Origin of the sequence: Streptomyces sp. E-08 (assembly GCF_049913095.1) — a bacterium.
In the GTDB taxonomy this organism is placed as follows: Bacteria; Actinomycetota; Actinomycetes; order Streptomycetales; family Streptomycetaceae; genus Streptomyces.
Genome location: NZ_CP183971.1, coordinates 5717537 through 5774126, shown reverse-complemented (window position 1 = coordinate 5774126; position 56590 = coordinate 5717537). Strand labels below are relative to the sequence as shown.

Genomic DNA, 56590 nt, shown 5'->3' with positions numbered 1-56590 from the left:
GGCCCCGCGAGATCCTCGGACTCCTCGGCCCCAACGGCGCCGGCAAGACCACCACCCTCCGGATGCTCACGACGCTCCTCCCGCCCACCGGCGGCGCCGCCACCGTCGCCGGCCACGACCTCGTCGAGGACCCCGCCGCCGTCCGCCGGCGCATCGGATACGTCGCCCAGTCCGGCGGCCTCGACCCCCAGGAGACCGTCCGTTCCGAGCTCGTCATGCAGGGCAGGCTCTACGGCCTGGACCGCGCGACGGCGACGGCCCGCGCCGCGGAGCTCGCCGCCGACCTCGGCCTCACCGAGCTCCTCGACCGGAAGACCCCGGCGCTCTCCGGGGGCCAGCGCCGCCGTCTCGACCTCGCGATGGGGCTCACCCACCGGCCGGAGGTCCTCTTCCTCGACGAGCCGACGACCGGCCTCGACCCCGGGAGCCGCGCCGACCTGTGGGCCCTGGTCCGGCGGCTGCGCGACGAGCACGGCACCACCGTCGTCCTCACCACGCACTACCTCGACGAGGCCGACGCGCTCGCCGACCGGCTCGTGATCGTGGACGAGGGCACGGTCGTCGCCGAGGACAGCCCCGCCGGCCTCAAGGCCACGCACGGCGCGACCACCCTCCAGGAGGCCTTCCTCGCCGTCACCGGCCGCGGCCCCGCGCCCGCCGACACCACCCCCGTAGCCGTCTAGGAGACCCCTGATGCTGCTCCGCGACACCGCCCTCGTCTTCGGGCGCTACGCCCGCCAGACCCTGCGCTCCCCGTTCCAGATCTTCTTCGGCGCGCTCATGCCGCTGCTCTACCTGCTCTTCTTCGGACCGCTGCTCACCGGCCTCCCGCTGGGCCGCGAGGGCGACTCCTGGCAGATCCTCGTCCCCGGGCTGCTGCTTCAGCTGGGCCTCTTCGGCGCCTCGTACGCCGGCTTCTCGATCATCATGGAGAAGGGCTGGGGCGTGTTCGACCGGATGCGCGTCACCCCGGTGAGCCGGCTGGCGCTGCTGCTCGGCCGGGTCCTGCGGGACGCCGCGCTCTTCGTCTTCCAGGCGGTCCTGCTCGTCCTCGCGGCGATCCCCATGGGCCTGCGGGCGCCGGTCGCCGGGGTCCTCGCCGGCTTCGGCTTCGTCGCCCTGCTCTCCGCCGCGCTCGCCTCCCTCTCGTACGCGCTGGCCCTCAGGCTGCGCACCCCGCAGGAGTTCGGCCCCGCGATCAACACGCTCGCCATGCCGGCGATGCTGCTCTCGGGGCTGATGCTGCCGATGGCCCTCGCCCCCGGCTGGCTCGACGTGGTCTCGCACCTGATGCCGTTCCGCTATCTGGTGGACGCGGTACGGGAGGCGTACATCGGCCACTACACGACGCCGGCCATGCTGTACGGGGTGCTCGTCGCCCTCGGACTGACGGCGCTCTCCGTGACGGTCGGCACACGCGCGTTCCGGACCGCCGGTGCGTAACTAGGCTGGACCCATGGTCAATCTGACGCGCATCTACACCCGTACCGGCGACAAGGGCACCACGGCTCTCGGTGACATGAGCCGGACCGCCAAGACGGATCTGCGGATCTCGGCCTACGCCGACGCCAACGAGGCGAACGCCGCCATCGGGACGGCCGTCGCCCTCGGGCAGCTCGACGAGGAGCTCGTCCAGGTCCTCACCCGCATCCAGAACGACCTCTTCGACGTGGGCGCGGACCTCTGCACGCCGGTGGTGGAGAACCCCGAGTACCCGCCGCTGCGCGTCGAGCAGGCCTACGTCGACAAGCTGGAGGCCGACTGCGACCGCTTCCTGGAGCGGCTCGACAAGCTGCGCTCCTTCATCCTGCCGGGCGGCACGCCCGGCGCGGCCCTGCTGCACCAGGCGTGCACGGTGGTCCGTCGGGCGGAGCGGTCCACCTGGGCGGCCCTGGAGGTGCACGGCGAGACGATGAACGCCCTGACCGCCACGTACCTCAACCGCCTATCGGACCTGCTCTTCATCCTCGCGAGGACCGCGAACAAGGAGGTCGGGGACGTGCTCTGGGTCCCGGGCGGCGACCGCTGAACCGGAGTCCGGGTCCTTCTTCCGCCAGACGAGGTAGCTGAGCGCGATAACACCGTGGATGCCGACGGCCCGCCACGCGGCGTACATCCAGCTACGCAGGCTGTCGGTGTTCCCCCCGTCGCCGACGTACCACATGGCCAGGAGCAGCAGGGCGGTGGCGACGGCGCCGCCGACCAGCGTGCCCAGCCAGATCGCGCCCTCGTGGCGGGCGCGCGCCATGCCGTACTTCGGGGGCTTCGGGGGCGGCGGGGCGCCGCCGAGGCGGTGGGCGGCATGGCCGTCGAGCCACTTCACGGTGCGGTGGCCGTGTCCGACGGTGTAGCCGATGTACAGCGCGGCGAGGCCGTGCGTCCAGCTGGGGTCGGCGCCGTTCCTGAGGTCGATCGCGGTGACGACGAGGAGCACGACCTCCAGGAGCGGTTCGCAGAGCAGCAGCGCCATACCCGTCCGGGGCATCTTCAGGAGATAGCGGGCGGCGAGGCCGGCGGCGAGCAGGACCCAGAAGCCGACCTCGCAGAGCACGATCAGCGTGACGATCACGACGGTTCCCCTTTCTTCCCCCTCAGCGTCCCGTGGGCGCGGGCCCGGTTCGTCGTCGCCGGTGACGAAGTGCGTCTACATCCTTCGACGGAGTCGGGCGGGCGCGCGATCGGCCCGGACGAGGAGGTCCGCGCGCGCGGGGGCGTGTTGGATGATGACGTGACGCTCCCCCGCCCGCACCGCACCGACCTGTTCATCGCCGCCACCGGCCTCGTCGGCGGCCTGATCCTGTGGTGGTTCGGGCTGTACGTGACGGGGGACCACGTCTTCGGGCAGCGCTGGGCGACCCTGATCCCGCTGGCCGTGATGGCCGGGGCGGAGGCCGTACGCCGCACCGCCCCCCGGACCGCCCTGGTCGTGGGCACCCTCGCGATCGTCGCCGACCAGTTCACCAACGGGAACCTGGCGACGGTCCTGATGTTCACGGACGTGGCCTACGCGGCCGTCGTGTACGGCCCGCCCGCCTCCGCGCGCCGCATCCCGTACACGACCGGTCTCATCACCGTCGCGGTGACCGCGGTCTTCCTCATCTGGTGGCAGAACGCGTACGGGCTCCTCATCGGCGTGCTCACCGGCATGATCTCCTTCCTCCCGGCCATCACCGGCGCCGTCGTCCGCAACCACCGTGAGGCGGCGGACGCCGCCCGGCTGCGGGCGGAACAGACCGCGCTGCTCGCCGAGATGGACCGGGCGCAGGCGGTGGTGGCCGAGCGCGCCCGGATGGCGCGCGAGCTGCACGACATGGTGGCCAACCACCTCTCGGCGATCGCGATCCACTCCACGGCCGCGCTCTCCCTCGACGAACCGGCCACCACCCGGCAGGCCCTGACGGTGATCCGGGAGAACAGCGTGGCGGGCCTCACCGAGATGCGGCGGCTCATCGGGCTGCTCCGGGACAGCAGCGGCGACGCGGAACCGGGAGCGGTGCCGAGCCTCGACGCGCTGGACGGTCTGGTCGACCGGGCCCGCACGAACGGCTCGTCCGGCGGGCTGGAGTTCGTCCTGGAGGACACCCGTCCCCCGGACGGAGCCGCCCTGCCGGCGCCGGTGGAGCTGGCCGCGTACCGGATCGTGCAGGAGTCGCTGACCAACGCGGTCAAGCACGCCTCGCCCGGTACGGTCACCGTACGGGTCGGTCTCGGCGAAGGGGCCCTGACCGTGGCCGTCGACTCGCCGTGCGGGAGGCGGCCGGGGCCGTCGGCGCCCGGGACGGGCTCGGGTCTGGTCGGGATGCGGGAGCGCGCGGAGCTGCTCGGCGGGGAGTTCATGGCCGCGGCCGCGGGAGCGGTCTGGCAGGTGCGGGCGGTGCTGCCCGCGGACGAGAAGGCGGGGAACGCATGACGATCCGGGTGGTCGTGGCCGAGGACCAGTCGGCGGTGCGGGCGGGGCTCGTACTGATCCTGGGCAGCGCGCCGGACATCGAGGTGGTGGGCGAGGCCGGGGACGGCGAGCGGGCGGTGGAACTGGCGCGCGAACTGCGCCCGGACCTCGTCCTGATGGATGTGCAGATGCCCCGGATGGACGGGGTGACGGCGACCCGTCTGGTGGTGTCGGAGGGGCTCGCCGACGTGCTCGTCCTGACGACGTTCGACCTGGACGAGTACGTCTTCGGGGCGCTGCGGGCCGGGGCCTCGGGCTTCCTGCTGAAGGACACGGATGCGAAGGACCTGATCACGGCGGTACGGACGGTGGGGCGCGGGGAGGGACTGATAGCCCCGGCGGTGACGCGGCGGCTGATCGCGGAGTTCGCGGCCCCGAGCCGTCCGGACCGCCCGGCCGCCGAGTCGGCCGTACTGGACCGGCTGACGCCCCGCGAGCGGGAGGTGCTGTCGGCGCTCGGCCTGGGCCTGTCGAACGCGGAGATCGCGGTACGCCTGGAGATGGCGGAGGCGACGGTGAAGACACACGTCAGCAAGGTGCTGGGGAAGCTGGAGCTGCGGAGCAGGGTCCAAGCGGCCGTGCTGGCACAGGAGTTGGGGGTTTAGAAGAACTTTGCCGACGATGGTCTGGACCTCTTGACGATTGGTCCAGACCTTCCTACGCTCGCGGGGCGCGCGCATCTCCACGGACCACCCCCACCTTGTCCGTCCGCAACTTGAGGAGCACCGTTGAGCACTCAAGCACCGACGCGCAGAGCAGGGTTCAGACACCGGACCGCCGCCGGACTGACCGCCCTGATCCTGCCGCTGGCCGCCATGGTCGGCCTCGCCTCCCCCGCCGAAGCCGCCACCTCGGCCACCGCGACCTACACCAAGACCCAGGACTGGGGCACCGGCTTCGGCGCCAACTGGACCATCAAGAACACCGGCACCACCTCCATCAGCTCCTGGACCGTCGAGTGGGACTACCCCTCCGGTACCGCCGTCACCTCCGCCTGGGACGCCACCGTCACCAGCTCCGGCACCCACTGGACCGCCAAGAACGTCGGCTGGAACGGCACCCTCGCCCCCGGCGCCTCCGTCTCCTTCGGCTACAACGGCTCCGGCCCCGGCGCGCCCACCGGCTGTAAGATCAACGGCGCTCCCTGTGACGGGACCAACGTGCCGGGCGACAACCCGCCCTCGGCCCCCGGCACCCCGGTCGCCTCGAACATCACCGACACCTCGGCGAAGCTCACCTGGACCGCCGCCACCGACGACAAGGGCGTCAAGAACTACGACGTCCTGCGCGACGGCACGAAGGTGACCACCACCACCGCCCTCACCTTCACGGACACCGGCCTCACCGCCGGCACCGACTACTCGTACACCGTCGTCGCCCGCGACACGATCGACCAGACCGGCCCCGCCGCCGGACCGGTCGCCGTCCGCACCACCGGCGGAGGCGGCGGCCAGCCCCTCCCGAACGCCGTGAAGATGGGCTACTTCACCAACTGGGGCGTCTACGGTCGCAACTACCACGTGAAGAACATCGTGACCTCGGGCTCCGCGTCCAAGATCACCCACATCAACTACGCCTTCGGCAACGTCACCGGCGGCAAGTGCACCATCGGTGACGCGTACGCCGACTACGACAAGGCCTACACCGCCGACCAGTCCGTCGACGGCGTCGCCGACACCTGGGACCAGCCGCTGCGCGGCAACTTCAACCAGCTCCGCAAGCTGAAGAAGGCCTACCCGAACATCAAGATCCTCTGGTCCTTCGGCGGCTGGACCTGGTCCGGCGGCTTCGGCCAGGCCGTGCAGAACCCGACCGCCTTCGCCCAGTCCTGCTACGACCTGGTCGAGGACCCGCGCTGGGCCGACGTCTTCGACGGCATCGACCTGGACTGGGAGTACCCGAACGCCTGCGGTCTGTCCTGCGACACCAGCGGCGCGGCCTCCTTCAAGAACATGATGCAGGCCATGCGCGCCAAGTTCGGCGCCAACAACCTGGTCACCGCGGCCGTCACGGCCGACGCCTCCACCGGAGGCAAGATCGACGCCGCCGACTACGCGGGCGCCGCGCAGTACATGAACTGGTTCAACGTCATGACGTACGACTTCTTCGGCGCCTGGGCGGCGCAGGGCCCGACGGCCCCGCACTCCCCGCTCACCTCGTACGCCGGCATCCCGCAGGCGGGCTTCAACTCCGCCGAGGCGATCGCCAAGTTCAAGGCGAAGGGCGTCCCCGCCAACAAGCTGCTGCTCGGCATCGGCTTCTACGGCCGCGGCTGGACCGGCGTCACCCAGGACGCCCCCGGCGGCACGGCGACCGGCCCCGCGCCGGGCACCTACGAGCAGGGCATCGAGGACTACAAGGTCCTCAAGAACTCCTGCCCGGCCACCGGCACCGTCGCGGGCACGGCATACGCCAAGTGCGGCACCAACTGGTGGAGCTACGACACCCCCGCCACCGTGAACTCGAAGATGAGCTGGGCCAAGAACCAGGGCCTCGGCGGAGCGTTCTTCTGGGAGTTCAGCGGTGACACCAGCAACGGCGAGCTGGTCGGCGCGATCAACACCGGCCTGAACTAGCGAGAACGAGAAGCGGGGACGGCGCAGCACGCCGTCCCCGCTTCTTCATGCCCTACGCGACATTGACTCTCTGGCCGGGAGGCGCCGCCTCCAGCCAGGCCATGAAACCCGTCCGGGCGTCCTCGCTCATCGCGAGCTCCAGGCGGACGCCCTCGTACATACAGGGCTGGATCACGGCGTCGGAGAGCAGCGCGAGCTCCTCCTCGCCCTCCGGCATCCGGCGCTCCAGGGCCACGATGGACGAGCGCTCCAGGATCCGGCGCGGGCGGGGCGCGTACGAGAAGACACGGAACCAGGCGATCTCGTCACCGCTGTAGCGGGCGACGCCGTACACCCAGCCCTTGCCGGTCGGATCCGGCTCGTCGGGGATGTCCCAGCGCAGCGAACAGTCGAAGGTGCCGCCGGCGCGCTGGATCAGTCTCCGGCGCAAGCCGAAGACGAAGAGCCCGATCACCACCAGTGCGACGACCAGGCCGCACACGAGCAGAGCGAGGAACATCTTCACCGACCTCCTCGCTGCGTCCCGTAGCCGGCACGGCCGGCAGAACCGAATACAACCTGCATCTGCATCGCCTCAGCCGCGACACGGTCCGGAAAATTCCGGATCGTGCCGCGGCTGAGGGCACTCCTGCTCGGCGCGGTCCGCTAGCGGACCGATACCGCGCGCAGCCGGACCTCGGCGCGCCGCTCGGCGGCGGCGTCGGAGTCCGTCTTCGCACGCTCCAGCGCGCGCTCGGCGCGCTGGGCGTCGATCTCGTCCGCCAGCTCGCAGATCTCCGCGAGCAGAGACAGCTTGTCGTCGGCGAACGAGATGAATCCTCCGTGGACGGCGGCGATCACAGTCGCGCCCTCGCTCGTACGGATGGTCACCGGGCCCGACTCCAGCACACCGAGCAGCGGCTGGTGGCCGGGCATGACGCCGATGTCGCCGGAGGTGGTACGCGCGATGACCAGGGTGGCCTCGCCGGACCAGACACTCCGGTCCGCGGCGACCAGCTCGACGTGCAGCTCAGCAGCCAAGGGTGGCTCCTCGGGTCACCACCCGGCGGTCGTGCCGGGTGTTGGGGTCAATTCTAGGGGGCGTGGAGAGGGGGACGGGACGGATCCCGTCCCCCTCAGTGAGCACGGGGCTCAGGAGACGCCGAGCTCCTTGGCGTTGTTCTTGAGGTCCTCAAGGCCACCGCACATGAAGAACGCCTGCTCCGGGAAGTGGTCGAACTCACCGTCGCAGATCGCGTTGAACGCGGCGATCGACTCGTCGAGCGGAACGTCCGAACCGTCCACACCGGTGAACTGCTTCGCCGCGTGGGTGTTCTGGGACAGGAATCGCTCGACACGGCGGGCGCGGTGGACAGTGATCTTGTCCTCCTCGCTCAGCTCGTCGATACCGAGGATCGCGATGATGTCCTGGAGGTCCTTGTACTTCTGCAGGATTCCCTTGACGCGCGTGGCGGCGTCGTAGTGGTCCTGCGCGATGTAGCGCGGGTCCAGGATCCGGGACGTGGAGTCCAGCGGGTCCACGGCCGGGTAGATGCCCTTCTCGGAGATCGGACGGGAGAGAACCGTCGTCGCGTCGAGGTGGGCGAAGGTGGTCGCCGGCGCCGGGTCCGTGAGGTCGTCGGCGGGGACGTAGATCGCCTGCATCGAGGTGATCGAGTGACCACGGGTCGAGGTGATGCGCTCCTGGAGGAGACCCATCTCGTCGGCCAGGTTCGGCTGGTAACCCACCGCGGAGGGCATACGGCCGAGCAGGGTCGAGACCTCGGAACCGGCCTGCGTGAAGCGGAAGATGTTGTCGATGAAGAACAGCACGTCCTGCTTCTGCACATCGCGGAAGTACTCCGCCATGGTCAGACCGGCGAGGGCGACGCGGAGACGGGTGCCCGGGGGCTCGTCCATCTGGCCGAAGACCAGCGCGGTCTTGTCCAGAACGCCGGACTCTTCCATTTCCGCGATGAGGTCGTTGCCCTCACGGGTGCGCTCGCCGACGCCGGCGAAGACGGAAACGCCCTCGTGCAGCTTGGCCACACGCATGATCATTTCCTGGATCAGAACGGTCTTGCCGACACCGGCACCACCGAACAGACCGATCTTTCCACCCTTGACGTACGGGGTGAGAAGGTCGACGACCTTGAGGCCGGTCTCGAACATCTCGGTCTTCGACTCGAGGTCCGCGAACGCCGGGGCCTTGCGGTGGATGGACCAGCGCTCGCCGACCTCGGACTCGGCCTCGGGCTCGTTCAGGATCTGGCCCAGCGTGTTGAACACGCGACCCTTGGTGACGTCGCCGACGGGCACCGTGATGCCGTCGCCGGTGTCGACCACGGGGGCCTGGCGGACCAGACCGTCGGTGGGCTGCATCGAGATCGTACGGACGATGCCGTCACCGAGGTGCTGCGCGACCTCGAGGGTCAGCGTCTTGAGCGCGCCCTCCTCGGCCGGGTCGGCGACCTGGACGTGCAGGGCGTTGTAGATCTCCGGCATCGCGTCGACGGGGAACTCCACGTCGACGACCGGGCCGATGACCCGGGCGACGCGGCCCGTGGCGGCGGCCGTCTCAACAGTGGTCGTCATTACTTGTCACTCCCCGCGGTCGCGTCGGCCAGGGCTGCGGTGCCACCGACGATCTCGCTGATTTCCTGGGTGATTTCGGCCTGGCGGGCCGCGTTGGCAAGTCGGGAGAGGTTGTTGATCAAGTCTCCCGCGTTGTCGGTCGCCGACTTCATCGCGCGGCGCGTGGCGGCGTGCTTGGAAGCAGCCGACTGGAGCAGCGCGTTGTAGATCCGGCTCTCGACGTAGCGCGGCAGAAGGGCGTCGAGGACGTCCTCCGCCGACGGCTCGAAGTCGTACAGCGGACGGAGGGTGTCCGGCTCGCCGGCCTCCTTCGCCACCTCGTCGAGGCTGAGGGGCAGCAGCCGGGCCTCGACCGCCGTCTGGGTCATCATCGAGACGAACTCGGTGTAGACGATGTGGAGCTCGTCCACACCACCCTCGGCCGTGTCCTTCTCGATCGCCTCGATCAGCGGTGCCGCGATCTTCTTGGCGTCCGCGTACGTGGGCTCGTCCGTGAAGCCGGTCCACGTGTCGCTCAGCTTCCGCTCACGGAAGTTGAAGTGCGCGACACCGCGGCGACCGACGACGTAGACGTCGACCGCGCGGCCCTCGCCCTCCAGCTGCTTGATGAGCTTCTCCGCCGCCTTGATGGCGTTGGAGTTGAAGGCACCGGCCAGACCACGGTCGCTCGAGAGGAGCAGGACCGCGGCACGGCTCGGGTTCTCCGCCTCGGTGGTCAGCGGGTGCTTGTCGTTCGCACCCGTGGCCACCGCCGTGACCGCGCGCGTGAGCTCGGTCGCGTACGGAGTCGACGCCTGCACCTTGCGCTGCGCCTTGACGACACGCGAGGCGGCGATCATCTCCATCGCCTTGGTGATCTTCTTCGTCGCGGTGACGGATTTGATGCGACGCTTGTAGACCCGGAGCTGCGCTCCCATGAGTCAGGTCCCTTCCGTCGTCACTTCGAGACGTTGACGGCGGCAGGGGCGTCCGCGCCGAGCAGCTTGCCGTCAGACGTCTCGAACTGCTGCTTGAACTCCGCGATGGCGTCGGCGACGGCCGTGAGGGTGTCGTTCGACATCTTCTTGCCCTCGCGGATGGAGGTCATCAGGCCGGAGTGGCTCTGGCGCAGGTACGCCAGGAGCTCGGCCTCGAAGCGACGGATGTCGGCGACCGGGACGTCGTCCATCTTGCCGGTGGTGCCGGCCCAGACGGAGACGACCTGGTTCTCGGTGGGCATCGGCTGGTACTGAGCCTGCTTGAGCAGCTCGACCATGCGCTGACCACGCTCCAGCTGCGCCTTCGAGGCAGAGTCCAGGTCGGAACCGAAGGCCGCGAAGGCCTCCAGCTCACGGAACTGGGCCAGGTCCACGCGGAGGCGGCCGGCGATCTGCTTCATGGCCGGGTGCTGGGCGGAGCCACCGACTCGGGAGACCGAGATACCGACGTTCAGGGCCGGGCGCTGGCCGGCGTTGAACAGGTCGGACTCCAGGAAGCACTGGCCGTCGGTGATGGAGATGACGTTGGTCGGGATGAACGCCGAGACGTCGTTGGCCTTCGTCTCGACGATCGGCAGACCGGTCATCGAACCCGCGCCGAGCTCGTCCGAGAGCTTCGCGCAGCGCTCGAGGAGACGGGAGTGCAGGTAGAAGACGTCACCCGGGTAGGCCTCACGGCCCGGCGGGCGGCGCAGCAGAAGCGACACGGCGCGGTAGGCGTCGGCCTGCTTCGACAGGTCGTCGAAGACGATCAGGACGTGCTTGCCCTGGTACATCCAGTGCTGACCGATGGCGGAACCGGTGTACGGCGCCAGGTACTTGAAGCCGGCCGGGTCGGACGCCGGGGCCGCGACGATCGTCGTGTACTCGAGCGCACCGGCCTCTTCCAGGGCGCCGCGAACGGACGCGATGGTCGAGCCCTTCTGGCCGACGGCGACGTAGATGCAGCGGACCTGCTTGTTCACGTCGCCCGAGCGCCAGTTGTCGCGCTGGTTGATGATCGTGTCGATGCACAGCGCGGTCTTGCCGGTCTGACGGTCACCGATGATCAGCTGACGCTGACCACGGCCGACCGGCGTCATGGCGTCGACGGCCTTGTAGCCGGTCTCCATCGGCTCGTGCACCGACTTACGGGCCATAACGCCCGGGGCCTGCAGCTCGAGGGCGCGGCGGCCCTCGGTCGCGATCTCGCCGAGACCGTCGATCGGGTTGCCGAGCGGGTCGACGACGCGACCCAGGTATCCCTCACCGACACCGACGGAGAGGACCTCGCCGGTGCGCTGCACCGACTGTCCCTCCTCGATACCGCTGAACTCGCCGAGGACGATCGCACCGATCTCGCGCTCTTCGAGGTTCAGCGCGAGACCGAGGGTCCCGTCCTCGAACTTCAGCAGCTCGTTCGCCATGGCCGAGGGAAGACCCTCGACCTTCGCGATACCGTCACCGGCCAGGCTGACCGTGCCGACCTCCTCGCGCGAGGCCGCGTCCGGCTGGTACGACTGGACGAAGTTCTCCAGTGCGTCCCGGATCTCCTCCGGCCGGATCGTGAGCTCCGCCATCTGGGTTCCCTGCTCTCCTTGTTGGGCCCGAAGTTTCTTAAGGGGTCTGGGGGCCGACCCCCAGGAATCTTCTGCAATCTCTGCACGGCCCAACCGGGCCGCTGGTGATGCTGTGTTGCTTGGTGCTGCTGTGGTCGCTGCCGTCAGCCGGCCAGTCGACGGGTCGCCTCGCCGAGGCGCTCCGCGATGGATCCGTCGATGACCTCGTCGCCGACGCGCACCGTGATACCGCCGAGGACCGCGGGGTCCACGTCCAGGTTCAGGTGCATCTCGCGGCCGTACAGCTTCGCCAGTACGGCACCGAGGCGCTGCTTCTGCCGGTCCGACAGCGGCACCGCCGAGGTGACGACGGCGACCATCCGGTCCCGGCGCGCCGCGGCGAGCTTGGACAGGGACTCGAGTCCCGCTTCCAGGCTACGTCCCCGGGGCTGGGTCACCAGACGGACGACCAGACGCTCGGTGGTCGCGTGGGCCTTGCCGCCGAGCAGGTCACGCAGCAGCGTGCCCTTGGCGGTGGCCGTGGCGGCCTTGTCCGTCAGCGCCGAGCGGAGCTCGGTGCTGGAGGACACGATCCGGCCGAACCGGAACAGCTCGTCCTCGACGTTGTCGAGGGCGCCCGCCTTCTGCGCCGCGGTGAGGTCGGCGGTGTTCGCCAGCTCCTCGGCCGCGTCGACCAGGTCACGCGAGCGCGACCAGCGGGAACGGACCATGCCCGAGATCAGGTCGACGGTCTCGCCGCCCACCTGTCCGCGCAGGAGTCGCTGCGCGAGCTCGGCCTTGGCCTCACCCGACTGAGCGGGGTCGGTCAGGACCCGGCGCAGCGACACCTCGCGGTCGAGCAGCACGGTGACGGCGGCCAGCTCGTCCGCGAGCTTCGTCGCGTCGACCGGCGTGTTGTCGGTCAGCGCGTCGAGGGACTCACGGGCGGCGGACAGTGCCTCGCGGCTCGCTCCGTTCATCGGACAGCCTCGGCCTTCTCCTCGAGCTCGTCGAGGAAGCGGTCGATGGTGCGGCTCTGGCGGGCGGTGTCCTCGAGGGACTCGCCGACCAGCTTGCCGGCCAGGTCGGTGGCGAGCTTGCCCACGTCCTGGCGCAGCGACGCGGACGCGGCCTTGCGGTCGGCCTCGATCTGCGTGTGGCCGGCCGCGATGATCTCCTCGCGCTGGCGCTGGCCTTCCGCCTTCATCTCCTGGATGATCGCGGTGCCCTGCTCCGTCGCCTCCTGGCGAAGACGCGCGGCCTCGTGGCGGGCCTCGGCGAGCTGGGCCTTGTACTGCTCCAGCACACTCTGAGCCTCGATCTGGGCCGACTCGGCCTTCTCGATGCCACCCTCGATGGCCTCGCGACGCTGCTCCAGAACCTTGTTGATGTTCGGGAGGAGCTTCTTGGCGAGGAAGCCGAAGACGATGACGAAGGCGATCAGGCCGATGACGAGCTCGTCGAGATGCGGGATCAGAGGAGGCTGAGGCTCCTCCGCTGCCGCAAGAAGCAGAGCGTTCACATCAGTGCCTTCCGTAAAAAGAATCGGGCAGTCGGTCCGGCTTACTGGTAGACGAAGCCCATGACGATGCCGATGAGGGCGAGCGCCTCACAGAAGGCGAAGCCCATGATCTGGTTGGTACGGATGAGACCGGCGGCCTCGGGCTGGCGGGCGAGCGCCTGCGTACCGTTACCGAAGATGATGCCGACGCCGACGCCGGGGCCGATCGCGGCGAGGCCGTAACCGATCGAGGCGACGTTGCCGACGACGTTGGTCTTGGCGCTGCCACCTTCGGCGGCGAGGTTGATCATGTCGAGAGCAGCGGACATGCCGTTACTTCCTTCTCTTTCAATGACCCGATGGGGGTTGGCCACCGGACGACTGATGGATTCGGGGGTGGAGCTACGGGGCCGGAACGGCTCAGTGGTGCTCGGAGAGCGCGCCCTGGACGTAGCTGCAGGCCAGGAGGACGAAGACGTACGCCTGGACGGCCTGGATGAAGAGCTCGAAGGCGGTCATCACGAGGACCATCACGAACGAGGCGCCGGCATAGACGAAGCCCAGGCCGTTCATGAGGTACCAGGTGGCCAGCGAGAACATCACGATCAGCAGGTGACCGGCGAACATGTTCGCGAACAGTCGCACCGCGTGCGTGAAGGGCCGGATCAGGAGGTTCGAGAAGAACTCGAGGACGACGACCATCGGGAGAATGGCACCGAGGGACTTGTCGTAGCCGACGATGTTCTTCCAGCCGCCCACGAAGCCGTGCTTCTTGAAGGTGAGCGAGATCCACATGACGTACACGATCAGCGCGAGACCGGCCGGGAAGGCGATCAGCGAGGTGACCGGGAACTGGGCGAGCGGAATGATCGACCAGAGGTTCATGATCCAGACGAAGAAGAACAGCGACACCATGAAGGGGACGTACTTCTCGCCGTCCTTCTTGCCGATGATCTCGTAGACGATGCCGCGGCGCACGAAGTCGTAACCGGCCTCGCCGACCATCTGCATCTTGCCGGGGATCAGCTTGGGCTTGTTGAAGGCGGCCCAGAAGAACCCGACGACCACGATGGAGCCGAGAACGGCGAGCAGCATCGGCTTGGTGATGTCGATGCCCCCCACCGTGGCGATGGGCTCGTACATGAACGTGTGCAGGCCCGGCGCCGGGAAGCCACATCCACTGAAGATGTGGCAATCCGGGTCGAAGGCAAGCGTCTGGTCAGCACTCACCGCGGGCTCCTTCAGCGTGGCGCATAGGTACGGCAACCTCGTTGTGTCGGCGCGGCGCGCAGCCGCGGGTCGGCACTGGACTGGTCTTACGGATAAGGGGGCGGCGGTTCGGCATCGAGCCTCTCGCTGGGACAGGCGCCGTTTCGGATGCCCGCGTCCGCAGTGCCGCAGTTGGCACCGGACGATAGCAGGAAGCCGAACGCGGCTTTATCCCGGCCCTACCCTTCACGACTTCGGCCCCGAGTTTCCGGGGTCGATGTACGTGATCTTGGCCTTCATGTAGGCCCGGGCCTGTGCGGCGACCCACACCACGGTCGTCGCGAGAAGCGTGAAGGCGAAGGCCTTGAAGTCGAACAGCGTCGTGTTCTTGAGCAAGGCCAGAAAGATGAAGAGCACCAGCAGCTGGGCCGTGTAGAGCATCAGCCCCATGGCCTGGAAGAGGTGCGGAAGCGACTTCGCCGTCCGCTGGAGAACCAGCTGCCCGATCCCCATGAAGAGAAGGACCACCAGGGTGCCGACGACGGCACCGAGCGCACCCTTGCCACCGGCGACCACCCCGCTGATGACCGTGGCGAGTGCGCCGACGGCTGCGGTGGGTACGGCGGTGTGCAGAAGGATGCGTGCGTCGTTCGACGGCATGGCGGTGTCTCCGCTTGCTCTTGGAGGGGGCGATGGTGTCGTCATGGACGAGCGTAAGCCCGGTCCGAGGTGGGTCTCGGGGCCAACAGACCGTCGCACTACGGTCTTTCGGCACTGTCGCCGGGTCTCGTGAACCGTATCACAAACTATTTGAATAGGTCTTTACCCATAAGGTGTGCCAACAGTCACACATGAGAGTGACCCTGCGCGTGTGTGCGCGACAGCGGGGCACCTTGAGTGCTAACGACCCCCGATGGGGCATTCGTCAACCGCGCGCCCCGGCCTTACTCCTGTCGGAGAAGCGCGAGCGGTGACCGATGGCGGTCGCCCCGTTGACTCCCGCGGGCACGGGTTCCCGCTCCTCCTCTGCGGCGTCGCCGTCCCCGGCGGACTCCGCGGGCTCGTCGGCGTCGGCTGACCCGACCGCCTCCGCCGGCGCCACGGCCGGCTTGCGGCGCCGGTAGCGGGGCGGCACGACGGACTGGGCCCAGCGGGGAGCGCGCGGCGTGAACCGCGGCAGCAGGAGCAGCACCAGACCGATCGCGCTCAGCGCGACGACCCCGAGCACGATCCACATCGAGGTCGAGTGGACCGAGTAGGCCAGCGTGCCGAAGGCGATCAGCGCCGACCAGAAGTACATGATCAGCACCGCGCGGCTGTGCGAGTGCCCGATCTCCAGGAGCCGGTGGTGCAGGTGCCCGCGGTCGGCCGCGAACGGCGACTGGCCCTTCCACGTACGGCGCACGATCGCGAGGACCAGGTCGGCCATCGGGATCGCGATGATCGTCAGCGGCAGCACGAGCGGGATGAACACGGGCAGGGCGGCGTGCGTGGCCTGCCGCGTCGAGCCCTCGAAGATCTTCAGCGCGTCCGGGTCGACCTGGCCGGTGATCGAGATGGCGGAGGCCGCGAGGATCAGGCCGATCAGCATCGAGCCCGAGTCGCCCATGAAGATCCGCGCCGGGTGCATGTTGTGCGGGAGGAAGCCCAGGCACATGCCCATCAGGATGGCCGCGAACAGGGTCGCGGGGGCGGCCGCCTCGATCGTGTAGCCGTACCAGAGGCGGTACGCGTACAGGAAGAAGGCCGCGGCGGCGATGCAGACCATGCCGGCGGCGAGACCGTCGAGGCCGTCGACGAAGTTCACGGCGTTGATGGTGAGGACCACCAGGGCGACCGTGAGGAGCGTGCCCTGCCAGGGCGTCAGGGCGACCGTGCCGACACCGGGGATCGGCAGCCACAGGATCGTCAGACCCTGCGCCACCATCACGCCCGCCGAGATCATCTGCGCGCCCAGCTTGATGAGCGCGTCCAGCTCGAACTTGTCGTCGAGGACGCCGATCAGCCAGATCAGCGCGGCGCCGGAGAGCAGCGCGCGGGGCTCGTTGGACTGCTCGAAGACGCTGTTCAGGTTCTGCAGGTGGTCGGCGACGAGCAGTCCCGCGCACAGCCCGAAGAACATGGCGATGCCACCGAGCCGCGGAGTCGGTTCTCGGTGTACGTCGCGGGCGCGGATCTCCGGCATCGCCCCGGTCGCGATGGCGAACTTCCGCACCGGACCGGTGAGCAGATAGGTCACCGCGGCCGTGACACAGAGCGTCAGCAGGTAATCACGCACGGGCTGCCCCACAGGAATCGCTGGCCATCTCAGCCCCACACCCTAGCCGTGCCGTCCATGTGCTTGGAGACACCCGTACCCCCGGAACGGTTGCGCCCGGCCTTCCGTCAGGGTCCGTACGGGGGAAATCGGCTGGTCAGCTCCCGTACTTCCGCGCGTACCCGGGCCGTTTCCCCGGGTTCGTCACGCAACGCGACGGTGAACAGTGCGGCAATTCTCGCCATCTCCGGGGAGCCCATGCCCTGGGTGGTGACGGCGGCCGTGCCGAGCCGGATCCCGCGGCTCTCCCCGTGCGGCAGGGCGCAGGTGTCGAGGACCATGCCGGCGGCGGCGAGCCGGGCGCGGGCGGTGCGCCCGTCGACGCCGAGGGGCGCGGGGTCCGCGGTGATGAGATGCGTGTCCGTGCCGCCGGTGGTCAGCGCGAAGCCCTCGGCGGCGAGCGCGGCGGCGAGGACCCGGGCATGTTCGACCACCTGATGGGCGTACGCGGTGAACGCCGGGGTGGACGCTTCGCCGAAGGCCACCGCCTTGGCCGCGATCGTGTGCATCTGGGCGCCGCCCTGCGTGAACGGGAACACCGCCCGGTCGATCCGGTCCGCGAGCTCCTCACCGCACAGGATCATTCCGCCGCGCGGCCCGCGCAGCACCTTGTGCGTGGTCGCGCAGACCACGTCGGCGTACGGCACGGGGTTGGGGGCCGCTCCCCCGGCGACGAGGCCGATGGGATGGGCGGCGTCGGCGATCAGATACGCCCCGACCTCGTCGGCGATCTCGCGGAAGATCGCGTAGTCGAGGTGGCGGGGATAGGAGATCGACCCGCAGACGATCGCCTTGGGGCGGTGGTGGCGGGCGAGTGCGGCGACCTGCTCGTAGTCGACGAGCCCGGTCTCGGCGTCGACGCCGTACGGGACGAAGTCGAACCAGCGGCCGGAGAAGTTCGCGGGCGAACCGTGCGTGAGGTGCCCGCCGTGGCCGAGCCCCATGGCCAGAACCGTGTCACCGGGCCTGAGAAGGGCCGCGTACGCCGCCAGGACGGCCGAGGAGCCGGAGTGGGCCTGTACGTTCGCGTGGTCGGCTCCGAAGAGCGCGGTGGCCCGCTCGACGGCGATCCGCTCGACGGCGTCGGCGTACTCGCAGCCGCCGTGGTGGCGGGCGCCGGGATAGCCCTCGGCGTACTTGTTGGCGAGCGGCGAACCGAGCGCGGCGAGCACCGCCGACGACGTGAAGTTCTCGGCCGCGATCAGCTGCAGGCTGTCGGCCTGCCGCCGCGTCTCACCGAGCAGCACGTCTGCGACCTCGGGGTCCTGCCGGCGCAGGACGTCGAGTTCCTCTTCCGGGGGCGCGGTGACCGGCATGGAACCAATGTAGGCGCGCCCCTGCGCCCCCGCGCGTCGGCTCGTCCGGACGCCCCCCTCCCGCGCCGCTCGTGGCCGTCAGCGCTTGGCGCTGACACCCGTCAGGGCCGTCACCACGGGGTCCAGCGCCTGGTTGATCTCGTCGCCGATCGAGCGGAAGAACGTGATCGGGGCGCCGTACGGGTCGTTCACCTCGTCGGCGTCCACCGACGGGGCCAGGAGCCACCCGCGTAGAGCCGCTGCCGCGCGGACCAGGGACCTGGCGCGTTCCACCATGCCCTCGTCGCGCGGGTCCGGGAGCGTGGCCGGGTCGATCGCGCGGACCAGCCGGGTGAACTCCTTCAGCGTGAAGGTGCGCAGACCCGCCGAGTGGCCCATCGAGATGACCTGCGCGCGGTGGTCGCGGGTGGCCGTCAGGACGAGGTCGGCGCGGATGACGTGCTCGTCGAGGAGCTCGCGGCCGACGAAGCCGCTGTAGTCCGCTCCGAAGTCCGCGAGGACCAGTTCCGCGTTGGCCTCCATGGGGGCGCCCTCGTGGCCCCACGTGCCCGCGCTCTCCACGATGAGGCCGCCGCCGAGGGGGTCGCCGAGGCGGTCGCTCAGGGCGTGGCGGGTCAGCCGCTCGGTGATCGGCGAGCGGCAGACGTTGCCGGTGCTGACGTGGAGGATGCGGAAGGTGCTGCTGTCGTCGTCGAACCCCGCTATGCCACGCCCCTCAGGGGCGGTCAACTGGCCACCTCGAGGTCGGGTACGACCTTCCGGAGCTCCTCCGGGGACAGCGCGCCCTCGCGCAGCAGCACCGGCACCTTGCCCGTGACGTCGACGATGGACGAGGGGACGAGGCCGGGGATCGGGCCGCCGTCGAGGTAGACGGAGACGGAGTCGCCGAGCATGCCCTGCGCCGCGTCGCAGTCCTCCGGCGCCGGGTGGCCGGTGAGGTTGGCCGAGGTGACGGCCATCGGGCCGACCTCGGTGAGCAGTTCGATGGCGACCGGGTGCAGCGGCATCCGGATGGCGACGGTCCCCCGGCTGTCGCCGAGGTCCCACTGGAGCGACGGCTGGTGCTTGGCGACGAGCGTGAGCGGGCCGGGCCAGAAGGCGTCGACGAGCTCCCAGGCCTGCTCGGAGAAGTCCGTCACGAGGCCGTGGAGGGTGTTCGGGGAGCCGATGAGCACGGGCGTGGGCATGTTGCGGCCGCTGCCCTTGGCGGACAGCAGGTCCCCGACGGCCTCGCTGCTGAAGGCGTCCGCCCCGATCCCGTACACGGTGTCGGTGGGCAGCACGACCAGCTCGCCCCGGCGGACGGCGGACGCGGCCTCGCGCAGACCGGTCACGCGATCGGTCGCCTCGTTGCAGTCGTATCGCCGTGCCATCAGTTCCCGGCCTCCTCGTACGCGTGGTTCGTCATGGCGGTCATGGCATCGCCTTGCGGGCGGTCGCGAAACGCGGCCGGTTGTTCAGGTCGGGGTGGTCGGCGGCGTCCGCCCAGCCGGCCTCCTCGTTGAAGATCCACGGCACCTGCCCGCCCTGGGTGTCCGCGTGCTCGATGACGACGAGGCCGCCGGGGCGCAGCAGCCGGTGGGCGGTGCGCTCGATGCCGCGGATGGTGTCGAGGCCGTCCTCGCCGGAGAAGAGGGCCATCTCCGGGTCGTGGTCGCGGGCCTCGGGCGCCACGTACTCCCACTCGGTGAGCGGGATGTACGGCGGGTTGGAGATGACCAGGTCGACCTGGCCGTCCAGCTCGGGGAGCGCGCTGAGCGCGTCGCCCTGGTGGACGGTGACGCGGGAGCCCTCGGCGTTCTTGCGGGTCCACCGGAGGGCGTCGTCGGAGAGCTCGACGGCGTGCACGCGCGAGCGCGGCACCTCCTGGGCCATGGCGAGGGCGATGGCCCCGGAGCCGGTGCACAGGTCGACGATGAGCGGTTCGACGACGTCCATGGCGCGTACGGCGTCTATGGCCCAGCCGACGACCGACTCGGTCTCCGGGCGGGGCACGAAGACGCCGGGCCCCACCTGGAGCTCCAGGTAGCGGAAGAAGGCCCGGCCGGTGATGTGCTGGAGGGGCTCGCGGGCCTCGCGGCGGGCGACGGCCTCCCAGTAGCGGGCGTCGAAGTCCGCGTCCTTGACGTTGTGCAGCTCCCCCCGCTTGACGCCGTGCACGAACGCGGCGAGCTCCTCGGCGTCGAAACGCGGTGAGGGAACGCCGGCGTCGGCCAGCCGCTGGGTGGCCTGGGCCACCTCGGCAAGCAGCAGGTTCACGCTGGTCCTCCGTGGTGCGGGGTGGGGCTTGAGGGGGGCCTTACGCTGCGGCGAGCTTCGCCGCCGAGTCGGCGTCGACGCAGGCCTGGATCATCGGGTCCAGGTCGCCGTCGAGCACCTGGTCCAGGTTGTACGCCTTGAAGCCGACGCGGTGGTCCGAGATCCGGTTCTCCGGGAAGTTGTACGTACGGATCTTCTCGGACCGGTCGACGGTGCGGACCTGGCTGCGGCGCGCGTCCGCGGCCTCGGCCTCGGCCTTCTCCTGGGCGGCGGCGAGGAGCCGGGAGCGCAGGATGCGCATCGCCTGCTCCTTGTTCTGGAGCTGGCTCTTCTCGTTCTGGCAGGAGGCGACGATGCCGGTCGGCAGGTGGGTGATGCGGACCGCGGAGTCGGTGGTGTTGACCGACTGGCCGCCGGGGCCGGACGAGCGGTAGACGTCGATGCGCAGGTCGTTGGCGTGGATCTCGACGTCGACCTCCTCGGCCTCGGGCGTGACGAGCACGCCGGCGGCGGAGGTGTGGATGCGGCCGGCGGACTCGGTGGCGGGCACGCGCTGGACGCGGTGCACCCCGCCCTCGTACTTGAGCCGTGCCCAGACGCCCTGGCCGGGCTCGGTGGCGCCGTTGCCGCCCTTGGTCTTCACGGCGACCTGGACGTCCTTGTAGCCGCCGAGCTCGGACTCGGTGGCGTCGATGATCTCGGTCTTCCAGCCGACGCGCTCGGCGTACCGCAGGTACATCCGGAGGAGGTCGCCGGCGAAGAGCGCGGACTCGTCGCCGCCCGCTCCCGCCTTGATCTCCAGGATGACGTCCTTGTCGTCGCTGGGGTCGCGCGGGACGAGCAGCAGGCGGAGCTTGTCGGTGAGCTCCTCGCGCTGCTTCTCCAGCTCCTTGACCTCGGCGGCGAAGTCGGGGTCGTCGTGCATCAGCTCGCGGGCCGTCTCGATGTCGTCACCGGTCTGCTTCCAGGAGCGGTAGGTGGCGACGATCGGGGTCAGCTCGGCGTAGCGCTTGTTGAGCTTGCGCGCGTTCGCCTGATCGGCGTGGACCGAAGGGTCCGCGAGCTTCGTCTCGAGGCCGGCGTGCTCGCCGACCAGGTCCTCGACCGCCTCGAACATCGGGGGCTCCTGGGGTTTTCGTCAGTTGCTACGGGGACGGCAAAGCGCCGGTCCCGGCCACCCGCGCGGGGCGGCCGAGGACCGGCGCAGGGGCTCGCTACTTTGCGGAGCCGGCCTTGCCGAAGCGGGCCTCGAAGCGGGCCACGCGGCCGCCGGTGTCGAGGATCTTCTGCTTGCCCGTGTAGAACGGGTGGCACTCGGAGCAGACCTCGGCACGGATGGTGCCCTCGGTCAGGGTGCTACGGGTGGTGAACGACGCGCCACAGGTGCAGCTGACCTGGGTCTCGACGTACTCGGGGTGAATCTCGCGCTTCAAGGTGTCTCCTAGTTTCGGGAGGGCTCCGGGTCGCCGCCGCGGTGTTGCGGACAGCGTGAACCGGGGCCGACGTACCAGTCTGCCAGGACCGGCCGCATCTCCCCAAACCGGGGTGGGGCCGGAAGTATTCCCCGGCTACCTGACGACGCCGTCCGCCTTGCCGGTGGCGGTGTCCTTCGTGGCCGAAGCGGGGATCGGCAGATCACCCTTGAGGGCCTTCCAGACCTGCCGGGACTGGGCTTCGAGGGGGACGACGCGGTTGGGGTCCCGCGGGTCGTACTCGACGGGCAGGGTGACCATGTGCACGTTCTGGGCGGCGATGCCGGAGAGGCCCTTGGCGAAGCCCATCAGCTCCTGCACCGAGTCGAGCTCGGAGTCGGGCCTGATGGCCTTGGTGGCGGCGTCGGCGAGACCGTACAGCCTGGCCGGGTTCGTGAGGACGCCGACGTCCTTGACCTGCTCGATGAAGGCCTTCATGAAGGCCTGCTGGAGCTGGATGCGGCCGAGGTCGCTGCCGTCGCCGACGCTCTTGCGGGTGCGCACGAGGCCGAGGGACTGCTCGCCGTCGAGGGTGTGCGTGCCCGGGGCGAGGTCGAGGTGGCTCTTGGGGTCCTCGATGGCCTGCGTGGTGGTGATCTCGACGCCGCCGAGCTCGTCGATGAGCTTCTTGAAGCCGGTGAAGTCGACCTCGATGTAGTGGTCCATGCGGATGCCGGACATCGACTCGACGGTCTTGACGGCGCAGGCGGGGCCGCCGACCTCGTACGCGGTGTTGAACATGGCCCGGTGCTCGCCGGGGACGGCCGTGCCCTTCTCGTCGGCGCAGGAGGGCCGGTCGACGAGGGTGTCGCGGGGTATGGAGACCACGCTCGCCTTCTTGTGGCCCTCGTAGACGTGGACGACCATCGCGGTGTCGGAGCGGGCGCCGCCCTCGTCCTTGCCGTAGGCGCCGTTGTCGCCGGAGCGGGAGTCGGAGCCGAGGACGAGGATGTCGAGGGAGCCGTTGTCGACGTCGTCGGGGCGTTCGGTGCCGAGCTGGGCGTTGATGTCGACGCCCTTGAGGTTGCCGTCGAGCTTGACGTAGACGTAGCCGAGTCCGGCGCCGCCGAGGACGAGGACCGCGGCGGCCGCCGATATCAGGATCGGCGCCTTGCGCCGCTTGGCGCGCTGCTTGCGGCGCCTGCCGCTGCCCGCGCCGCGTGCGCGGCCGCTCTTGCTCTGCTCGGTCATCGTCTTCCCTCAGCCCTAGGATTCACCTTCTGTGACGGCGAAGCACCCGAAAGGGTTGCATACGGGCCTGTGGGGTTTGGGCGATCTTCGCCCGGAAACGGCACTGCGCCCACCGTGCGGGGCACGGCGGGCGCAGTGGTTTACGCAGGTCACGACGGGGTTACGGGACCGGGGTCCGGCTCTCGTCGTGTGACGCAGCTCTCGCGTCAGTCGTTGTTGCCGGCTCCAGGGGTGGTCTTCTGGATCTGGAGCAGGAACTCGCCGTTCGACTTCGTCTGCTTCATCTTGTCGAGCAGCAGCTCGATCGCCTGCTGCTGGTCGAGCGCGTGGAGCACGCGACGCAGCTTCCAGGTGACGGCGAGCTCGTCGCTGCCGAGGAGGATCTCCTCCTTGCGCGTGCCCGAGGCGTCGACGTCGACGGCCGGGAAGATGCGCTTGTCGGCGAGCTTCCGGTCGAGCTTGAGCTCCATGTTGCCGGTGCCCTTGAACTCCTCGAAGATCACCTCGTCCATGCGGGAGCCGGTGTCGACGAGCGCGGTCGCGAGGATGGTCAGCGAGCCGCCGTCCTCGATGTTGCGCGCGGCGCCGAAGAAGCGCTTCGGCGGGTAGAGCGCGGTCGAGTCGACACCACCGGACAGGATGCGGCCGGAGGCCGGCGCCGCGAGGTTGTACGCGCGGCCCAGGCGGGTGATCGAGTCGAGCAGGACGACCACGTCGTGACCCAGCTCCACGAGGCGCTTGGCGCGCTCGATGGCCAGCTCGGCGACGGTGGTGTGGTCCTCGGCCGGACGGTCGAAGGTCGAGGAGATGACCTCGCCCTTGACCGACCGCTGCATGTCGGTGACCTCTTCCGGACGCTCGTCGACCAGGACGACCATCAGGTGGCACTCGGGGTTGTTGTGCGTGATCGCGTTGGCGATGGCCTGCATGATCATGGTCTTGCCGGTCTTCGGCGGGGCCACGATCAGACCGCGCTGGCCCTTGCCGATCGGCGACACGAGGTCGATGATGCGGGTGGTCAGCACGCCCGGGTCCGTCTCCAGACGGAGGCGGTCCTGCGGGTAGAGCGGGGTCAGCTTGTTGAACTCCGGGCGGCCGCGGCCGGAGTCGGCGGCCATGCCGTTCGCGGAGTCCAGTCGGACCAGCGCGTTGAACTTCTCGCGGCGCTCGCCCTCCTTCGGCTGACGCACGGCACCGGTGACGTGGTCACCCTTGCGCAGGCCGTTCTTGCGGACCTGGGCGAGGGAGACGTACACGTCGTTCGGGCCGGGCAGGTAGCCGGAGGTCCGGATGAACGCGTAGTTGTCGAGGATGTCCAGGATGCCCGCGACGGGGATCAGGACGTCGTCGTCGGCGACCTGCGGCTCGCCGGCCTGGAAGTCGTCACGGCCACGACGGCCGCGGCGGTCGCGGTAGCGGCCGCGACGCCCGCGACGGCCGCCCTCGCCGTCGTCGTAGTCGTCCTGCGGGCCGGCCTGCTGGCCACCCTGCTGCCCGCCCTGCTGGCCCTGGCCACCCTGGCCCTGGCCGCCCTGGCGCTGGCGCTGGCCGCCCTGGCCACCGCCCTGCTGCTCGTCGCCCTTGCGGTCGCGCTGACGGTCACGGCGGTCACGGCGGTCGCCGCGCTCCCCGCGCTCGCCCCGCTCACCGCGGTCACGGCGGCCGCGGCCCTCGGCGCCGTCGGCCTCGGCCTTGGCGTCGGCCCCCGGCTCGGCCTTGACCTCACGGGTCTCGGTGCGGGCCTCGGTCTTGACGACCTGCGCGGCCTCGGCCTTGGCCTCGCCCTCCGGAGAACCGGCGGGGGCGGTGGCGCGACGGCGGCGGCGCTCGCCGGCCGGGGCGTCGTCGGAGGCCGGCTGGCCCGGAATGTCGATCTGCTGCTGGGCGACGGCCTTCTCGGCCTTCTCCGCCTTCGGCGCGGCGGCCTCGGCGGTCTCGCCCGTACGGGCCTTGGAGGTGGCGCGGCGCTTCGGCTTGGTGTCGGCGGCGTCGGCGGTCTTGGCGGGGGCGGCGGAGCCGCCACCGGCCTGCGCCTCCTTGATGACCTCGATCAGCTGGCTCTTGCGCATCCGCGCGGTGCCCCTGATGCCGAGGCCGGACGCGACCTGCTGCAGCTCGGCCAGGACCATGCCCTCGAGGCCGGTGCCGGAGCGGCGGCGCCGTGCGGTGCCGGTGGCACCTGCGGCGGGCGCGGCGTTGTCGACACTGTTGTCGGCAGTCACGCCCATCAGATCGGTGGTGTCGCTCACGAAGGGTCCTTCCCTGGAGCGGACGTCGGCCATCTGGCTCGGCGACCGGTTGTGCTGTCCGGCAGGGTCCTGGTTCGTGGACCGTGTCCGGGGCGGTGGTCCCGCCGGGTACGGCGGAGAGAGAAAACGTGCTGTGGGTCCGGCCCGAGCGCCCCCTGCTCGGCCCTCACTGCAGAAGAGCGAGGGGTGTCGTGCCGGTTCCGGAGCGTGCTCGAAACTGCTCAGGCAGGCTGCTCAGGCAGTTGGGGAGGCTCCCGGAAGAATGGGTGGTCCCTGATGGGGACACTCCGCACCGCTCCACAAAGAGGTCGGGTGCAGACTTGAGGTTAACACTACCGGCTCCAACAAACATTCCCCCTCTCCCTCACCGGCAATCTCCTGTCCGAGGCGCTGCCCGACGCCCCGGCCGCCACACGCCTAGGGCACCAGCGGCAGGACGCTCGCTCCGGACGCGTCGAGGTCGAGCCGGTTCGCGGCCCATCCCTCGCCCGCGAGGCGGGCGACCTTGTCGGCCGTCCCGTGTTCGGCCAGCGCGAGGACCGTGGGGCCCGCGCCGGAGATGACCGCGGGGACGCCGTCCGCGCGCAGCCGGTTCACCAGGGCGATGCTCTCCGGCATCGCGGGGGCGCGGTACTCCTGGTGCAGCCGGTCCTCGGTCGCCGAGAGCAGCAGCTCGGGGCGGCGGGTCAGGGCCTCGACGAGGAGGGCGGCGCGCCCGGCGTTGGCGGCGGCGTCCACGTGCGGGACGGTGCGCGGCAGGAGTCCGCGGGCGGTCTCGGTCAGGACCGGCTTCCCGGGGACGAAAACCACCGGAACGATGGAATCCGAGGGATCCATCCTGATCGCCCGCGCGGCACCGGACTCGGTCCAGGCGAGCGTGAATCCGCCGAGGAGACAGGCGGCGACGTTGTCGGGGTGACCCTCGATCTCGGTGGCCAGCTCCAGGAGGGCGGCCTCGTCGAGCTTCGCGTCCCCGCCTATGGTCACGGCGCGGGCGGCGACGATGCCGGCGCAGATGGCGGCGGAGGAGGAGCCGAGGCCGCGGCCGTGCGGGATGCGGTTGGCGCAGACGACCTCGAGGCCGCGCGGCTGTCCGCCGAGCAGGTCGAAGGCCGTGCGCAGGGAGCGTACGAGCAGGTGGCTCTCGTCGCGCGGGAGCGTCTCGGCGCCCTCGCCGGCGATGTCGACGTGCAGCCCGGAGTCGGCGACCCGGACGACGACGTCGTCGTAGAGCCCCAGCGACAGGCCGAAGGCATCGAAGCCCGGGCCGAGGTTGGCGCTGGTGGCGGGGACGCGCACCCGTACGGCGGCGGCGCGGAACGCTGGACCGGCCATCGCTCGATGACTCTCCTTGATTGCGACAACGGGTATTTCAAGAGAAGTACTCGGGGACCCGGGGGCCGTTTCGGCCACGAGGGCGACAACGGCAACGACACCGCGCATATGCGTCGGGGCGGGTTCGGTACAGCCTATCGAAGGAAGGTTCTGTGGCGACATAGGGCGCACAGGAGGCGCACGATGCGTGTCGCGCGCCAACCTGTGCGCCTATGTACGTTCCTGATCGGGTTTCGATCAGTACTGCCGCCCCGTTCGAGGGGTTCGGATCAGGCCAGACCGAGGCGCTCGGCGGCGGTCGCGGCGTCGACCGGGACGGTCACCGGCTGCGGCGCGCCGGCGACGGCCCAGTCGGGGTCCTTGAGGCCGTTGCCGGTGACGGTGCAGACGATCCGCTGGCCGGGGTCGACCTTGCCCTGCGCGGCGGCCTTCAGCAGACCGGCGACCGAGGCGGCCGAGGCGGGCTCGACGAAGACGCCCTCCTGTGCGGCCAACAGGCGGTACGCCTGCAGGATCTCACGGTCCGTCACCTCGTCGATGAAGCCGCCCGACTCGTCGCGCGCGGCGATCGCGTAGTCCCACGAGGCCGGGTTGCCGATGCGGATCGCGGTGGCGATCGTCGACGGGTCCTTGACGACCTCGCCGCGCACGAGCGGGGCGGAGCCGGAGGCCTGGAAGCCCCACATGCGCGGTCGGTGCGTGGCGAGACCGTCGGCGGCGTACTCGCGGTACCCCTTCCAGTACGCCGTGATGTTGCCGGCGTTGCCCACGGGCAGCACGTGGATGTCGGGGGCGTCGCCCAGCATGTCCACGATCTCGAACGCGGCGGTCTTCTGGCCCTCGATGCGGACCGGGTTGACCGAATTGACCAGCGCCACCGGGTAGTTCTCGGAGAGGCTGCGGGCCAGCGTCAGGCAGTCGTCGAAGTTGCCGTCGACCTGGAGGATCTTCGCGCCGTGCACGAGCGCCTGGCCCATCTTGCCGAGCGCGATCTTGCCCTGCGGCACGAGGACGGCCGAGACCATGCCGGCGCGGACCGCGTAGGCGGCGGCCGAGGCGGAGGTGTTGCCGGTGGACGCGCAGATGACGGCCTGCGCGCCCTCCTCCTTGGCCCTGGTGATGGCCATGGTCATGCCCCGGTCCTTGAAGGAGCCGGTGGGATTGGCGCCCTCGACCTTGAGGTGCACCTCGCAGCCCGTGCGCTCGGAGAGGACCTGAGCGGGGACGAGCGGCGTGCCGCCCTCACGGAGCGTGACGACCGGCGTCGTGTCCGTGACCGGAAGGCGGTCCCGGTACTCCTCGATGATGCCGCGCCACTGGTGGGTGCCCTTGTGGGTCATGGGTCCTTACTCCCCTTCAACACGCATGATGCTGGCGACACCGCGCACGGTGTCGAGCTTGCGCAGCGCCTCGACGGTCCCGGAGAGGGCGGCGTCGGGCGCGCGGTGGGTGACGACGACGAGGGAGGCCTCGCCGTCCTTGCCCTGCTGGCGCACCGTATCGATGGATACGCCGTGCTCGGCGAAGACCGTCGCGACCTGGGCGAGGACGCCCGGCTTGTCGGCCACGTCGAGACTGATGTGGTACCGCGTCACGACCTCGCCCATGGAGCTCACGGGCAGCTGGGTGTACGCGGACTCGCCGGGGCCCGTCGCCTCGTTGAGACGGTTGCGGCAGACGGCGACGACGTCGCCGAGAACGGCGGAGGCGGTCGGCGAGCCGCCCGCCCCGGGGCCGTAGAACATGAGCTGCCCGGCGGCGTCCGCCTCGACGAAGACGGCGTTGTACGCCTCGCGGACGGAGGCGAGCGGGTGGCTGAGCGGGATCATCGCGGGGTGCACGCGCGCGGTGACGGACTCGCCGTCGGCGGCCCGCTCACAGATCGCGAGCAGCTTGATGGTGCAGCCCATCTGCTTGGCGGAGGCGAAGTCCGCGGCGGTGACCTCGGTCATGCCCTCGCGGTAGACGTCGTCCAGACGCACGCGCGTGTGGAAGGCGATCCCGGCGAGGATGGCGGCCTTGGCGGCGGCGTCGAAGGCCTCGACGTCGGCGGTCGGGTCGGCCTCGGCGTATCCGAGCGCGGTGGCCTCGTCGAGCGCCTCGGAGTACCCGGCGCCGGAGGTGTCCATCTTGTCGAGGATGAAGTTCGTCGTGCCGTTGACGATGCCCATCACCCGGTTGATCTTGTCGCCGGCGAGGGACTCGCGCAGCGGCCGGATGAGGGGGATGGCCCCGGCGACGGCGGCCTCGTAGTAGAGGTCCTGCCCGTGCTGCTGGGCGGCGGCGTAGAGGCTGGCGCCGTCCTGGGCGAGCAGCGCCTTGTTCGCCGAGACGACGGAGGCGCCGTGCTCGAAGGCGGTGGTGATGAGGGTGCGGGCCGGCTCGATGCCGCCGATGACCTCGACGACGACGTCGATGTCCCCGCGTTTGACGAGGGCGGTCGCGTCGGTGGTGATCAGCTCGGCGGGGACTCCCCCGCGGACCTTGTCGGGCCGGCGGACGGCCACGCCGGCGAGCTCGACCGGCGCGCCGATGCGCGCGGCGAGGTCGTCGGCGTGCGTCGTCATGATGCGCGCCACCTCTGAGCCGACCACTCCACAGCCCAGCAGCGCCACCTTCAGCGGACGCGTACGCATCATCCGACCTCGTTTCTCGTCCTACTTCGTATCTCTACGGTTTCGTATCTCTACGGAGAACCAGTCTCACTCACCGGACGAGGGATTCCGCCCTACGTCCGGATCCTGAGACATCGATTTCATCACTCGACTATTTCACCACGCGACTATTTCATCAGCCCACGTCGAGACGCAGGAGATCTTCCTCCGTCTCGCGCCTGACGATGACCCGCGCCTCGCCGTCGCGCACGGCGACGACCGGCGGCCGGAGCGCGTGGTTGTAGTTGCTGGCCATGGAGCGGCAGTACGCGCCGGTGGCCGGGACGGCGATGAGGTCGCCGGGCGCCAGGTCCGAGGGCAGGAAGGCGTCCCGCACGACGATGTCGCCGCTCTCGCAGTGCTTGCCGACGACGCGGGAGAGCATCGGCTCGGCCTCGCTGGTCCGCGAGACGAGGCTGACGCTGTACTCGGCGTCGTACAGGGCGGTCCGGATGTTGTCCGACATGCCGCCGTCGACGCTCACGTACGTCCGCAGCCCTTCGAGGGGCTTGACGGTGCCGACCCGGTAGAGGGTGAACGCGGTCGGGCCCACGATGGCCCGCCCCGGCTCCACGGAGATCCGCGGCGTCCGCAGCCCCGCGGCCTCGCACTCCCGCGTGACGATCTCGCCCAGCGCCTTCGCGATCTCGTGCGGCTCGCGCGGGTCGTCCTCGGACGTGTACGCGATGCCGAGCCCGCCGCCGAGGTCGATCTCGTGCAGCTCGACGCCGTGCTCGTCGCGCACCTGGGCGAGCAGCTGGACGACACGCCGCGCGGAGACCTCGAAACCGGCCATGTCGAAGATCTGCGAGCCGATGTGGGAGTGGATCCCGATGAGCTCCAGACCGTCGAGCTTGAGCGCCCGGCGCACGGCCTCGGCGGCCTGCCCGCCGGCGAGGGCGATGCCGAACTTCTGGTCCTCGTGGGCGGTGGCGATGAACTCGTGGGTGTGGGCCTCGACGCCGACCGTCACCCGGATCTGCACGCGCTGGCGCTTGCCGAGGGACTGGGCGATGTGGGCGACCCGCACGATCTCCTGGAAGGAGTCGAGGACGATCCGCCCGACGCCGGCCTCCACGGCCGCGCGGATCTCGTCCTCCGACTTGTTGTTCCCGTGGAAGGCGATCCGCTCGGCGGGCATCCCGGCCGACAGCGCGGTGGTCAGCTCACCGCCGGAGCACACGTCGAGGTTCAGCCCCTCCTCCTTGAGCCAGCGCACGATGGCGCGGGAGAGGAAGGCCTTCCCGGCGTAGAAGACGTCGGCGTCCTTGCCGAAGGCCTCGGCCCAGGCGCGGCAGCGGGCGCGGAAGTCGGTCTCGTCGAGGAAGTAGGCGGGCGTGCCGAACTCCTCGGCGAGCGCGTCGACGGCGATCCCGCCGACGGTGGCGACCCCGCGCTCGTCCCGCGTGACGGTCCGGGCCCAGACCTTGGGGTCGAGCCGGTTGAGGTCGGCGGGCGGGGCGGAGTAGTGCCCCTCGGGAAGGACATCGGCGTGGCGGGGCCCGGCGGGGTGGGCGGAACGGCTCATGGTCTGCGTCTTTCAGATCTGGTCGGGTGCGCTGATGCCGAGCAGGGAGAGGCCACCGGCGAGCACCGTCCCGGCGGCTTCGGCGAGCGCGAGCCGGGATCGGTGGGCGGCCGAGGGTTTCTCGTCGCCGAGCGGAAGAACGGTGTGCTGGAACGCGAGCAGCGCGTCGGCGGTGGCTTCGAGGTGCCGGGCGACCCGGTCGGGGGCGCGGTGGCGGGCGGCGGAGAGGAGGACGACGGGGTGGTCGCCGAGGACGCCGAGAAGCTCGGGGGCGTGGATGTCGGTCTCGTACGAGGGCCGGAGGCCGAGCTGCGCGCCGTTGACGAGCAGCCGCCGGACCCGGGCGTGGGCGTAACGGACACGGAAGAGGGAGTTGCGCTCGTGCTGGACGAGGAGGGGCGGCCCGTCGAGGACACGGTCCTGGGGCGCGGCCCGCAGCAGACTCCACCGGGCGGCGTCGACGCCGAGGGTGCCGGGCAGGTAGTCCCCGCCGAGCACGTGGATCCGCTGGTCCCCACCGAACCCGGCGTCGGCCCCCTGGCTTCGCAGCAGCCGGATCACGACATCGGTGACGACCAGGGCCCGGGACTCTGTCACCTCGGCGAACCGGACGACGGTCCCGGCCAGCGCGGAACCGTGCCCGTAAGGGGGCCCGGCGGCTCCGGCGGCTCCGGCGGCTCCGGCGGCTCCGGCGGCTCCGGCGGCTCCGGCGGCGAGGATCGCCCGTACGAGATCACCGCCGGCGTCACGGCGGAGGGTGAAGTTCAGGAAGCCGGGCCCGGTGATGTCGACGGCGAGGATCCCGGGGGCTCCCTGGAGCCGCTCCCTGAGAACCCCGGCGACGTCGAGGGCGCTGCGCCCGGAGGGCCGGGCGAGGCTGAGCGCGATGTTGCTGGCGTAGTCCCCGGTACCGCCGGGACGGGCCCGCTCGACCTTGACGCGCGGGAGGACGTCGACCCGCAGCGCACCGTCGTCGACCGCACGGCGCACGGCGTGCTGCACGGTGAGGGAGAGGTCCGCGGGGGTCACGGGTCAAGCCTAGGGGAGGAGGGGGGTCGGAACGCGAACCGGTTTCGCCATGCGGGCACCGGCAGGACGTCAGGTCACCCGAGGGACCCGCGAGCGCTCCCGGCCCGGCGGGGGTCCTGCTCCGGCAGGGACTCGACTGCGGCGGGTTCCTCTCCCCCGTCGGCCCCGGCGGACCCGGGCCGCTCGCGCCGCTCGCGGTGCATCAACTGCCGCACGACGCGCACGAGCTCCGAGGGCTCGAAGGGCTTGGCGAGGAAGGCGTCGACACCGGAGGGGACCCCACCGACCTCGTGCTCGCCACAGGCGCTGATGATCGCCACGGGCAGATGACTGGTGCGAGGGTCGGCCCGCAGCCGCTCGGCGGTCTTGATCCCGTCCAAGCGGGGCATGACGACGTCCAGGGTGACGACATCAGGACAGACCTGATGTACGACATCCAGACACTCGGCACCATCGGCCGCGGTCACGACCTCGAACCCCTCGAGTTCGAGATTGACCCTGATCAACTGCCGGATCACCTTGTTGTCATCGACAACGAGCACCCGACCGGACACGCCTGACACACGAACGAGAGTAGGGCGCCCTTAGCGGCTGCGTCCGGGTTTTACCCACTTCTGACCCGTGCGGGGGACCCGACCCCTGGTGACGCCCCGGAAATACCTGTTCACAGGCACGCCCGCAGAGCTGGTAGGGTTCTACCCGTCGCCGCCGAACGCGGCGGACGCCCCCGTAGCTCAGGGGATAGAGCAACGGCCTCCGGAGCCGTGTGCGCAGGTTCGAATCCTGCCGGGGGCACTTCGCAAGGAGTGCCACACAGACCCCGTGATCAGCGGAAACGCTGAACGCGGGGTCTTGTTGTATGCCGGGCCGGGTGATGCGGTCCGGCTGGTCGGCGGTCGCCCCTTCTCCCCGGGTGAACTCTCTAAGCGGAGACGCGGCGTGGGCGACCGCGCCGGCAGGTGTCGTCAGGTTCTCGTGTTGCGCAGGTGGGGGCCCAGGTAGCCCACGTAGACCAGGCCCGTCTGGGGGCCGTCGTCGTAGAAGTGGAGGCGGGGTGCGACCGTGTTGCCCAGGCCGATCTTCAGGTGTGCCTGCATGAAGACCGTCCCGGCCGGGTCGACCTCCTTCGGGACCGGCAGCATCCGTTCCGTGCGGAGCTTGTCGTGGTGGGCGACGGTGTCCGACTCCCGCATCGCGACCTTCGCCGCCGGGAACGGGTGGTCCCGTGACTCCTCCCCCTTGCACCAGCTGAGGAAGTCGCCGCCGGCCGCGTTCTTGGCCGAGGCCTCCGCGAAGTGGTTGAGGGCCAGCAGCCCGTCCCATGCGACGGAGAGCCAGTTGTCCACGGACTGGCTGTCGAGTTCGCGCGTGGTCTTCGCCTTGCCGGTGAAGCGGAGGTACGGCAGTTCACCGAACCGGTCGAGCAGGTCCGCGAACGTCTCCGGGTACGTGATGGCGGGGGCGTCGGCGGCCGCGTACGCGATCGCGTGGTGGCCCGCCTCCGCCAGCCTGTTCTGGAGGAAGCGGACCTGCCTCTGCGCCGTGCGGAACTGGTCGTACAACTCCTCGTTCTCACCGCGCAGCTGGTCCGCCGTCAGGTCGGCGTCGTCCAGGTCGGCGTTGAGGTCGCTGATCCTCTTCGCCTGGGCGGCCTCCGTCTCGCCGGCCTCGTCGAGCATCACCTGGAGCGTCGCGTTGTCGCTGGTCAGCCTCTCCAGGTCCGAACCGTGCGCCTGGAGGCGCGGCCGGGTCCGCAGGAGTGGCAGTGATTCCAGCGCCTCCGGCAGCGGGTGCCGCAGGGCCAGGCGCTGCGGCAGTGAGGCGAGCGTCTTGGCCGCGCGCGCCACGTGCGCGTCGATCGTCCTGCGGGACATCACGGGATGCCGCTGCGCGTCGGGCTTCCAGGCCGGGTCGACGCCCGGGAGATACGTGCGGATCCCGCCACCGAACACGGGGTGGAATCCCAGGGCCTCGTTGAAACCCGGCTGGGCCTCGGGCGACAGGACGTACAGCGTGGCGAGCCCGGGAAGGTACTTGAACGCCCTCTCCACGGTCGACTCGGCCCAGCCGTCCGGGTTCACCCCGTACGGGATGCTGGCGATCACGATCGGCAGGCGTCGCTCCGTGTCGCAGAGCTCCTCGATGACCTCCGACACGTCCTCCGGCTCGATGAACGTCGGCCCGGCCTTCACCTCCGCGAGTCCGTCCCGGGCGTCGATCGCGTCGAGGAGCAGTCGCGCGATGCCGGGGGTGTTCGCCGGAGTCGGGAACCGGCCCGGCAGGGAGGGCCTGTTCTCGATGTCGACCTGGATCCACGTGCGGTTCTGGTCGTCCTGCGGGTCCGCCCTGACGACGAGCGTGGACTGCCAGGTTCCGATCTGCGGCGACGGCGTCTCCCGCATCCGCCAGCGGGTGTACGCGCCGTGCCGGCCCGACGAGGAGTCCTGGTCCAGGGTCACGTGGGGGGCGATCTCGTTCCGGCCCTCGTCGAGCGCCGTGACGTCGTAGCGCTTGCCCTCCAGCCAGGCGTGCAACTGGCTCTCCGCGTGGGCGGACGCGGTGACGAAGTCCTGCCGGGTCGATATGACCATGCGGTAGCCGCGAGGCTCCATGGGTGATCCTTTCGAGGCCACGGTCGACAGTGACCGGTGGCCCGGGCAGTGCTGAGCAGGGGTCGATGGATCGGCTCCCCCGAGGGTAGGGGCGGGATGATCGACGCGTACCGCTCTTCGCCCTGATCGCACACGACGACACGGTGGTGACGTGGCCCCGGCTCGGGACGACCTCACCACCGTGTGGTTCGGGGACGCCCGGCGGCCGTGGTGGCGCCGGGCGTCCTCGGTGCGTGTGCGGTTACTTGACGTTGATCCCCGTCCAGGCGGAGGCGACCGCGTTGTACTGGGTGCTGCCCGCGCCGTAGAGGTCCCTGGCCGCGTTCAGGGTGGCCGTACGGGCGCCCGCGTAGGTCGTCGTGGACGTCATGTACGTGGTGAGGGCCTTGTACCAGATCTTGTACGCCGCCTGGCGGCCGATGCCGGTGACCGTGGAGCCGTTCGACGTCGGCGAGTTGTAGGTGACGCCGTTGATCGTCTTCGTGCCGCTGCCCTCGGAGAGCAGGTAGAAGAAGTGGTTCGCCGGGCCCGAGGAGTAGTGGACGTCGAGGCGGCCGACCGACTTCGACCAGTAGTCGGCGGAGCCGCCGTCCTTGCTGGGCTTGTCCATGTAACGGAGCGGCGAGCCGTCGCCGTTGATGTCGATCTTCTCGCCGATCAGGTAGTCGCCCTGGTCCGACGCGTTGTTCGCGTAGAACTCGACCGACGTGCCGAAGATGTCGGACGTCGCCTCGTTCAGGCCGCCGGACTCACCGCTGTACCGGAGGTTGGCGGTGGAGGCCGTCAGGCCGTGCGACATCTCGTGGCCGGCCACGTCCAGGGACGTCAGCGGGTGGGTGTTGCCGATGCCGTCGCCGTACGTCATGCAGAAGCAGGAGTCGTCCCAGAAGGCGTTCACGTACGCGCTGCCGTAGTGGACGCGCGAGTAGGCGGCGACGCCGTCTCCGCGGATGCCGCTGCGGCCCAGCTCGTTCTTGTAGAAGTCCCAGGTCACGGCCGCGCCGTAGTGGGCGTCCGCCGCCGCCGTCGCGCGGTTGCTCGCGAGACCGTTGCCCCACGTGTCCGTGGAGTTGGTGAACAGGCTGCCGGTGCCCGACGTGCCGCCGTTCAGGTCGTACGTCTTGTGGCCACCGCGCGAGGTGTCCGTCAGCGTGTACGAGGGGGCCGTGCCGAGCGTCACCTGCCCGCTGTACATCGTGTTGCCGACGCCGGTCTCGATCGCCTCGTCGGAGAAGAGCTCCTTGCCGGTGGTGGCGTCGGTGACGACGGTGCGGCGGCTCGGGGTGCCGTCGTGCTGGACACCCGTGACGACCGTCTCCCAGGCCAGGACGGGCTTGCCGGTGGCCGCCCAGATCACCTTGCGGGCGCCGGACGCGGACTCGTCGGCGTTCGCGGCGGAGGCGAGGGCGGCCTTCTTCGCGTTGGCCGGGGTGACCGCCGCGGTGGTGGTCGCCACGGATATCCGGGCCGCGGTCGCCTTCGTGGTCGTGCGGGCGCCCGACTTCTTCTCGTGGACGACCAGGTCGCCGCCGAGGACCGGGAGGCCCTGGTAGGTGCGCTCGTAGCGCGTGTGCACGGTGCCGTCCGCGTCCTTGACGACGTCGCGGACGACCAGCTTCTCCTGGGTGGGCAGACCGATCGCGGCGGCGGTGGCGGCGGCCTCGCCCTGGGCCTCGTGGATGGCGGCGGCGCGCTGGGGGCCGGACAGCTGGATCGCGGTGGCACCGGCCTCGCGCTGGGCATCGGCGCTGGCGGATCCGGTCTGGACTCCGACGACGACCATGGCGGCCGATGCGATCAGGGCGGCGGCGCGGGCGGTGGTACGGCGGTGCGAGGACTGCTGGCGGGTCACGCGGGCTCCTTCGCTGAAAAGCGTGGGGGTTGTGGGGGTGGTGGTGCGGGTGTGAGCGTGCCAGCGAAGTCGTCCGTTTGACAGGTCTGCAACAAGGATTTGACCATGTGTTGTCCGAAGGACAGATAACTCTGTTCGTTATGCGGGGAGTTCGGACGCTCTCGCGACCCTCCCTGCCCAGATTCGGGCAAAACTGAGCCCCCTGGCAGGATCACCAGGGGGCTGCGAGCTTTCGGGCTGTTCGGTTGTCTCTGTGGGGAGTCGGGCGATCAGGCCGGGCGCTTCTGGGAGGTCGTCTTCTTCGCGGCCGCCTTCTTCGCGGTCGTCGCCTTCGCCGTCTTCGCCGTCTTCGCCGTCGTCGCCTTCGTGGCCGTCTTCTTCGCCGTCGCCGTCTTCTTCGCCGTCGTCTTCTTCGCCGTCTTCTTCGCCTGTGACTGTTTCGCCGTCGTCTTCTTCGCCGCCCCGCGGGGCTTGAGCTCCGTCACCACCGCGTCCTCCCCGCGCGCCTCCCTCGCCGCCCGGACGCTGTTCTCCAGGGCCGCCATCAGGTCGATGACCCTGCCGCCCGTTTCCTCCTCGCCCGGGGCCGGGGGCGCGACGCCCTCCCCGCCGGCCGCCTTCGCCGCGATCATCTCCTCGACCGCGGTCCGGTAGTCGTCGTGGAGGGTGCTCACGTCGACCTCGCCGAGCGTGGCCATCAGCGCGTCCGCCAGGTCCAGTTCGGCCTCGCGCACGGTGACCGGCGTCTCGGGGGCGACCCCCTCCGGGGCCCGGATCTCGTCCGGCCAGAGCAGGCCGTGCATCGCGATCACGTCGTCCACGACCCGGAGCATGCCGAGCCGCTCCCGGCCCCGCAGCGCGTACTTCGCGAGCGCCACCCGGTCGCTGCGCTTCAGCGCCTCGCGGAGCAGGGTGTACGGCTTGGCCGCCGGCACGCCGTTCGCCGAGAGGTAGTACGCGGCGTCCATCTGGAGCGGATCGATCTGTCCGGCCGGCACGAACGCGACGATCTCGATCGTCTTCGCGGTCGGCAGCGGCAGCGCGGCCAGGTCCTCGTCGGTGACCGGGATCATGGTCCCGTCCGCGTCCTCGTACGCCTTGCCGATCTCCGCCTGCGGGACCTCCTCCCCGTCGAGCTCGCACACCTTCTTGTAACGGACCCGGCCGCCGTCCTCGGTGTGGATCTGACGGAAGGAGACGGACCGGCTCTCGGTGGCGTTCACCAGCTTGATCGGGATGCTGACCAGCCCGAAGGATATGGCGCCGTTCCAGATGGATCGCACGTCTCTTCCCTTTCGAGTCGAATCACCCGCAAACGTGGGATTCTCATCGTATGACGCCGATCACAGAGGTGGAGGGGCGGCGCCTGGCGCTCAGCAACCTGGACAAGGTGCTCCACCCGGTCACCGGCACCACCAAGGGCGAGGTGCTCCACTACTACGCGACCGTCGGAGCCGTGATCCTGCCCCATCTGCGCGACCGCCCGGTGTCCTTCCTCCGCTACCCCGACGGCCCCGACGGGCAGCTCTTCTTCACCAAGAATCCGCCGCCGGGCACACCCTCCTGGGTGAAGACCACCCCCGTGCCCCGCTCCGAGGACCCCCGGGCCCGGCAGGTGGTGATCGAGGACCTGGCCTCCCTCATGTGGGCCGCGAACCTCGTCGTGGAGTTCCACACGCCCCAGTGGCGGGCCTCCTCCCCCGCCGTCGCCGACCGGCTCGTGTTCGACCTCGACCCCGGGCCGCCCGCCGGTGTCGTCGACTGCTGCCGGGTCGCCCTCCACCTGCGCGAGCGGCTCCTGGCGGACGGCCTGGAGGCCTTCGCCAAGACCTCCGGCTCCAAGGGCCTGCACCTGCTCGTCCCCGTGGTGCCGACACCGTCCCCGCGCGTCTCCGCGTACGCCAAGGAGCTCGCCGTCGAGGCGGAGGCGGCGCTGCCGGGCCTCGTCACGCACCGGATGTCCCGGGCGCTGCGGTCCGGGAAGGTCTTCGTCGACCACAGCCAGAACGCCGCCGCGAAGACGACCGCCACCCCCTACACCCTGCGCGCGCGTGCCCTGCCCACCGTCTCGGCGCCCGTCACCTGGGAGGAGGTGGAGGCGTGCGCCGCCCAGGCCGGCCGGGGCGCTCCGTCCAGGGGTCCCGGCGACCCCTTCGATCCCGCGGCGCTTGTCCTTCTCATGGGCGACATCGCGCCACGTCTGGAGCTGTACGGAGACCTCCTGGCGCCCCTCTTCGCTCCCGAGCGGGCGGGAGCCGTGCCGTGAGCGGGGCCCCCGGGGCGGGCGCCACGGGCACACCCCCGGCGGCCGGTGCCGACCCCGCCGCGGTCCCGCTGCTGCCGCCCGTCGACGTCATGCGGCCCCGGGCCGCAGACGAGATCCCCGCGCAGGCGGAGCCGCCCCGGGACCTCCAGTACTCCCTCAAGCTGGACGGCTTCCGCGCCCTCGCCTTCGTCCTCGACGCCGGGCGGGTCGTCCTCCAGTCCCGCTCCCGCCGGGACCTCGCGCCGGAGTTCCCCGGCATCGCCGCCCACCTCCGCGACCAGCTGCCGCCGGGGATCGTCCTCGACGGCGAGCTGTGCGCCTACCGGGACGGGCGGCTGAGCTTCACCGACCTGCTCCGATCGCACGCCGACCGGGTGCGGGCCGGGGTGCCCGTCTCGTACGTCGCCTTCGACCTGCTCGCCGTCCCCGGGCGCGACGTACGGGCGCTGCCGCTCCGCGACCGGTGGGAGCTGCTCGGGGCGGCCCTGCGGGAGGCCGAGCCGCCGCTCCAGCGGGTCCTGGCCACCTCGGACGAGGAGACCGCGCGGGGCTGGTTCCGGGACCTGCGGGACGCGGGCGTCGAGGGGGTCGTCGCGAAGCGGCTCGGCTCGCCCTACCGGGCGGGCTCCACCTGGGCCTGGCGCAAGATCCGGCACTCCGACACGAGCGACGCCCTCCTGATCGGTCTCGTCGGTCCCCCGGAGCGGCCCCGGGCCCTGGTCGTACGGCTCCCCGACGGCACCGAGCTGACCACCTCGCCCCGGCTGACCCCGGCGCAGTCCCGCCAGGTCGGCGACCTGGCGGGCGACCGCGCGGGCCCTCTCGCCGAGGACCCCGAGCACGGGCCGGTGCGGTGGGTCGACCCGCCGCTCCCGGTCGAACTGCGCCAGGTCGCGGGGCGGCACGGGACGGCGGCCTTCGTGCGGGTCCGGTCGGAGGGATGAGGCCGGCGGGGCGGACCGGGGCCGGGGCGCGGTCCCGCCGCCCTCGGCGGCGGGCGGGGCGGGCCCGGGGCGGACATATACCCAGCGCAACTGCCCTGCTCCGCACCGTACATGGCGCAAAGAGACCGCAACAGGCGGCCCGGGCGCGGCAGGTGTCGCCGGTTCGGCTTTGTTGTCGGTCCTGTGGTGCACACTTGCTGCCTGGCACAGCGCTCACGGGGAAGGCGGCCTGGCAATGCTGACGGGGATCGAGGAGGTCGACTGGGCCTCGTTGGGGCACGCGTACGGCCCCGCGGACGACGTGCCGGAGCTGCTCCGCGGACTCGCCTCCGCCGACCCCGCGGAGCGCGAGACCGCACTCGACGGCATGTACGGCGCGGTGCATCACCAGGGCGACGTCTACGACTCGACCCTCGCGTGCATCCCCTTCCTCCTCGAACTCGTCGCCGACCCCGGCGTCCAGGACCGGGGCTGCATCGTCGAGCTGCTCACCAGCATCGGCGGCATCGAGCTCGATGACGACGACGAGGAACTGGACGAACTCGGCTCCGAGGACGAGGAGTTCATCCCCGCCGCGAACTACGCGATGGCCGCCGCCGCCATCGCCGCCGGGGCCGACGTCTTCCTCGGGCTCGTCTCGGACGCCGATCCCGAGGTGCGGCTCGCCGCGCCGTGCGCGCTCGCCTCGCTGCACCCCGAGCCCGCCCGGGTGCTGACCCTGCTGCGGGAGCGGCTCACGGTCGAGCGGGACACCGAGGTGCGGCTCGCCCTGGTGGCCGCCGTCGGACGGATCGCCCTGCGGCACGCCGCGCTGCGCGCCGAGACCATCGAATGGCTCGGCTGGCTCGCCCGCGCCGCCCATGACCCCGGGCTCCGGCTCGCGGCGCTCGCCCAGCGGGCGCGCTGCGCACCCGGTGACATTCCGGACGATGTCGTGCCGTGGGTGACGGGGCTCCTGGAGGAGATCAGGACCTCGGCGGACCGGCCGGCCGGCCCCGGCGGCGAGCGGGCCGCGACGCCGACCCTCATCGGGCAGGTCCGCGAGCTCCTGGAGGAGCACGCCGCCGGCCGGCCCGCACCCTGGACCGAGGAGCTGCTGCGGACCCTGCACGCCGCGCTCGACGACCGCGTCGACGACCGGATCGCGCTGATCGTCGCGCAGCTGCGCAGCCCGGACTGGGGGCAGCGCTCGGACGCGATCTGGTTGTGCGGTGGTCTGATACGGGTCTGGCGCGGGCGGTACGAGGAGGTCGTCCGGCTCGTGGGCGCGCAGCTCCAGGATCCCGAGCCCCGGCTCCGCGAGGCGGCCACGTCCTTCCTGGAGCGGCTCTTCGAGCTGGGCGCGCCCGCCGCCGACGCGCTCGCGGCCCGTCTCGCCGCGGTGCCGTCCGCCGCTCCCCCGGGCCCGAACCAGGCCTTCGTCGGCCGGTCGGGCCGTGACGGGGCGCTGCTCGCGCTGGCCCGCGCCGGGGACACCCGGGCGGTCCCGCTGCTGGCCCGCGCCCTGGAGGAGCCCGAGGTGCGGCGCGAGCTGCTGTACGCCATGGACGGGCTCGGCCCCTCGGCGGCGATGCTCGCGCCGCTGCTGCGGCGCCGGCTGGCCGAGGTGGAGCTCGACGAGCGGTTGTACGACCGGGCGGCGCCGCTGCTGTACGCCCTGGCGGCCGTGCGGGGCGCCCAGGCCCTGCCGGAGGTGCTGCGGGTGCTGCGCGGGGCTCCGGCGCACCGGCGCGACTGGGTGCGGGAGGCGGCCCTGCGGACCCTGGCCGCCTTCGGGCCCGCCGCCCGGGTGGCCCTGCCGGACGTGCGAAGACTCCTGGCCGCCGAGTCGGCCGCGGTCGCCACGGCGGCGGCGCGGGCCCTGTGGGCGGCCGAAGGTGACCGGGGGGACGTGCTGCCGGCGCTGGAGCGGTGGCTGCGGCCGGGTGCGCCGGACGCGGACTGGTGCGCCGCCGCGCAGGCGCTCGGCGAGATCGGCCCGGCGGCGGCCTCGGCGGCCGGCGCGCTGCGGCACGGTCTGGCCTCGCGGGACCTGTGGGTGCGGGTGCGCGGCGCGGCGGCGCTGTGGCGGGTGTCCGGCGACGCCTCGGAGTCGCTCCCGGTGCTGCTCGCGGCCTGGGAGGAGAACCGGCACGCGCGCGTGGACATCGCGGAGTGCCTCGCGGAGATGGGACCGGCGGCCTCGGACGCTCAGCTGGTGATCCTCACGGAGCTGACCCGCAGGCGCCGCCACAACGCCCGTGAGGGCGCTTCCGGCAGCCACGACATCCACGTCGACGAGAAGCTGCTGACCCTCTGCCGGGCGGCGCTGGCCCGGATGGAGCGAGGGACGTTCTGAGCGGGGAGCGTCCCTGGGGGACGTTCCGGACGGCGCCCCGGGCCGTGTGAGGGCCCCTGGCGGTCCGGCGTTCATCCGACGATGAGACAAAAAGGACTTCACTCCGCATAAGGTCTACTGGGAGTCGGCGCGAGCCGGCCCACCCCCACCGACCGAGACCGAGGAGCAGGAGCAGAGTGAGACCGCGCGGAGTCCGGAGCGCCGCGGGCGCGACCCTGTGCGCGCTCGGTCTCGCCGCCGTGCTCACCGGCTGCGGCGGCAGCGAGGGCGGGCTCAAGAGCGCCGGGCCCATGCCCACCGCCGTGGGACCCGTCCGGCTCTGGCCCGATCTGCCGCCCGCCACGAACCCGCCGATCGACTACGGCGAGTCCGACACCCAGCGCGTCCCCGGCGTCGAGGTCCCCGACAACGACGTCCACTCCCTCGACCCGCTGGCGGTCGTCCGCGCCGAGGTGCGCGCCCACCCGGACGCGCGCACCGGGACGGACGGCCTGTACGAGGAGACCGTCCGGGCGATCGAGGCCTGCGGCACGGCCACCGCCACCGCCTGCCCGGTCATGCGGCCGTACTACCGCGACCTGACCGGCAACGGCCGGGACGAGCTGATCGTCGGGATCCGGATGCCGGACCAGCAGGTCGGGGTGCGGGTCTACCTCGCCGAGAACGGCGGCCTGACCCGGATCATGTCCACCGTCGACCAGGTCATCAGCGTGGAGCTGGCCGGCCGGGCCCTGATCCTGCGGGTCGGTTCCGCGGGCATCCCCGGGTACGAGTACCGGACCGCCTGGACCTGGGACGACCAGCAGGGCAGCATGCTGCCCACCCGGGACGAGATCGTCCGGGTGAAGCCGCCGGGCACGGGCCCCTCGACGGTCCCCGCGCCCCGCCTGGTGAGCCCGACGCCCACCCCGCCGGTCACCCCCGCGCCCGCGCTCCCGGAGGCGACGCCGTGAGGGCGCCGCGGCGGCCCGCCTGGACCGCGACCCTCACCTGGAAGGCCGCGGTGTTCATCGCGGTGATGTGCTGCGCCCTCGCCGCGCTGCTCGGCGTCCTCGTCCACGTGTCGGTGACCGGCCAGACGGTGAGCGACTCCCGGGACAAGGCCCTGACGCGGCTCGGCGAGGTGAGCGGTCTCTACGAGGCGGGCGAGCCGCTCCCCCGGTTCGCCGGGGTGGATCCGCCGGGGCTCCCGGCCTCGCTCCGGGCGCTCGCCGTGCGCGGGGAGCGCGGCACGCTGGTCACGGAGTACGAGGGCCGGCCGACGATGTGGGCGGCGGGCCCGGCGGACGGCCGCGCCCTCGCCGTACGCCTCGACTACACCCAGAGCGCCGAGACGATCGACGCGCTGGACCGCTCGATCCTCGGTTCCTCCGTGCTGGCGATCGGGGCGACCCTGCTCGTCGGCGCCTTCGCCGTCACCCGGGTCACCCGCCGGCTGCACCTCACCGCGCAGGTGGCCCGCCGGATCAGCGCCGGCGACCTCGACGCGCGCGTGGACGATCCCCGTACGAAGGACCCCTCGCGCCCGCAGGACGAGGTGGCCACGGTCTCCGGGGCGCTCGACACGATGGCCTCCTCGCTCCAGCGCAAGCTGCAGACCGAGCAGCGGTTCACCGCCGACGTGGCGCACGAGCTGCGGACCCCCCTGACGGGTCTCTCGGCGGCGGCGGAGCTGCTGCCGGAGGGGCGGCCGTCGGAGCTCGTACGGGACAGGGTGCGGGCGATGCGCGGGCTCACCGAGGACCTCCTGGAGATCTCGCGGCTCGACGCCCGCACCGAGACCGTGGACCTGGCGGTGCACGAGCTCGGGCCGCTCGCCGAGCGGGTGGTGCGCGCCTCCGGCACGGACACCGAGGTGCGGGTCGTCCGGGACGCGACGGTGGAGACGGACCGGCGGCGGGTGGAGCGGGTCCTCGGCAATCTGGTGGCCAACGCGCACAGGCACGGGGCGCCGCCGGTGGTGGTGACGGTGGACGGGCCGGTGGTGTCGGTGCGGGACCACGGGCCGGGCTATCCCGCGTACCTCCTGGAGTCGGGGCCGCAGCGGTTCCGTACCGAGAGCGGGGGCAAGGGGCACGGCCTCGGACTGACCATCGCGGTGGGGCAGGCGGAGGTGATCGGCGCCGAGCTGGTGTTCGCCGCCGCCCCGGACGGGGGCGCGGAGGCCCGGCTGCGACTGCCGGAGTACGTACGGCTCGCGCCGTCCGACGCGGAGGAGTGACGGCACACCGTCACACAAAAGGGACATAGGGCATACCGCTTGCTACGTTGCGGCCATGACCGCACCACGGCGCCCGGACGCACCCCCGCCCGGCATCCGTGTCCCGAAGAGGCGCGGCGTGGAGCTGTCGCTCCTGATCGGCGCGGTCCTGATCTCCGTCCTCGGCTACGCGGAGGTCGGCCTCGCCCGCAGCGGCGCCGTGCCGCCCGACGCCGCGCGCTACGGGGCGGGGCTCGGGCTCCTCGCGCTCGTCGCCCATCTCGCGGTCCGGTTCCGCGCCCCGTACGCCGATCCCCTGCTGCTGCCCATCGCGGTCCTCCTCAACGGCCTCGGCCTGGTGCTGATCTACCGCCTCGACCTGGAGACGCCGAAGGACCAGGCGGCGGCGACGCAGCTGGTCTGGTCGACGCTCGGGGTGGCACTGTTCATCGTGGTCGTCGTGCTGCTGCGCGACCATCGCACGCTCCAGGGCTACGCGTACGTGTCGGTGGCCGCCGCGCTCGGCCTGATGATCCTGCCGATCTTCTTCCCCGCGGTGAACGGGGCCAAGATCTGGATCAGGGCCGGCGGGCTCTCCTTCCAGCCGGGCGAGTTCGCCAAGATCCTGCTCGCGGTCTTCTTCGCCGCGTACCTCGCCGCCAACCGCAACGCGCTCGCGTACACCGGCCGCCGCATCTGGAAGTTCCAGTTCCCGACGGGCCGGGTCCTCGGACCGATCGTGGCGATCTGGCTGCTGAGCGTCGGCGTCCTCGTCCTGGAGCGCGACCTGGGCACCTCGCTGCTCTTCTTCGGCCTCTTCGTGATCATGCTGTACGTGGCGACCGGCCGGACCGGCTGGATCGCGGTCGGACTCGTCCTGGCCTCCGCCGGGGCCTTCCTCGTCGGCTCGCTCGAACCGCACGTCCACAGCCGGGTGCAGGACTGGCTCGACCCCTTCGCCTCCATCCGCGCGGGCGACGGGCCGGGGCAGCTCGCCCAGTCGCTCTTCGCGTTCGCCGCCGGCGGGATGCTCGGCACCGGGCTCGGTCTCGGCCGTTCCGTCCTCATCGGCTTCGCCGCCAAGTCCGACTTCATCCTGGCGACGGCCGGCGAGGAGCTGGGGCTCGTCGGCCTCACCGCGCTCTTCCTGCTGTACGCGCTGCTCGTGGCCCGCGGCTACCGCGCCGGCCTCTCGCTGCGCGACCCCTTCGGGCGGCTGCTCGCGATCGGCCTCGCCTCGATCGTGGCGCTCCAGGTCTTCGTGATCGCGGGCGGGGTGATGGGCCTGATCCCGCTGACCGGCATGGCGATGCCGTTCCTGGCCCAGGGAGGTTCGTCCGTGGTGACCAACTGGGTGATCGTCGCCCTCCTGATCCGGGTCAGCGACTCGGCCCGCGCACCCCAGCCGGACGACGCCGGCACCGGGGAGCTCACGAAGGTCGGGGAGGGCGCGCGGTGACGGGGCCCGTCCGGGCGCCGGGAGGGTTGGTGACGAGAGCCTCCGCCCCTACGCCGGGAGGGTTCGTGACGAGGGCGTCCGCCCGTACGCCGGGAGGCGCGCGGTGATCCGGTACATCCGGAGGGCCGCCGCCCTCTGTCTGATCCTCCTCGTCGCGCTGCTCGTCAACGCCGCCCGGGTGATGGTCCTCGAGGCCGAGTCCCTCGACGACAACCCGGCCAACCGCCGCATCGCGATCGACCGGTACGCGAAGCCGCGCGGCGAGATCGTCGTCGACGGGAGACCCGTGACCGGCTCCCGGGACAGCGGGCAGCAGCTGCGCTGGGAACGGACCTACACCCAGGGGCCGTTGTACGCGCCCGTGACCGGCTACGCCTCCCAGACGTACGGCACGACGCTCGTCGAGAACGCCGAGGACGACATCCTCGCGGGCACCGACCCGATGCTGGCCCCGCTGCCCCTCTGGAACGACCTCACCCGCGGCCGGCAGCCCGGCGGCGACGTGGTGACCACGATCCGCGCCCCGATGCAGGAGGCGGCGTTCCGGGGGCTGGACGGGAAGCGGGGCGCGGTCGTGGCGGTCGAGCCGTCCAGCGGCCGCATCCTGGCGCTCGTCAGCTCGCCCTCGTACGACCCGGGGGTCCTCTCCGGGACGGGGCAGGGGGTCAAGGACGCCTGGCGGCGGCTCAACTCCTCGCCGAACCAGCCGATGCTGAACCGGGCGCTGCGGCAGACGTACCCGCCGGGTTCCACCTTCAAGATCGTGACGGCGGCGGCGGCCCTGGACGCGGGGGTGGTGCGGGATCCCGAGGCGCCGACGGACACCCCGGACCCGTTCGTGCTGCCCGGTACGCGGCAGGTGCTGCCGAACGAGGCGACGGGCTGCGGCAACGCCTCCCTGGCGTACGCGATCCAGTGGTCCTGCAACACGGTGATGGCCGGCCTCGGGGTGGAGGTGGGCCTCACGGGGATGGTCGACGCGGTCCAGCGGTTCGGCTTCAACGACACGGGGCTGCGGGTGCCGTCCTGGGTGGCCAAGTCCAACTTCGACCGGGAGATGAGCCCGGACCAGCTGGCGCTGTCGTCGATCGGGCAGTTCGACACGACGGCGACGCCGCTGCAGATGGCGATGGTGGCGGCGGCCGTCGCCAACAACGGGGAGATCGCCCAGCCGTACCTCGTCGACCGCACGACGACCTCCGGCGGCACGACCGTGGACCGGACGGGCCGCCGCAGCTACCGGCAGGCCATGAACCCCGCGACGGCGATGCAGCTCCAGCGGCTGATGCTGCGGGCCGTGGAGGAGGGCACGGGAAGGAACGCGGCGATCCCCGGGGCCCGGGTGGGCGGCAAGACGGGCACCGCCCAGCACGGCTTCGGCAACACGGGCACCCCGTACGCCTGGTTCATCGCCTGGGCGCAGGCGGACGACTCGGCCCAGCCGGCGGTCGCGGTGGCGGTCGTCGTCGAGGACGCGGAGGCCGCCCGCACGGACATCAGCGGGGGCGGCAGCGCGGCGCCGATCGCGAAGGCCGTGATGGAGGAGGCGCTGGGCCTCGAAGCGGAGGCGCGGAACCCGTAGCCGGGCCCTCCGGGCCCCCGCCCCTTGCCGAGCGAGGTCCCGGGTGTCAGCCGATCGGCTTGCGGATCTCGGCGCGGATCCTGACCGTCTTCTCCGCAAGTCCGGCCAGGTCGATGTCCTTCGGGTCGGCCGTGGCCTCCCCGGCGCCGACGAGGGCGATGGCGGCGGCGGTGTTCTCGTCGCCCCAGGCGCACATGGGCAGCGTCGTCGTGCTGAGTCCGTCCTTCGACGTGGTGACCTGGCAGGTGACGGTCACGCCGTACCCGGCGGGTGTGAAGTCCCTGGGCCTGACGGCGAGCGTGGAGCCCTTGTCCGTGGCGGCCCCCCTGAGGATGGACGAGCGGGTGGTACCGGGGTTCTTGATCTGCCCGTACATCCCGGAGAGCACGAGGACGGACCCGTCCTTGCCGCTGTACTGCCCGACCGCCGCCGTCGCGTTCTTCACGGTGAAGTCGGGGGTGTCCTCGATCTCCTTGCCCTGGGTGTCGGAGAGGTCGGACACGAGGGTGAACTCGCCGCCGAGGACGGTCTGCGAGACGACCAGCTTGTGCTTCGCCTCGGGGAAGGGGCCGGTGACGCCGTCGAGCCCGGCCTTCACCCCGTAACCGATGCCGCCGACCACGACCAGGGACCCGACGACGATGGCGACGATCGCCCCGGCCGACAGCTTCTTCTTCGGCGGCAGCCCCAGGGGCGGCTGCCCCCAGGCACCCGCGCCCGGCCCGGGGTACTGCGGCGGGACGCCCTGCGGCGGGTACCCCTGCGGGGCCCCGAACGCCCCGGGCTGCTGCGGGGGCGGTACGGGCCCGCCGTACGGGTGGTGGGGCGGCGGAGTCGGCGAGGGCGGCGGCATGGTCATGACGAGCACGCTACGTCACCCCTGTGACACCTCCGCCGCCCCCTCCTCGATCGCCGCCTCCACCTCCGCGACGCGCTCGGCCTCCTCCGCCGCGAACCGCTCGCGGTCCAGCGCCTCCGCGATCTCCTCGTCCTGACGCATCAGCAGGTCCAGGTTGGAGTCGCCCAGGTCGAAGACGCCCATGTCGAGGTAGGCCTTCTGGAGGCGTTCGCCCCAGAGGCCGATGTCCTTGACGCAGGGGACGATCCGGCTGAAGAGGAGCTTGCGGAAGAGGTGCAGGAACTCGCTCTGCTCGCTGAGCTCCTCGGCCTCCTTCCTCGGGATGCCGAAGTTCTCCAGGACCTCGACCCCGCGCAGCCGGTCGCGCATGAGGTGGCAGCCCTCGATGACGAACTCCTCGCGCTCGCGGAGCTCGGCGTCGGTCAGCTGCCTGTAGTAGTCGCGCAGCGCCATCCGGCCGAAGGCCACGTGCCGGGCCTCGTCCTGCATCACGTACGCGAGGATCTGCTTCGGCAGCGGCTTGTCGGTGGTGTCGCGGATCATGCCGAAGGCGGCGAGGGCGAGGCCCTCGATGAGGACCTGCATGCCGAGGTAGGGCATGTCCCAGCGGGAGTCGCGCAGGGTGTCGTCGAGGAGGCCCCGGAGGTTGTCGTTGACCGGGTAGAGCATGCCGATCTTCTCGTGGAGGAAGCGTCCGTAGATCTCGGCGTGCCGGGCCTCGTCCATGGTCTGGGTGGCGGAGTAGAACTTGGCGTCCAGGTCGGGGACGGACTCGACGATCCGGGCGGCGCAGACCATGGCGCCCTGCTCGCCGTGGAGGAACTGGCTGAACTGCCAGGAGGAGTAGTGCCGGCGCAGGTCGCCCTTGTCCTTCTCGGTCATCTTCGCCCAGTGGCGGGTGCCGTGGAGGGTGAGGACCTCGTCGGGGGTGCCGAGCGGGTCGTACGGGTCGACCTCGATGCCCCAGTCGATCCGGGTGGCGCCGTCCCACTGCTTGTCCTTGCCCTTCTGGTAGAGGGCGAGGAGGCGTTCGCGGCCGTCGTCGTAGTCCCAGGAGAACCGGGCCGCTCCGGCGGCGGGGACCTCCCAGACGGGTTGGGCGGGGGCGTTCACGTAGAGGTCGTGCGTCGACACTGACGACTCCTTCCGTCCGTTTCCAGCAGGCTCACACGGTGGTAGACGGATCGTCAACAAGTCGTACGGAGGGGATTGCGGGATCAGGAAGACCTCCCGGATCCGCCGGCCCGCGGAGACCCCCTCCGCGGTTACGCTGCGGTCCATGACGAGCGCCGCCACCCCCGCGTACCGCAGGCTCAGCGTCGAGGAGCGGCGCGGGCAGCTCCTCGACACCGCCCAGGGGCTCTTCGCCCACCGGGCGCCCGAGGACGTCTCGCTCGACGACGTCGCCGAGGCGGCCGGCGTCTCGCGGCCCCTCGTCTACCGCTACTTCCCCGGCGGCAAGCAGCAGCTGTACGAGGCGGCCCTGCGCTCCTCCGCCGACGCCCTGAACCGCTGCTTCGCCGAACCGCCGGCGGGGCCGCCCACGGAGCGGCTCGGCCGGGTGCTCGACCGCTACCTGGCCTTCGTCGACGAGCACGACGCCGGGTTCAGCGCCCTGCTGCGCGGCGGCAGCGTCGCCGAGACCTCCCGGACCTCCGCGATCGTGGACGAGGTGCGGCGGGCCGCCGCCGAGCAGATCCTCGTCCACCTCGGGGCGGAGCGGCCGGGGCCCCGGCTCGGGATGCTCGTCCGGACGTGGATCGCCGCCGTCGAGGCGGCCTCCCTCATCTGGCTCGACGAGGAGAAGCGGCCGCCCGCGCGGGAGTTGCGGGAGTGGCTCGTCGACCATCTCGTCGCCCTGCTCGCGGCGACCGCGGCGAGCGACGTGGAGACGGCGGACGTCGTGAGGCGGCTGCTCGCGCAGGAGACCCCCGAGGGGCCGGTCGCGACGCTGGCCCGCCGGGTGATCCCGGTGGTGGGCGAGGCGGCGCACCTGCTCCGGGACGGCGGCCGGGAGAGACTGGAGGGGTGAAGAGCGAGAACACCTCCTTCCGCGGCGGCCCCCTCGACGGCCGGACCCTGCCGATCCTGGTCGGCCCGATCGGCCACCCCCCGAAGTGGTACGAGATCCCGGTCCCGGCGCACGACGGGCACCCGCCGACCCTGCACACGTACCGGCGCGAGCCCTCGGGCTACACGAAGCGGCTCGGACTCCAGCGCGGCTGGGTCTACGTGTACGCCCCCGAGGGGCGGGAGCGGCGCGAGGTGAAGTGGCCGTGGTCGAAGCCGACTCCGGGGCCGAACGGGTGACACCACGGGGCGCGCCCCTATTCGTACGGTAATCGGATGAAGTGAGACGTCATCATCCCCGTGGAGGTGATGACGTGTCGCGAAGGCTGCCGCACACGGTCCGCACGGGGGCGCTCGCCGCGGCGACGGCGCTCACGGGGCTGCTCGCGGGGGTGCTCGCGGGGGCCCTGCCCGCCGCGGGCGCGACCCCGGACCCACCCGTGGACCCGCCCGCGGAGGCCCCCATCGCCTGGGCGGACCCGGCGGGGGAACCGGTGGGGCCGGTGGACCCGGATGCGGGCGCGGGTGCGGGCACGGGCACGGGTGCGGTCGCCCCCTCCGCCCCGACGGTGGACACAGATCCGGCCACCCCACTCGACCCGGCGGCGGCCACGGATCCCGCCGCCCCACTCGAACCGGCGGCGACCCCGGTATCCCCCACGGCCCCCGCCGCCCCACCCTCGGCCACTCCCTCCACTCCCTCCGCCGAGGGCGACGCCACCGACAACGGCGCCGCCGAGGACGACGCTTCCGCGCTCCCACCCCCCGGCGGGGACTCCGTCAGCGCGCTGCTCACCCGGCTGCGGACGCTCTACCAGCAGGCCGAGGAGGCGACCGAGCGGTACAACGCCGCCGAGGAGGCGTCGAAGCTCCAGGCCGCCGACACCAAGAAGGTCACCGCGCGGCTCACGGCCGCACGGACCGCCCTGGCCCAGGGCCGTGCCGCGGCCGGCCGGATCGCCCGGGACCAGTACCAGGGCCGGTCCGAATTCTCCTCGTACGTGCGGCTGCTCTTCGCCGCGGACCCCCAGTCGGCGCTGGACGAGGGGCACCTGATGGCCCGCGCGTCCCGCGAGCGCGCCTCCGCCGTCACCCGGCTCACGAGCGCCGAGCGGCAGGCGGGCAGCCTCGCGAGCGCCTCCCGCAGGGCGCTCGACCGGCAGCAACGGCTCGCCACGGCGCAGCGCGTCCGGCGCGACGAGGTGCGGACCAAGCTGCTCGCGGTCGAGAAGCTGCTCGCCGGCCTGTCGCCGGACCAGCTGGCCCGGCTGACCGCGCTCGAACGCACCCAGACGGCCGGTGCGCAGCGCGAGCTGCTCGACTCCGGGGTCCTGGACGGCCTCCGCACCCCGTCGCGGGCGGGCGCGGAGGCCCTGCGCTTCGCGGTGGGGCAGATCGGCAAGCCGTACGAGTGGGGGGCGGAGGGCCCGGCGGCGTACGACTGCTCGGGGCTGACGCAGCAGGCCTGGGCGGCGGCCGGCCGGGAGCTGCCGAGGACGAGCCAGGAGCAGTGGGCGAGCCTGCCCCGGGTGCCGCTCGCAGAGCTCCGCCCGGGCGATCTGGTGGTCTACTTCCCCGGCGCGACCCATGTGGCGCTCTATCTCGGCGAGGGCCTGGTGGTGCAGGCCCCGCGTCCGGGCGGGAAGGTGAAGGTCTCGCCGCTCGCGGCGAACCCGGTGCTCGGGGCCGTACGACCGGATCCGGGGGGAACGGCCCTGGAGGCGTACAGCCCGCCGGCGCTCCCCGAGGGGGCGAGGGAAGGCGGCGACGAGGGGTACGACCGGTCCTGAACTCCCCTTCTCCGTCTCCCCCTTGCCTTCACGCGTAATATCCAACAAGCTTGCGGGGTCCTTACCGATGGCCGATCGCCCCACCGGACACGGAGCCCCGTCATGCCCAGAACGCTTCCGGACACCCGCCCTCAACGCGCCCTCGCCGCCTCCAACTTCGTCAACGCCGTCGGCAGCGGACTCTTCCTGACCGCAGGGGTGCTGTACTTCACCCAGGCCGTACGGCTCCCGGCGGCCGCCGTGGGCCTCGGGCTCGGCATCGCCGGGCTCCTGTCGCTGGCCGTGGGCATCGGCGTCGGGCACCTCGCGGACCGGCGCGGGGCGCGCGGGGTCTACGGGGCCACCCTGGCGGTGCAGGCGTTCGCCACGGCGGCCTTCGTGCTCGCCGACAGCTTCTGGCCGTTCGTGCTCGCCGTCTCCACGGCAACCGGCGCGAAGGCGGCGGGACTCGCCGCCCGGGCGCCGCTCATCCGGCACCACGGAGGGGACCGGCCCCAGGAGTTCCGCGCCTACCTGCGGGCGGTGACCAACGTCGGCATCTCCCTCGGCGCGCTCCTCGCGGGGTGGGCGGTGCAGGTCGGCACGCTCGGGGCGTACCAGGTCCTCGTCGCCGGGAACGCGTGCGCGTTCGCGGCCTCCGCCGCCGTCCTGTTCCTGCTGCCGCCGGTCGCCCCCGCCGCCGCCGCCCGCGGCCCCCGGTGGATCGCGCTGCGGGACCGGCCCTATCTGGCGCTCACCGCGCTCGACGGCGTCATGGCGATCCAGTTCAAGGTGCTCACCGTCGCGATCCCGCTCTGGCTCGTGGGGTCCACCACCGCCCCGCACTGGCTCGTCTCCGGCACCATGCTCGCCAACACCGTCCTCGTCGTCGGCCTCCAGGTGCGGGCGAGCCGCGGCATCGACTCGCCCCGGGCCGGCGGCCGCGCCTACCGGCGGGCCGGTGCGGCCTTCCTCGTCTCCTGCGCCCTCGTCTCGCTCTCCGCGGGCACGCCCGTCGCGGTCGCGGTCGTCCTGCTCCTGACCGGCGTGGTCGTCCACACGGTCGGCGAGCTGTGGCACGCTGCGGGCGGCTTCGAGGTGTCGTACGCGCTCGCGCCGCCGCACGCCACCGGGCAGTACCTGGGCGTCTTCGGCCTGGGCGCCGGTCTCTCCGAGGCCGTCGGCCCCGGCCTGCTCATCGCCCTCTGCATCGGCTGGGGGCGCCCCGGCTGGTTCGCCGTGGGCGCCCTCTTCGCGGTGACCGGCCTGCTGACCCCGCTCGCGGTCCGCCGCGCGGAGGCCCGCTACGCGAAGAGCGCGACGACACCGACCACCCAGACCGCCAGGAAGGCGACGGCCCCGATCAGGCAGCCGAGGCCGGCCAGTACGCCTCCGGCCGTCCAGCCGTCGCCGTCCGGGACGTGCTCCTCGCCGGCGTCCCCCTCGTAGGAGGCGGGGTCGCCCCAGTCGACCGGCCGGCCCAGCTCCTCGGCGAGCCGACGGCGCAGCATCAGGTCGTACGGGAAGGAGGAGACGAGACCGCGCAGCCGCTGACGGGCCAGGGGCGCGCACCCCGCGGCGAGGTCCGCGTCCACGGGGGACAGGGTGTTCTGCTGGGACATGCCCTGATGATCGAACACCGGCCCGGTGCGGTTCGACCCGTTTCACGGGGGGCCGCGCCCCGGACGCGGGGCGCGGCCGTGGGCGGGTCCTAGCCGGCGGCGACCGAGGCCAGGTACGCGTTCGCCTTCTCCGCCTCGAAGAAGAAGTGCTCGAAGTCGGCCGGGTCGTTGAAGCCGTTCGCGAAGCGGTCGGCGACCGGCTGCAGCTGTCCGGCGGCGCCGAGGAGGTTCAGGACGTGCTCCGGCGGGGGCGCCAGCATCGCGTTCGTCCACTTGGTGACGTGCTGGGCCGTCTTCCAGTAGCGGTCGAAGGCGCCCCGCATCCACTCCTCGTCGAAGGGCTTGTCGCCCTGCTCGACGATGGCGGCGAGGTACGCGGCGGCGCACTTGGACGCCGAGTTGGAGCCCTGGCCGGTGATCGGGTCGTTGGCGACGACGACGTCGGCGACACCGAGGACCAGGCCGCCGCCGGGGAGCCGGCCGACAGGGTTGCGGACGGTCGGCGCGTACCGGCCGGCGAGGGTGCCGCCCGCGTCGGTCAGCTCGACCTTCGTCGCCCGCGCGTACTCCCAGGGCGTGAACTTCTCCATCAGCTCCAGCGTCAGCGCCAGGTGCTCGGAGGGGTCCTTGATGCCCTGGAACACGTCGAGCGGGCCGCCGGGGACGCCCTCCCAGAAGAGGATGTCGGCGCGGCCGCCGGTGGTGAGGGTCGGCATGACGAAGAGCTCGCCGACGCCGGGGACGATGTTGCAGCGCACCGCGTCGAAGTCCGGGTGCTCGGGGCGCGGGCCGAGGCCGTGGACGTACGCGACGGCCAGGGCGCGCTGGGGCTCGCCGTACGGCGAACGGGACGCGTCCCGGCCGAACATGGAGACGAGCTCGCCCTTGCCGGCGGCGACGAGCACCAGGTCGTAGCCGCGGGCGAAGTAGTCGAGGTCGCCGACGGCCGCGCCGTGTATCACCAGCTGGCCGCCGCGCTGGGCGAAGGTGTCCATCCAGCCGGCCATCTTCACGCGCTGGTCGACGGACTGGGCGTACCCGCCGAGCTTCCCCACCCAGTCGATCAGGCGGCCCGAGTCGGGGCCGGCGACGGAGACGCCGAGGCCCTCGATCCGCGGGGCCTGGGACTCCCAGAAGTTGAGGCCGAGGTCCCGCTCGTGCTGGAGGGCGGTGTCGAACATGCACTGGGTGGACATGACCCGGCCGTTGCGGATCTCGTCCGCGGTCCGGTTCGACATGAGGGTGACCTCGTACCCCTGCGACTGGAGTCCGAGGGCGAGCTGCAGGCCGGACTGGCCGGCGCCGACTATGAGTATCTTCCGCATGGGCGGGGCTCCTGGCGTGACGGGTCGAACTGTGCGGGGGGGGCGGGCTATTCGGGCGTGGCTTCGAGGGCGTGCGCGACCATCGCGAGCAGGCTCTCGACGACGCTGTACCGCTTGCGCGCGTCCATGATCACCACGGGTACGTGCGCGGGCACGGTCAGGGCCTCCCGGACGTCGTCCGCCTCGAACAACTCGGTGCCCTCGAAGTGGTTGACCGCCACGATGTACGGCAGCCCGCAGCTCTCGAAGTAGTCGAGCGCCGGGAAGCAGTCGGTGAGCCTGCGGGTGTCGGCGAGCACGATCGCCCCGATCGCCCCGCGCACCAGGTCGTCCCACATGAACCAGAAGCGCTGCTGTCCCGGCGTGCCGAAGACGTACAGCACCAGGTCGTTGTCGAGGGTGATCCGCCCGAAGTCCATCGCCACCGTGGTGGTGAGCTTGTCCGGGGTGGCGCTGAGGTCGTCGGTGTCCTCGCTCGCCCGGGTCATCAGCGCCTCGGTCTGGAGCGGGGTGATCTCCGAGACGGCACGGACGAAGGTGGTCTTGCCGACGCCGAACCCGCCCGCGACGACGATCTTCGTGGCGATCGGGGCGCGGGTGTGGTCGAGCTGCCAGTCCTGGGCGCCCTCTTCGGTGTCGCGCACGGGATCCTCGGGACCCGGCTGGGCGGGGATGCCGGCGACCGCCGGGGTTTCGGAGACGGCGGTGGCGTCAGAGACGACGGAGTCCACTCAGCACCCTTTCGAGGAGCGCGCGGTCGGGCTGGCCGGTGCCGTGACCGGTCCCGTACACACGGATCTTTCCCTGGTCGGCCAGGTCGCTGAGCAGCACCCGGACGACTCCCAACGGCATCTTCAGAAGCGCCGAGATCTCCGCGACCGTCCGCATCCGGCGGCAGATCTCGACGATGGCCCGCATCTCCGGCATCAGCCCGCGGGCGGCGGGGCCGCCGTCCGTGAGGACCTTGCGGGCGGCGGGCGCTTCGAGCGCGGCCACGAAGGTCTCGACGAGCAGGATGTGACCGAAGCGGGTACGGCCGCCGGTGAGCGAGTACGGGCGCACGCGCGCGGGGCGCCGTCCCTCGCCGCGTACCGGCAGCTTGAAGGCGTGATGAGCCGAGGACATCGCCGTCACTGGGTGCTCTCCATCGATTTGCGCAGCTCGCTGCGGACTTCGGGGGTGAGTACGTGACCGGCGCGGCCCACGAAGAGCGCCATGTGGTACGCCACGACGCTCATGTCGCAGTCGGGCGTGGCGTGCACGCCGAGCAGCGAGCCGTCGCTGATCGACATGACGAAGACGCTGCCCTCCTCCATCGCGACCATCGTCTGCTTGACGCCGCCGCCGTCCATCAGCCGGGCGGCGCCGATGGTGAGGCTGCCGATCCCGGAGACGATCGTGGCCAGATCGGCGCTGGAGCCGCGCGGCCCGCCGGGACGGCCGGCTTCGGCGGCGAGCGTGCCGGCCTGCTGGGTGGCCGGGTCCGACGAGAGCAGCATCAGGCCGTCGGAGGAGACGACGGCCACCGAGCGGACACCCGGGACCTCCTCCACCAGATTCCCCAGCAGCCATTGCAGGTTGCGGGCTTCCGTGCTCAGTCCGAACGTTCCCGTCGCGGTCAACTGCGTGCCTCCTCGACTGTGTCCCCCGTCATCTCCTCTGTGCGTGTGGTGCTCGCGGCTTCTGTGCGCGCCGTGTCCAGCTCCGCCTCGACGTCCCGGCGCCCCGCCCTGGCGCCCTGGTGGAAGCCGCCGAGCCGGCGGCGCAGGGCCTCCGCGTCCACTCCGCCCTGACGGGGCGTGGTGGGGGCGGAGGGCTGGCGGACGACCTGCGGGGTCCGCTTGGGCAGGCCCTTGTCGGTGACCCGCTCCCACTGCGCGGGACGCGGTCCCGGAACGGCCCCGTCGACGGCGGGCTCCCCGGCCGGGGCCGGGGTCGGGTCCAGGGTCAGGTCAGGGGCCGGAGTCGGGTCCGGGGTCGGGGCCGAAGTCGGCTCCGGGGTCGGGGCCGAAGTCGGC

General features: G+C 71.6%; 53 protein-coding genes, 1 tRNA gene and 1 pseudogene (2 of these 55 cut by a window edge). 18 read left to right on the top strand and 37 right to left on the bottom strand.

The window, feature by feature from the left end; translation table 11 throughout:
• The 3 genes in view from ACN9MM_RS26805 to ACN9MM_RS26795 are tightly spaced (at most 13 nt apart) and all read left to right on the top strand, a layout consistent with a single transcriptional unit that may run on beyond the window.
• A protein-coding gene (locus ACN9MM_RS26805) for an ABC transporter ATP-binding protein (RefSeq protein ID WP_426366168.1) crosses the window boundary here: on the top strand, positions 1-683 show its 3' portion. Its footprint begins 91 nt before the window's first position; only the last 683 of its 774 coding nucleotides appear in the window; its start codon lies beyond the left edge, outside the window; it ends in the stop codon at positions 681-683.
• 10 nt (positions 684-693) lie between these two features.
• Positions 694-1443, top strand: coding sequence for an ABC transporter permease (locus ACN9MM_RS26800; protein ID WP_426366167.1), 750 nt, complete (start codon positions 694-696; stop codon positions 1441-1443).
• Positions 1444-1456: 13 nt separating this feature from the next.
• A complete protein-coding gene (locus tag ACN9MM_RS26795) occupies positions 1457-2029 on the top strand; it encodes a cob(I)yrinic acid a,c-diamide adenosyltransferase (protein WP_426366166.1) in 573 nt (190 codons plus the stop codon).
• Here the strand turns inward: ACN9MM_RS26795 and ACN9MM_RS26790 are convergent.
• Complete coding sequence (locus ACN9MM_RS26790; protein WP_426366165.1) at positions 1946-2569, bottom strand: hypothetical protein; 624 nt, start codon at positions 2567-2569, stop codon at positions 1946-1948. The genes ACN9MM_RS26795 and ACN9MM_RS26790 overlap by 84 nt on opposite strands.
• Before the next feature lie 159 nt (positions 2570-2728).
• Between ACN9MM_RS26790 and ACN9MM_RS26785 the strand changes: the two genes are divergently transcribed.
• The 3 genes from ACN9MM_RS26785 to ACN9MM_RS26775 all read left to right on the top strand — a co-directional run bounded on the left by ACN9MM_RS26785 (position 2729) and on the right by ACN9MM_RS26775 (position 6525).
• Positions 2729-3910, top strand: coding sequence for a sensor histidine kinase (locus tag ACN9MM_RS26785; protein WP_426366164.1), 1182 nt, complete (start codon positions 2729-2731; stop codon positions 3908-3910).
• Positions 3907-4554, top strand: coding sequence for a response regulator (locus ACN9MM_RS26780; protein WP_426366162.1), 648 nt, complete (start codon positions 3907-3909; stop codon positions 4552-4554). The genes ACN9MM_RS26785 and ACN9MM_RS26780 overlap by 4 nt, the downstream gene beginning before the upstream one ends.
• Positions 4555-4764: 210 nt before the next feature.
• Positions 4765-6525, top strand: a complete 1761-nt coding sequence (locus ACN9MM_RS26775) for a glycosyl hydrolase family 18 protein (RefSeq protein WP_426368835.1) — start codon at positions 4765-4767, stop codon at positions 6523-6525.
• Positions 6526-6577: 52 nt separating this feature from the next.
• Here the strand turns inward: ACN9MM_RS26775 and ACN9MM_RS26770 are convergent, their stop codons facing one another.
• From ACN9MM_RS26770 to ACN9MM_RS26650, 25 genes are all read right to left on the bottom strand, one after another.
• Entirely contained in the window at positions 6578-7024 is a 447-nt protein-coding gene (locus ACN9MM_RS26770; RefSeq protein WP_351183838.1) for a DUF2550 domain-containing protein, read from the bottom strand.
• 146 nt (positions 7025-7170) lie between these two features.
• Positions 7171-7545, bottom strand: a complete 375-nt coding sequence (locus ACN9MM_RS26765) for a F0F1 ATP synthase subunit epsilon (RefSeq protein ID WP_382868075.1) — start codon at positions 7543-7545, stop codon at positions 7171-7173.
• Between the two features lie 111 nt (positions 7546-7656).
• Positions 7657-9099, bottom strand: coding sequence for a F0F1 ATP synthase subunit beta (atpD, locus tag ACN9MM_RS26760; protein WP_376589623.1), 1443 nt, complete (start codon positions 9097-9099; stop codon positions 7657-7659).
• The gene (locus ACN9MM_RS26755; RefSeq protein ID WP_426366161.1) at positions 9099-10016 is read right to left on the bottom strand and encodes a F0F1 ATP synthase subunit gamma; all 918 of its coding nucleotides are present in this window, start codon (positions 10014-10016) and stop codon (positions 9099-9101) included. Before ACN9MM_RS26755 ends, atpD begins: the two co-directional genes overlap by 1 nt.
• A gap of 20 nt (positions 10017-10036) precedes the next feature.
• Positions 10037-11635, bottom strand: a complete 1599-nt coding sequence (gene atpA, locus ACN9MM_RS26750) for a F0F1 ATP synthase subunit alpha (RefSeq protein ID WP_426366160.1) — start codon at positions 11633-11635, stop codon at positions 10037-10039.
• Positions 11636-11778: 143 nt separating this feature from the next.
• Positions 11779-12594 (bottom strand): F0F1 ATP synthase subunit delta, encoded by an 816-nt coding sequence (locus ACN9MM_RS26745; RefSeq protein ID WP_426366158.1) that lies wholly within the window; start codon positions 12592-12594, stop codon positions 11779-11781.
• Positions 12591-13136 (bottom strand): F0F1 ATP synthase subunit B, encoded by a 546-nt coding sequence (locus ACN9MM_RS26740; RefSeq protein WP_073808580.1) that lies wholly within the window; start codon positions 13134-13136, stop codon positions 12591-12593. Before ACN9MM_RS26740 ends, ACN9MM_RS26745 begins: the two co-directional genes overlap by 4 nt.
• 41 nt (positions 13137-13177) lie before the next feature.
• Positions 13178-13444, bottom strand: coding sequence for an ATP synthase F0 subunit C (gene atpE / locus ACN9MM_RS26735; protein WP_024761915.1), 267 nt, complete (start codon positions 13442-13444; stop codon positions 13178-13180).
• A gap of 91 nt (positions 13445-13535) precedes the next feature.
• A complete protein-coding gene (atpB, locus tag ACN9MM_RS26730) occupies positions 13536-14345 on the bottom strand; it encodes a F0F1 ATP synthase subunit A (RefSeq protein ID WP_189799855.1) in 810 nt (269 codons plus the stop codon).
• Positions 14346-14570: 225 nt separating this feature from the next.
• Positions 14571-14984 (bottom strand): hypothetical protein, encoded by a 414-nt coding sequence (locus ACN9MM_RS26725; RefSeq protein ID WP_382868071.1) that lies wholly within the window; start codon positions 14982-14984, stop codon positions 14571-14573.
• 265 nt (positions 14985-15249) lie between these two features.
• Positions 15250-16602 carry an MraY family glycosyltransferase gene (locus ACN9MM_RS26720; RefSeq protein ID WP_426366157.1) on the bottom strand — a complete coding sequence of 451 codons (1353 nt, stop codon included), beginning with the start codon at positions 16600-16602 and terminating at the stop codon, positions 15250-15252.
• 107 nt (positions 16603-16709) lie between these two features.
• The gene (gene glyA / locus ACN9MM_RS26715) at positions 16710-17957 is read right to left on the bottom strand and encodes a serine hydroxymethyltransferase (RefSeq protein WP_426366156.1); all 1248 of its coding nucleotides are present in this window, start codon (positions 17955-17957) and stop codon (positions 16710-16712) included.
• Between the two features lie 78 nt (positions 17958-18035).
• A complete protein-coding gene (locus tag ACN9MM_RS26710; RefSeq protein WP_426366154.1) occupies positions 18036-18686 on the bottom strand; it encodes a protein-tyrosine-phosphatase in 651 nt (216 codons plus the stop codon).
• Positions 18683-19330, bottom strand: coding sequence for an L-threonylcarbamoyladenylate synthase (locus tag ACN9MM_RS26705; protein ID WP_382868067.1), 648 nt, complete (start codon positions 19328-19330; stop codon positions 18683-18685). Before ACN9MM_RS26705 ends, ACN9MM_RS26710 begins: the two co-directional genes overlap by 4 nt.
• A gap of 40 nt (positions 19331-19370) precedes the next feature.
• Entirely contained in the window at positions 19371-20216 is an 846-nt protein-coding gene (prmC, locus tag ACN9MM_RS26700) for a peptide chain release factor N(5)-glutamine methyltransferase (RefSeq protein ID WP_382868066.1), read from the bottom strand.
• 40 nt (positions 20217-20256) lie between these two features.
• Positions 20257-21333, bottom strand: a complete 1077-nt coding sequence (prfA, locus tag ACN9MM_RS26695; protein ID WP_426366153.1) for a peptide chain release factor 1 — start codon at positions 21331-21333, stop codon at positions 20257-20259.
• Between the two features lie 97 nt (positions 21334-21430).
• Positions 21431-21649 carry a 50S ribosomal protein L31 gene (gene rpmE / locus ACN9MM_RS26690; RefSeq protein WP_030321069.1) on the bottom strand — a complete coding sequence of 73 codons (219 nt, stop codon included), beginning with the start codon at positions 21647-21649 and terminating at the stop codon, positions 21431-21433.
• A 135-nt stretch (positions 21650-21784) separates the two neighbouring features.
• Positions 21785-22879, bottom strand: a complete 1095-nt coding sequence (locus ACN9MM_RS26685) for an LCP family protein (RefSeq protein WP_426366151.1) — start codon at positions 22877-22879, stop codon at positions 21785-21787.
• Between the two features lie 206 nt (positions 22880-23085).
• Positions 23086-25128 carry a transcription termination factor Rho gene (rho, locus tag ACN9MM_RS26680; protein ID WP_426366150.1) on the bottom strand — a complete coding sequence of 681 codons (2043 nt, stop codon included), beginning with the start codon at positions 25126-25128 and terminating at the stop codon, positions 23086-23088.
• 417 nt (positions 25129-25545) lie between these two features.
• Positions 25546-26463: a homoserine kinase gene (gene thrB / locus ACN9MM_RS26675; protein ID WP_426366148.1), complete on the bottom strand. Its 918-nt coding sequence runs from the start codon at positions 26461-26463 to the stop codon at positions 25546-25548.
• Positions 26464-26732: 269 nt separating this feature from the next.
• The gene (gene thrC / locus ACN9MM_RS26670; protein WP_352021411.1) at positions 26733-27803 is read right to left on the bottom strand and encodes a threonine synthase; all 1071 of its coding nucleotides are present in this window, start codon (positions 27801-27803) and stop codon (positions 26733-26735) included.
• Positions 27804-27809: 6 nt separating this feature from the next.
• Positions 27810-29102 carry a homoserine dehydrogenase gene (locus ACN9MM_RS26665; RefSeq protein ID WP_382868061.1) on the bottom strand — a complete coding sequence of 431 codons (1293 nt, stop codon included), beginning with the start codon at positions 29100-29102 and terminating at the stop codon, positions 27810-27812.
• Positions 29103-29253: 151 nt separating this feature from the next.
• A complete protein-coding gene (gene lysA / locus ACN9MM_RS26660) occupies positions 29254-30645 on the bottom strand; it encodes a diaminopimelate decarboxylase (protein ID WP_426366146.1) in 1392 nt (463 codons plus the stop codon).
• Positions 30646-30657: 12 nt separating this feature from the next.
• Complete coding sequence (gene nrtL / locus ACN9MM_RS26655; RefSeq protein WP_426366145.1) at positions 30658-31674, bottom strand: ArgS-related anticodon-binding protein NrtL; 1017 nt, start codon at positions 31672-31674, stop codon at positions 30658-30660.
• Between the two features lie 74 nt (positions 31675-31748).
• Positions 31749-32192: a response regulator transcription factor gene (locus ACN9MM_RS26650; RefSeq protein WP_426368834.1), complete on the bottom strand. Its 444-nt coding sequence runs from the start codon at positions 32190-32192 to the stop codon at positions 31749-31751.
• A 205-nt stretch (positions 32193-32397) separates the two neighbouring features.
• Here ACN9MM_RS26650 and ACN9MM_RS26645 point away from each other — a divergent pair.
• Positions 32398-32469 (top strand) — tRNA-Arg (locus tag ACN9MM_RS26645).
• 170 nt (positions 32470-32639) lie between these two features.
• Here the strand turns inward: ACN9MM_RS26645 and ACN9MM_RS26640 are convergent.
• The 3 genes from ACN9MM_RS26640 to ACN9MM_RS26630 form a co-directional block, all read right to left on the bottom strand.
• The gene (locus ACN9MM_RS26640; RefSeq protein WP_426366144.1) at positions 32640-34286 is read right to left on the bottom strand and encodes a hypothetical protein; all 1647 of its coding nucleotides are present in this window, start codon (positions 34284-34286) and stop codon (positions 32640-32642) included.
• Between the two features lie 241 nt (positions 34287-34527).
• Positions 34528-36069, bottom strand: a complete 1542-nt coding sequence (locus ACN9MM_RS26635) for a M4 family metallopeptidase (protein WP_426368833.1) — start codon at positions 36067-36069, stop codon at positions 34528-34530.
• 338 nt (positions 36070-36407) lie between these two features.
• Positions 36408-37421, bottom strand: a complete 1014-nt coding sequence (locus ACN9MM_RS26630; RefSeq protein ID WP_426366143.1) for a Ku protein — start codon at positions 37419-37421, stop codon at positions 36408-36410.
• 50 nt (positions 37422-37471) lie between these two features.
• Here ACN9MM_RS26630 and ligD point away from each other — a divergent pair, with 50 nt between their 5' ends.
• The 7 genes from ligD to ACN9MM_RS26595 all read left to right on the top strand — a co-directional run bounded on the left by ligD (position 37472) and on the right by ACN9MM_RS26595 (position 46927).
• Entirely contained in the window at positions 37472-38404 is a 933-nt protein-coding gene (gene ligD, locus ACN9MM_RS26625; protein ID WP_426366142.1) for a non-homologous end-joining DNA ligase, read from the top strand.
• Positions 38401-39348, top strand: coding sequence for a DNA ligase (locus ACN9MM_RS26620; RefSeq protein ID WP_426366141.1), 948 nt, complete (start codon positions 38401-38403; stop codon positions 39346-39348). Before ligD ends, ACN9MM_RS26620 begins: the two co-directional genes overlap by 4 nt.
• Before the next feature lie 235 nt (positions 39349-39583).
• The gene (locus ACN9MM_RS26615; protein WP_426366139.1) at positions 39584-41686 is read left to right on the top strand and encodes a PBS lyase; all 2103 of its coding nucleotides are present in this window, start codon (positions 39584-39586) and stop codon (positions 41684-41686) included.
• Between the two features lie 176 nt (positions 41687-41862).
• On the top strand, positions 41863-42639 hold the full coding sequence (locus tag ACN9MM_RS26610; protein ID WP_426366138.1) for a hypothetical protein: 777 nt from the start codon (positions 41863-41865) through the stop codon (positions 42637-42639).
• Positions 42636-43907 (top strand): ATP-binding protein, encoded by a 1272-nt coding sequence (locus ACN9MM_RS26605; protein WP_426366137.1) that lies wholly within the window; start codon positions 42636-42638, stop codon positions 43905-43907. Before ACN9MM_RS26610 ends, ACN9MM_RS26605 begins: the two co-directional genes overlap by 4 nt.
• Positions 43908-43962: 55 nt before the next feature.
• The gene (locus ACN9MM_RS26600; RefSeq protein ID WP_426366135.1) at positions 43963-45345 is read left to right on the top strand and encodes an FtsW/RodA/SpoVE family cell cycle protein; all 1383 of its coding nucleotides are present in this window, start codon (positions 43963-43965) and stop codon (positions 45343-45345) included.
• 103 nt (positions 45346-45448) lie between these two features.
• Entirely contained in the window at positions 45449-46927 is a 1479-nt protein-coding gene (locus ACN9MM_RS26595) for a penicillin-binding transpeptidase domain-containing protein (RefSeq protein ID WP_426366134.1), read from the top strand.
• 46 nt (positions 46928-46973) lie between these two features.
• Here the strand turns inward: ACN9MM_RS26595 and ACN9MM_RS26590 are convergent, their stop codons facing one another.
• A complete protein-coding gene (locus ACN9MM_RS26590) occupies positions 46974-47786 on the bottom strand; it encodes a hypothetical protein (RefSeq protein WP_426366133.1) in 813 nt (270 codons plus the stop codon).
• 15 nt (positions 47787-47801) lie between these two features.
• Positions 47802-48920, bottom strand: a complete 1119-nt coding sequence (locus ACN9MM_RS26585) for a ferritin-like domain-containing protein (RefSeq protein ID WP_426366132.1) — start codon at positions 48918-48920, stop codon at positions 47802-47804.
• 145 nt (positions 48921-49065) lie between these two features.
• On the opposite strand from ACN9MM_RS26585, the gene ACN9MM_RS26580 reads away from it, so the two are divergent.
• From ACN9MM_RS26580 to ACN9MM_RS26565, 4 genes and pseudogenes are all read left to right on the top strand, one after another.
• On the top strand, positions 49066-49818 hold the full coding sequence (locus ACN9MM_RS26580) for a TetR/AcrR family transcriptional regulator (protein WP_426366130.1): 753 nt from the start codon (positions 49066-49068) through the stop codon (positions 49816-49818).
• Complete coding sequence (locus ACN9MM_RS26575; protein ID WP_426366129.1) at positions 49815-50096, top strand: hypothetical protein; 282 nt, start codon at positions 49815-49817, stop codon at positions 50094-50096. The genes ACN9MM_RS26580 and ACN9MM_RS26575 overlap by 4 nt, the downstream gene beginning before the upstream one ends.
• A gap of 74 nt (positions 50097-50170) precedes the next feature.
• Complete coding sequence (locus tag ACN9MM_RS26570) at positions 50171-51646, top strand: NlpC/P60 family protein (protein ID WP_426366128.1); 1476 nt, start codon at positions 50171-50173, stop codon at positions 51644-51646.
• A 102-nt stretch (positions 51647-51748) separates the two neighbouring features.
• Positions 51749-52618: pseudogene (locus tag ACN9MM_RS26565) on the top strand (MFS transporter); the annotation flags it as partial.
• A gap of 311 nt (positions 52619-52929) precedes the next feature.
• Here ACN9MM_RS26565 and ACN9MM_RS26560 read toward each other — a convergent pair.
• The 6 genes from ACN9MM_RS26560 to ACN9MM_RS26535 form a co-directional block, all read right to left on the bottom strand.
• Positions 52930-53247 (bottom strand): DUF6584 family protein, encoded by a 318-nt coding sequence (locus tag ACN9MM_RS26560; RefSeq protein ID WP_426366127.1) that lies wholly within the window; start codon positions 53245-53247, stop codon positions 52930-52932.
• A gap of 89 nt (positions 53248-53336) precedes the next feature.
• Positions 53337-54572, bottom strand: a complete 1236-nt coding sequence (locus ACN9MM_RS26555; RefSeq protein ID WP_426366125.1) for a styrene monooxygenase/indole monooxygenase family protein — start codon at positions 54570-54572, stop codon at positions 53337-53339.
• A gap of 47 nt (positions 54573-54619) precedes the next feature.
• The gene (locus ACN9MM_RS26550) at positions 54620-55303 is read right to left on the bottom strand and encodes a GTP-binding protein (protein WP_426366124.1); all 684 of its coding nucleotides are present in this window, start codon (positions 55301-55303) and stop codon (positions 54620-54622) included.
• Entirely contained in the window at positions 55284-55697 is a 414-nt protein-coding gene (locus ACN9MM_RS26545; RefSeq protein WP_041134250.1) for a DUF742 domain-containing protein, read from the bottom strand. Before ACN9MM_RS26545 ends, ACN9MM_RS26550 begins: the two co-directional genes overlap by 20 nt.
• A gap of 5 nt (positions 55698-55702) precedes the next feature.
• Entirely contained in the window at positions 55703-56194 is a 492-nt protein-coding gene (locus ACN9MM_RS26540; RefSeq protein WP_426366123.1) for a roadblock/LC7 domain-containing protein, read from the bottom strand.
• A protein-coding gene (locus ACN9MM_RS26535; protein ID WP_426366122.1) for a nitrate- and nitrite sensing domain-containing protein crosses the window boundary here: on the bottom strand, positions 56191-56590 show its 3' portion. 2597 nt of this gene lie beyond the right edge of the window; only the last 400 of its 2997 coding nucleotides appear in the window; the start codon falls outside the window, past its right edge — the gene reads right to left on this strand; the stop codon is at positions 56191-56193. Before ACN9MM_RS26535 ends, ACN9MM_RS26540 begins: the two co-directional genes overlap by 4 nt.

What these genes read in the sequence shown, in the direction of transcription:
- ACN9MM_RS26685 (WP_426366151.1), bottom strand. Translation starts at nt 22,879, where the DNA reads ATGACCGAGCAGAGCAAGAGCGGCCGCGCACGCGGCGCGGGCAGCGGC.
- ACN9MM_RS26590 (WP_426366133.1), bottom strand. Translation starts at nt 47,786, where the DNA reads ATGACCATGCCGCCGCCCTCGCCGACTCCGCCGCCCCACCACCCGTAC.
- ACN9MM_RS26600 (WP_426366135.1), top strand. Translation starts at nt 43,963, where the DNA reads ATGACCGCACCACGGCGCCCGGACGCACCCCCGCCCGGCATCCGTGTC.
- ACN9MM_RS26545 (WP_041134250.1), bottom strand. Translation starts at nt 55,697, where the DNA reads ATGTCCTCGGCTCATCACGCCTTCAAGCTGCCGGTACGCGGCGAGGGA.
- ACN9MM_RS26640 (WP_426366144.1), bottom strand. Translation starts at nt 34,286, where the DNA reads ATGGAGCCTCGCGGCTACCGCATGGTCATATCGACCCGGCAGGACTTC.
- ACN9MM_RS26560 (WP_426366127.1), bottom strand. Translation starts at nt 53,247, where the DNA reads ATGTCCCAGCAGAACACCCTGTCCCCCGTGGACGCGGACCTCGCCGCG.
- ACN9MM_RS26725 (WP_382868071.1), bottom strand. Translation starts at nt 14,984, where the DNA reads ATGCCGTCGAACGACGCACGCATCCTTCTGCACACCGCCGTACCCACC.
- prfA (WP_426366153.1), bottom strand. Translation starts at nt 21,333, where the DNA reads ATGTTCGAGGCGGTCGAGGACCTGGTCGGCGAGCACGCCGGCCTCGAG.
- ACN9MM_RS26580 (WP_426366130.1), top strand. Translation starts at nt 49,066, where the DNA reads ATGACGAGCGCCGCCACCCCCGCGTACCGCAGGCTCAGCGTCGAGGAG.
- atpD (WP_376589623.1), bottom strand. Translation starts at nt 9,099, where the DNA reads ATGACGACCACTGTTGAGACGGCCGCCGCCACGGGCCGCGTCGCCCGG.
- ACN9MM_RS26555 (WP_426366125.1), bottom strand. Translation starts at nt 54,572, where the DNA reads ATGCGGAAGATACTCATAGTCGGCGCCGGCCAGTCCGGCCTGCAGCTC.
- atpE (WP_024761915.1), bottom strand. Translation starts at nt 13,444, where the DNA reads ATGTCCGCTGCTCTCGACATGATCAACCTCGCCGCCGAAGGTGGCAGC.
- ACN9MM_RS26780 (WP_426366162.1), top strand. Translation starts at nt 3,907, where the DNA reads ATGACGATCCGGGTGGTCGTGGCCGAGGACCAGTCGGCGGTGCGGGCG.
- thrC (WP_352021411.1), bottom strand. Translation starts at nt 27,803, where the DNA reads ATGACCCACAAGGGCACCCACCAGTGGCGCGGCATCATCGAGGAGTAC.
- atpA (WP_426366160.1), bottom strand. Translation starts at nt 11,635, where the DNA reads ATGGCGGAGCTCACGATCCGGCCGGAGGAGATCCGGGACGCACTGGAG.
- ACN9MM_RS26755 (WP_426366161.1), bottom strand. Translation starts at nt 10,016, where the DNA reads ATGGGAGCGCAGCTCCGGGTCTACAAGCGTCGCATCAAATCCGTCACC.
- ACN9MM_RS26800 (WP_426366167.1), top strand. Translation starts at nt 694, where the DNA reads ATGCTGCTCCGCGACACCGCCCTCGTCTTCGGGCGCTACGCCCGCCAG.
- ACN9MM_RS26705 (WP_382868067.1), bottom strand. Translation starts at nt 19,330, where the DNA reads ATGGCACGGCGATACGACTGCAACGAGGCGACCGATCGCGTGACCGGT.
- thrB (WP_426366148.1), bottom strand. Translation starts at nt 26,463, where the DNA reads ATGGCCGGTCCAGCGTTCCGCGCCGCCGCCGTACGGGTGCGCGTCCCC.
- glyA (WP_426366156.1), bottom strand. Translation starts at nt 17,957, where the DNA reads ATGCCGGTCACCGCGCCCCCGGAAGAGGAACTCGACGTCCTGCGCCGG.
- ACN9MM_RS26795 (WP_426366166.1), top strand. Translation starts at nt 1,457, where the DNA reads ATGGTCAATCTGACGCGCATCTACACCCGTACCGGCGACAAGGGCACC.
- ACN9MM_RS26635 (WP_426368833.1), bottom strand. Translation starts at nt 36,069, where the DNA reads ATGGTCGTCGTCGGAGTCCAGACCGGATCCGCCAGCGCCGATGCCCAG.
- ACN9MM_RS26745 (WP_426366158.1), bottom strand. Translation starts at nt 12,594, where the DNA reads ATGAACGGAGCGAGCCGCGAGGCACTGTCCGCCGCCCGTGAGTCCCTC.
- ACN9MM_RS26775 (WP_426368835.1), top strand. Translation starts at nt 4,765, where the DNA reads ATGGTCGGCCTCGCCTCCCCCGCCGAAGCCGCCACCTCGGCCACCGCG.
- ACN9MM_RS26770 (WP_351183838.1), bottom strand. Translation starts at nt 7,024, where the DNA reads ATGTTCCTCGCTCTGCTCGTGTGCGGCCTGGTCGTCGCACTGGTGGTG.
- ACN9MM_RS26665 (WP_382868061.1), bottom strand. Translation starts at nt 29,102, where the DNA reads ATGATGCGTACGCGTCCGCTGAAGGTGGCGCTGCTGGGCTGTGGAGTG.
- lysA (WP_426366146.1), bottom strand. Translation starts at nt 30,645, where the DNA reads ATGAGCCGTTCCGCCCACCCCGCCGGGCCCCGCCACGCCGATGTCCTT.
- ACN9MM_RS26615 (WP_426366139.1), top strand. Translation starts at nt 39,584, where the DNA reads ATGCTGACGGGGATCGAGGAGGTCGACTGGGCCTCGTTGGGGCACGCG.
- ligD (WP_426366142.1), top strand. Translation starts at nt 37,472, where the DNA reads ATGACGCCGATCACAGAGGTGGAGGGGCGGCGCCTGGCGCTCAGCAAC.